This is a genomic window from Streptomyces sp. NEAU-W12, assembly GCF_026242095.1.
Taxonomy (GTDB): Bacteria; Actinomycetota; Actinomycetes; order Streptomycetales; family Streptomycetaceae; genus Streptomyces.
In genome coordinates, this window is the sequence record NZ_JAPJDM010000003.1 from 113,231 (window position 1) to 169,467 (window position 56,237).

The 56,237-nt window shown below is 72.7% G+C and carries 51 protein-coding genes, 1 tRNA gene and 2 pseudogenes (1 of these 54 cut by a window edge); 26 read left to right on the forward strand and 28 right to left on the reverse strand.

The annotated features are described in order from the left end of the window. Positions 1-512, reverse strand: the 5' portion of a protein-coding gene (locus tag ORI94_RS04755) for an aldose epimerase family protein (protein ID WP_266072739.1). It extends 463 nt beyond the left edge of the window; 512 of the gene's 975 nt are visible here — the first part of the coding sequence; it begins with the start codon at positions 510-512; its stop codon lies off the left edge, out of view. A gap of 15 nt (positions 513-527) precedes the next feature. After that, a complete protein-coding gene (locus ORI94_RS04760) occupies positions 528-1,448 on the reverse strand; it encodes an SGNH/GDSL hydrolase family protein (protein WP_266072741.1) in 921 nt (306 codons plus the stop codon). A 325-nt stretch (positions 1,449-1,773) separates the two neighbouring features. On the opposite strand from ORI94_RS04760, the gene ORI94_RS04765 reads away from it, so the two are divergent. Next, positions 1,774-2,268 (forward strand): DUF3145 domain-containing protein, encoded by a 495-nt coding sequence (locus ORI94_RS04765; protein ID WP_266072743.1) that lies wholly within the window; start codon positions 1,774-1,776, stop codon positions 2,266-2,268. 115 nt (positions 2,269-2,383) lie between these two features. Here the strand turns inward: ORI94_RS04765 and ORI94_RS04770 are convergent, their stop codons facing one another. The 5 genes from ORI94_RS04770 to fasR all read right to left on the reverse strand — a co-directional run bounded on the left by ORI94_RS04770 (position 2,384) and on the right by fasR (position 7,384). Continuing rightward, on the reverse strand, positions 2,384-3,655 hold the full coding sequence (locus ORI94_RS04770; RefSeq protein ID WP_266072745.1) for a beta-ketoacyl-[acyl-carrier-protein] synthase family protein: 1,272 nt from the start codon (positions 3,653-3,655) through the stop codon (positions 2,384-2,386). A gap of 85 nt (positions 3,656-3,740) precedes the next feature. Continuing rightward, positions 3,741-3,989, reverse strand: coding sequence for an acyl carrier protein (locus ORI94_RS04775; RefSeq protein WP_004988657.1), 249 nt, complete (start codon positions 3,987-3,989; stop codon positions 3,741-3,743). Between the two features lie 101 nt (positions 3,990-4,090). Continuing rightward, positions 4,091-5,122: a ketoacyl-ACP synthase III gene (locus ORI94_RS04780; RefSeq protein WP_266072753.1), complete on the reverse strand. Its 1,032-nt coding sequence runs from the start codon at positions 5,120-5,122 to the stop codon at positions 4,091-4,093. Positions 5,123-5,144: 22 nt separating this feature from the next. After that, the gene (locus ORI94_RS04785; RefSeq protein WP_266072755.1) at positions 5,145-6,089 is read right to left on the reverse strand and encodes an ACP S-malonyltransferase; all 945 of its coding nucleotides are present in this window, start codon (positions 6,087-6,089) and stop codon (positions 5,145-5,147) included. Between the two features lie 89 nt (positions 6,090-6,178). Beyond that, positions 6,179-7,384 (reverse strand): fatty acid biosynthesis transcriptional regulator FasR, encoded by a 1,206-nt coding sequence (gene fasR / locus ORI94_RS04790; protein WP_266072757.1) that lies wholly within the window; start codon positions 7,382-7,384, stop codon positions 6,179-6,181. Between the two features lie 103 nt (positions 7,385-7,487). Between fasR and ORI94_RS04795 the strand changes: the two genes are divergently transcribed. Together ORI94_RS04795 and ORI94_RS04800 are read left to right on the forward strand one after the other, a co-directional pair. Further along, entirely contained in the window at positions 7,488-8,147 is a 660-nt protein-coding gene (locus tag ORI94_RS04795) for a pirin family protein (RefSeq protein WP_266072759.1), read from the forward strand. 44 nt (positions 8,148-8,191) lie between these two features. Further along, a complete protein-coding gene (locus tag ORI94_RS04800) occupies positions 8,192-8,785 on the forward strand; it encodes a TetR/AcrR family transcriptional regulator (protein ID WP_266072761.1) in 594 nt (197 codons plus the stop codon). 22 nt (positions 8,786-8,807) lie between these two features. On the opposite strand, the gene ORI94_RS04805 is transcribed toward ORI94_RS04800, so the two are convergent. Then, positions 8,808-9,836: an SMP-30/gluconolactonase/LRE family protein gene (locus tag ORI94_RS04805; protein WP_266072762.1), complete on the reverse strand. Its 1,029-nt coding sequence runs from the start codon at positions 9,834-9,836 to the stop codon at positions 8,808-8,810. Between the two features lie 201 nt (positions 9,837-10,037). Between ORI94_RS04805 and ORI94_RS04810 the strand changes: the two genes are divergently transcribed. After that, positions 10,038-11,864, forward strand: a complete 1,827-nt coding sequence (locus ORI94_RS04810; protein ID WP_266072763.1) for a flavin-containing monooxygenase — start codon at positions 10,038-10,040, stop codon at positions 11,862-11,864. A 19-nt stretch (positions 11,865-11,883) separates the two neighbouring features. Here ORI94_RS04810 and ORI94_RS04815 read toward each other — a convergent pair whose 3' ends face one another. From ORI94_RS04815 to ORI94_RS04830, 4 genes are all read right to left on the reverse strand, one after another. Further along, the gene (locus ORI94_RS04815) at positions 11,884-13,128 is read right to left on the reverse strand and encodes a hypothetical protein (RefSeq protein ID WP_266072765.1); all 1,245 of its coding nucleotides are present in this window, start codon (positions 13,126-13,128) and stop codon (positions 11,884-11,886) included. A 124-nt stretch (positions 13,129-13,252) separates the two neighbouring features. Then, entirely contained in the window at positions 13,253-15,007 is a 1,755-nt protein-coding gene (locus tag ORI94_RS04820) for a DEAD/DEAH box helicase (RefSeq protein ID WP_323056023.1), read from the reverse strand. Further along, complete coding sequence (locus ORI94_RS04825; RefSeq protein ID WP_266072769.1) at positions 15,004-17,532, reverse strand: hypothetical protein; 2,529 nt, start codon at positions 17,530-17,532, stop codon at positions 15,004-15,006. The genes ORI94_RS04820 and ORI94_RS04825 overlap by 4 nt, the downstream gene beginning before the upstream one ends. A gap of 645 nt (positions 17,533-18,177) precedes the next feature. Next, the gene (locus ORI94_RS04830; RefSeq protein ID WP_266072771.1) at positions 18,178-18,801 is read right to left on the reverse strand and encodes a TetR/AcrR family transcriptional regulator; all 624 of its coding nucleotides are present in this window, start codon (positions 18,799-18,801) and stop codon (positions 18,178-18,180) included. Positions 18,802-18,900: 99 nt separating this feature from the next. Between ORI94_RS04830 and ORI94_RS04835 the strand changes: the two genes are divergently transcribed. Next, entirely contained in the window at positions 18,901-20,055 is a 1,155-nt protein-coding gene (locus ORI94_RS04835) for an epoxide hydrolase family protein (protein WP_266072773.1), read from the forward strand. A 240-nt stretch (positions 20,056-20,295) separates the two neighbouring features. Here ORI94_RS04835 and ORI94_RS04840 read toward each other — a convergent pair whose 3' ends face one another. Beyond that, positions 20,296-20,469, reverse strand: a complete 174-nt coding sequence (locus ORI94_RS04840; RefSeq protein ID WP_266072775.1) for a hypothetical protein — start codon at positions 20,467-20,469, stop codon at positions 20,296-20,298. Here ORI94_RS04840 and ORI94_RS04845 point away from each other — a divergent pair. Next, a complete protein-coding gene (locus ORI94_RS04845) occupies positions 20,462-20,755 on the forward strand; it encodes a pyridoxamine 5'-phosphate oxidase family protein (protein WP_266072777.1) in 294 nt (97 codons plus the stop codon). The genes ORI94_RS04840 and ORI94_RS04845 overlap by 8 nt on opposite strands. A 259-nt stretch (positions 20,756-21,014) precedes the next feature. Here the strand turns inward: ORI94_RS04845 and ORI94_RS04850 are convergent, their stop codons facing one another. Continuing rightward, the gene (locus ORI94_RS04850) at positions 21,015-22,001 is read right to left on the reverse strand and encodes an alpha/beta fold hydrolase (protein WP_266072780.1); all 987 of its coding nucleotides are present in this window, start codon (positions 21,999-22,001) and stop codon (positions 21,015-21,017) included. A gap of 141 nt (positions 22,002-22,142) precedes the next feature. Between ORI94_RS04850 and ORI94_RS04855 the strand changes: the two genes are divergently transcribed. Together ORI94_RS04855 and ORI94_RS04860 are read left to right on the forward strand one after the other, a co-directional pair. Continuing rightward, on the forward strand, positions 22,143-22,793 hold the full coding sequence (locus ORI94_RS04855; protein WP_266072782.1) for a helix-turn-helix domain-containing protein: 651 nt from the start codon (positions 22,143-22,145) through the stop codon (positions 22,791-22,793). Between the two features lie 60 nt (positions 22,794-22,853). After that, positions 22,854-23,304 (forward strand): annotated as a pseudogene (locus ORI94_RS04860) (IS630 family transposase); the annotation flags it as partial. Between the two features lie 290 nt (positions 23,305-23,594). Here ORI94_RS04860 and ORI94_RS04865 read toward each other — a convergent pair. Then, positions 23,595-24,101: a CGNR zinc finger domain-containing protein gene (locus tag ORI94_RS04865; protein ID WP_266072784.1), complete on the reverse strand. Its 507-nt coding sequence runs from the start codon at positions 24,099-24,101 to the stop codon at positions 23,595-23,597. 108 nt (positions 24,102-24,209) lie between these two features. On the opposite strand from ORI94_RS04865, the gene ORI94_RS04870 reads away from it, so the two are divergent. Then, positions 24,210-25,085, forward strand: coding sequence for an alpha/beta fold hydrolase (locus ORI94_RS04870; RefSeq protein WP_266072786.1), 876 nt, complete (start codon positions 24,210-24,212; stop codon positions 25,083-25,085). A 287-nt stretch (positions 25,086-25,372) separates the two neighbouring features. Here ORI94_RS04870 and ORI94_RS04875 read toward each other — a convergent pair whose 3' ends face one another. Both ORI94_RS04875 and ORI94_RS04880 read right to left on the reverse strand, forming a co-directional pair. After that, positions 25,373-26,218 carry a serine hydrolase domain-containing protein gene (locus ORI94_RS04875; protein WP_266072788.1) on the reverse strand — a complete coding sequence of 282 codons (846 nt, stop codon included), beginning with the start codon at positions 26,216-26,218 and terminating at the stop codon, positions 25,373-25,375. 18 nt (positions 26,219-26,236) lie between these two features. After that, positions 26,237-26,742: pseudogene (locus ORI94_RS04880) on the reverse strand (GNAT family N-acetyltransferase). Between the two features lie 96 nt (positions 26,743-26,838). Here ORI94_RS04880 and ORI94_RS04885 point away from each other — a divergent pair. Further along, the gene (locus ORI94_RS04885) at positions 26,839-27,315 is read left to right on the forward strand and encodes a MerR family transcriptional regulator (protein WP_266072790.1); all 477 of its coding nucleotides are present in this window, start codon (positions 26,839-26,841) and stop codon (positions 27,313-27,315) included. After that, positions 27,312-28,373 (forward strand): aldo/keto reductase, encoded by a 1,062-nt coding sequence (locus ORI94_RS04890; protein WP_266072792.1) that lies wholly within the window; start codon positions 27,312-27,314, stop codon positions 28,371-28,373. The genes ORI94_RS04885 and ORI94_RS04890 overlap by 4 nt, the downstream gene beginning before the upstream one ends. 51 nt (positions 28,374-28,424) lie before the next feature. On the opposite strand, the gene ORI94_RS04895 is transcribed toward ORI94_RS04890, so the two are convergent. From ORI94_RS04895 to ORI94_RS04905, 3 genes are all read right to left on the reverse strand, one after another. Continuing rightward, on the reverse strand, positions 28,425-29,273 hold the full coding sequence (locus ORI94_RS04895) for a DUF4429 domain-containing protein (protein ID WP_266072793.1): 849 nt from the start codon (positions 29,271-29,273) through the stop codon (positions 28,425-28,427). Between the two features lie 67 nt (positions 29,274-29,340). After that, complete coding sequence (locus ORI94_RS04900) at positions 29,341-30,558, reverse strand: alpha/beta hydrolase (protein ID WP_266072795.1); 1,218 nt, start codon at positions 30,556-30,558, stop codon at positions 29,341-29,343. 124 nt (positions 30,559-30,682) lie between these two features. Beyond that, entirely contained in the window at positions 30,683-31,351 is a 669-nt protein-coding gene (locus tag ORI94_RS04905; protein ID WP_266072797.1) for a TetR family transcriptional regulator, read from the reverse strand. Positions 31,352-31,545: 194 nt separating this feature from the next. On the opposite strand from ORI94_RS04905, the gene ORI94_RS04910 reads away from it, so the two are divergent. Together ORI94_RS04910 and ORI94_RS04915 are read left to right on the forward strand one after the other, a co-directional pair. Then, entirely contained in the window at positions 31,546-33,168 is a 1,623-nt protein-coding gene (locus ORI94_RS04910; RefSeq protein ID WP_266072799.1) for an MFS transporter, read from the forward strand. A 256-nt stretch (positions 33,169-33,424) separates the two neighbouring features. Further along, a complete protein-coding gene (locus tag ORI94_RS04915; RefSeq protein WP_266072801.1) occupies positions 33,425-33,733 on the forward strand; it encodes a small hydrophobic protein in 309 nt (102 codons plus the stop codon). A 149-nt stretch (positions 33,734-33,882) separates the two neighbouring features. Here ORI94_RS04915 and aceE read toward each other — a convergent pair whose 3' ends face one another. Continuing rightward, positions 33,883-36,630, reverse strand: coding sequence for a pyruvate dehydrogenase (acetyl-transferring), homodimeric type (gene aceE / locus ORI94_RS04920; protein WP_266072803.1), 2,748 nt, complete (start codon positions 36,628-36,630; stop codon positions 33,883-33,885). Between the two features lie 409 nt (positions 36,631-37,039). On the opposite strand from aceE, the gene ORI94_RS04925 reads away from it, so the two are divergent. The 6 genes from ORI94_RS04925 (at position 37,040) to ORI94_RS04950 (ending at position 41,674) form a co-directional block, all read left to right on the forward strand. Then, on the forward strand, positions 37,040-37,477 hold the full coding sequence (locus tag ORI94_RS04925) for a DUF3052 domain-containing protein (RefSeq protein WP_042170042.1): 438 nt from the start codon (positions 37,040-37,042) through the stop codon (positions 37,475-37,477). 170 nt (positions 37,478-37,647) lie between these two features. After that, on the forward strand, positions 37,648-38,121 hold the full coding sequence (locus ORI94_RS04930; protein ID WP_266072806.1) for a peroxiredoxin: 474 nt from the start codon (positions 37,648-37,650) through the stop codon (positions 38,119-38,121). Between the two features lie 132 nt (positions 38,122-38,253). Then, a complete protein-coding gene (locus ORI94_RS04935) occupies positions 38,254-38,829 on the forward strand; it encodes a TerD family protein (RefSeq protein WP_266072809.1) in 576 nt (191 codons plus the stop codon). Positions 38,830-38,967: 138 nt separating this feature from the next. Beyond that, a complete protein-coding gene (locus tag ORI94_RS04940) occupies positions 38,968-39,543 on the forward strand; it encodes a TerD family protein (protein WP_266072811.1) in 576 nt (191 codons plus the stop codon). 75 nt (positions 39,544-39,618) lie between these two features. After that, complete coding sequence (locus ORI94_RS04945) at positions 39,619-40,758, forward strand: DUF475 domain-containing protein (RefSeq protein WP_266072813.1); 1,140 nt, start codon at positions 39,619-39,621, stop codon at positions 40,756-40,758. Positions 40,759-40,936: 178 nt separating this feature from the next. Further along, complete coding sequence (locus tag ORI94_RS04950) at positions 40,937-41,674, forward strand: TerD family protein (protein ID WP_266072815.1); 738 nt, start codon at positions 40,937-40,939, stop codon at positions 41,672-41,674. Positions 41,675-41,702: 28 nt separating this feature from the next. Here ORI94_RS04950 and ORI94_RS04955 read toward each other — a convergent pair whose 3' ends face one another. After that, positions 41,703-42,614, reverse strand: a complete 912-nt coding sequence (locus tag ORI94_RS04955) for a TerD family protein (RefSeq protein WP_266072817.1) — start codon at positions 42,612-42,614, stop codon at positions 41,703-41,705. Between the two features lie 203 nt (positions 42,615-42,817). Between ORI94_RS04955 and ORI94_RS04960 the strand changes: the two genes are divergently transcribed. The 3 genes from ORI94_RS04960 to ORI94_RS04970 are packed head-to-tail and all read left to right on the forward strand — an operon-like array spanning position 42,818 to position 47,481. Then, complete coding sequence (locus ORI94_RS04960; protein ID WP_266072819.1) at positions 42,818-43,993, forward strand: HpcH/HpaI aldolase/citrate lyase family protein; 1,176 nt, start codon at positions 42,818-42,820, stop codon at positions 43,991-43,993. A gap of 42 nt (positions 43,994-44,035) precedes the next feature. Continuing rightward, on the forward strand, positions 44,036-46,669 hold the full coding sequence (locus tag ORI94_RS04965; protein WP_266072821.1) for a phosphoribosyltransferase: 2,634 nt from the start codon (positions 44,036-44,038) through the stop codon (positions 46,667-46,669). Further along, a complete protein-coding gene (locus tag ORI94_RS04970; protein WP_266072823.1) occupies positions 46,669-47,481 on the forward strand; it encodes an HAD family hydrolase in 813 nt (270 codons plus the stop codon). Before ORI94_RS04965 ends, ORI94_RS04970 begins: the two co-directional genes overlap by 1 nt. A 97-nt stretch (positions 47,482-47,578) precedes the next feature. Here ORI94_RS04970 and ORI94_RS04975 read toward each other — a convergent pair whose 3' ends face one another. The 3 genes from ORI94_RS04975 to ORI94_RS04985 form a co-directional block, all read right to left on the reverse strand. Then, on the reverse strand, positions 47,579-48,370 hold the full coding sequence (locus ORI94_RS04975) for a DedA family protein (RefSeq protein ID WP_266072825.1): 792 nt from the start codon (positions 48,368-48,370) through the stop codon (positions 47,579-47,581). A gap of 83 nt (positions 48,371-48,453) precedes the next feature. Then, on the reverse strand, positions 48,454-48,675 hold the full coding sequence (locus ORI94_RS04980; protein WP_266072827.1) for an FmdB family zinc ribbon protein: 222 nt from the start codon (positions 48,673-48,675) through the stop codon (positions 48,454-48,456). Positions 48,676-48,749: 74 nt separating this feature from the next. Beyond that, positions 48,750-50,219, reverse strand: coding sequence for a hypothetical protein (locus ORI94_RS04985; protein WP_416237775.1), 1,470 nt, complete (start codon positions 50,217-50,219; stop codon positions 48,750-48,752). A gap of 299 nt (positions 50,220-50,518) precedes the next feature. Between ORI94_RS04985 and ORI94_RS04990 the strand changes: the two genes are divergently transcribed. After that, positions 50,519-50,590 (forward strand) — tRNA-Val (locus ORI94_RS04990). 76 nt (positions 50,591-50,666) lie between these two features. Here ORI94_RS04990 and ORI94_RS04995 read toward each other — a convergent pair. Beyond that, positions 50,667-51,020 (reverse strand): hypothetical protein, encoded by a 354-nt coding sequence (locus ORI94_RS04995; RefSeq protein WP_266072829.1) that lies wholly within the window; start codon positions 51,018-51,020, stop codon positions 50,667-50,669. Positions 51,021-51,159: 139 nt separating this feature from the next. Here ORI94_RS04995 and ORI94_RS05000 point away from each other — a divergent pair, with 139 nt between their 5' ends. Next, entirely contained in the window at positions 51,160-51,396 is a 237-nt protein-coding gene (locus tag ORI94_RS05000; RefSeq protein WP_266072831.1) for a DUF2277 domain-containing protein, read from the forward strand. Between the two features lie 52 nt (positions 51,397-51,448). Here the strand turns inward: ORI94_RS05000 and ORI94_RS05005 are convergent, their stop codons facing one another. Continuing rightward, positions 51,449-52,075 (reverse strand): DedA family protein, encoded by a 627-nt coding sequence (locus ORI94_RS05005; protein ID WP_266072833.1) that lies wholly within the window; start codon positions 52,073-52,075, stop codon positions 51,449-51,451. 315 nt (positions 52,076-52,390) lie between these two features. Then, complete coding sequence (locus ORI94_RS05010; protein WP_266072835.1) at positions 52,391-54,100, reverse strand: alkaline phosphatase D family protein; 1,710 nt, start codon at positions 54,098-54,100, stop codon at positions 52,391-52,393. A gap of 545 nt (positions 54,101-54,645) precedes the next feature. On the opposite strand from ORI94_RS05010, the gene ORI94_RS05015 reads away from it, so the two are divergent. Together ORI94_RS05015 and ORI94_RS05020 are read left to right on the forward strand one after the other, a co-directional pair. Further along, the gene (locus tag ORI94_RS05015; RefSeq protein WP_266072836.1) at positions 54,646-55,227 is read left to right on the forward strand and encodes a TMEM165/GDT1 family protein; all 582 of its coding nucleotides are present in this window, start codon (positions 54,646-54,648) and stop codon (positions 55,225-55,227) included. 319 nt (positions 55,228-55,546) lie between these two features. Next, a complete protein-coding gene (locus ORI94_RS05020) occupies positions 55,547-56,230 on the forward strand; it encodes an HAD-IA family hydrolase (RefSeq protein ID WP_266072837.1) in 684 nt (227 codons plus the stop codon). Positions 56,231-56,237 lie beyond the last annotated feature (7 nt).

Genomic DNA, 56,237 nt, shown 5'->3' on the forward strand with positions numbered 1-56,237 from the left:
GTCGGGTTCACGACCGTCGGCGCGTCCGTCACCGCCTCGTACACGATCCCCAGGGCGCCCCGTTCGTCCAGCGTGTACGTCACCGACATCTCCAGGCGGCCGGGGAAGCCCTCCTCGCCGTGCGCGGAGGCCAGGGTGAGGCGCAGACCGTGCGCGACCGGCGTCACGTCCCACACGCGCTTGTCGAAGCCGCGTTCACCGCCGTGCAGCGAGTTCGGCCCGTTGTTCGCCGCGAGCGTGTGGACCCGGCCGTCCAGCGTGAAGCGGGCGCCCGCGATGCGGTTGGCGTACCGCCCGACCACGGCGCCCAGGTACGGCTCCGGATGGGCGAGATAGCCGTCCAGGCCGGGGAAGCCCAGCACCACGTTCCGGGACCGCCCCTGACGGTCCGGCACCTCGACGGCCTGCACGATCCCTCCGTACGACAGGACCCGTACCCGTACGCCGGCCCGTTCCAGGGTCCAGCGGTGCACCGGGGTGCCGTCGGAAAGTGTGCCGAAGAGTTCGTTCATGTGCGAAACAATAGGTCACGGCTTCGCCGCCGTGACCGTACGGTGGGCGATCTCCGCCAGCCTCGCCTGACCGTCGACGCCGGGGTGGAACCAGTCCCAGCGGCTCAGCTGCGCGGTGCCGAACCTGTACGCGTACACCGCCCCGCCGTCGTAGCGGCACCGCTCGTCCGCGGCACAGACCTCCTCCAGCGCCCTGTTGTACTCCTCCACCCGGCCCCGCACCGTCTCGCGCCGCTCGTTCGCCGCCGCGTCCAGGGCGTCCGGATCGCCCAGCATCGACGGACAGATGCCGAGCTTCCACACCTGCTTGCCCGTCTCGCTGGTCCGCCCCTGCGACCACAGCCGCTTCAGGTCCGGCACGCTCGCCACGTACACCTGGGCCTTGGGCAGTGCCCTGCGCAGGGTTCCTATCGCGTCCTCGAAGTCCGCGCGGAAGTCGGCCACCGGCGTCATCGCCGACGTCGTGGCCCGGCAGGCGTCGTTCGCCCCGGCCATCACCGCCACCAACTCCGGCGCGCGGGTCACCGCCCGGGCCATCTGACCGGGCAGGTCCGCCATCCGCGCCCCGGTGACCGCGTAGTTCCAGCTCCGCTCGGCCGCCCCCGACGGACCCAGCAGCCGCACCGCCAGACTGTCGACCTTCTCGCTGCTGCCCGTCGCCCACGACACCTCGGGACAGTCCGCCAGCACCGAGCACGCGTCGAAACCGGTCGTGATCGAATCGCCCACTGCGGCCACGGAGGCGGGGCTGGTGTCCCAGACCGGTGTGGGCGACGGGGCCGGCGCGGCCTTCTTCTCCCCGGCGCCGGACGGAGCGGCCCGGCCGCCGCCGACGGCGTCGCAGCCGGCGGCCCCCAGCACGGTGGCCGCCACCACGGCGAGCACGGCCCGCGAACGGCCGCGCCCGGGCCCCCTCCACCGCGTCCCCTGGTCCATCCCGCAGCCTCCCCGCACGTCGTCGTCACCGTCCCCCATGCATAACAACGCACGGGAGTTCCCGCCTGCCCGGCCGTCCGCCCCGGCCGGCTCACCCGAACGGCGCCCCCGCCACGGCGGCGCCCCCGGCACGGCCCGCGCGATCCGACAGGCGGCATCCCCGGGGTTGTCGTCCTGCCGGGTGAATGGCGGAAGTTTCCGGGCACCTGGACGGACGGTACGTCACACTCCTTCCCCCACCACGCGGTAGCCTCGGCCACAACGGGCCTCCCGGCCCCCGCTGATCGGCCCTTTCCGACCTGTCCCGCTCTGTCCGGAGGTTCCGGTGACGACACGTGGAGTCCTGTACGTGCACTCCGCGCCGCGCGCGCTGTGCCCACACGTCGAGTGGGCCGTCGCGGGGGTGCTCGGCGTGCGCGTCGGCCTGGACTGGATCCGGCAGCCCGCCGCCCCCGGCACCTGGCGCTCGGAGTTCTCCTGGAAGGGCCAGGCGGGCACCGCCTCCAAGCTCGCCTCCGCGCTGCGCGACTGGCAGCTGCTGCGCTTCGAGGTCACCTCGGAGCCCTGCCCCACCGCCGAGGGCGAGCGCTACAGCTGCACCCCCGACCTCGGCATCTTCCACGCCGTCACCGGCATGCACGGCGACATCATGATCCCCGAGGACCGGCTGCGCGCCGCCCTGGTCAGGTCCCAGCACGACGGGACCGACCTGGAGGCCGAGATCGCCAAGCTCCTCGGCAAGCCCTGGGACGACGAACTGGAACCCTTCCGCTACGCGGGCGAGGGCGCCCCGGTCCGCTGGCTCCACCAGGTGGTCTGACCACAGCCGTACCGCGTGCCCCGCACCGCGTCTCCCGCCCCCTCCGGCACGCCGAAGGGCCCCACCTCGTGAGGTGGGGCCCTTCTCACCTGCGCACGGGGCGCACCGGCGCCGGTCAGACCGACCGGAACGCCAGCACCACGTTGTGCCCGCCGAACCCGAACGAGTCGTTGAGGGCGGCGATGCGGCCCTCGACGGGCAGCTTGCGCGCCTCGCCGCGGACCACGTCCGCGTTCGCCTCGGCCTCGGGGTCGATGGTGTCGACGTTGATGGTCGGCGGAGCCACCCGGTGGTACAGCGCGAGCACCGTCGCCACCGACTCCACGCCACCGGCACCGCCGAGCAGGTGCCCGGTCATCGACTTGGTCGCGGAGACCGCCATGTGGTCGACGTCGTCGCCGAACACCTTGCGCAGCGCCTTCAGCTCGGCGATGTCACCGGCCGGCGTCGAGGTGGCGTGCGCGTTGACGTGCACGATCTCGGACGGCGCCAGGTCGGTGGCGTCCAGCAGGTTCTGCAGGGCGTGCGAGATGCCGCGGCCCTCCGGCTCCGGCTGCACGATGTCGTGGCCGTCGGCCGAGACACCCTGGCCGACCGCCTCCGCGTAGACGCGGGCACCGCGCGCCGCGGCGTGCTCGGCGGACTCCAGGACGATCACACCCGCGCCCTCGCCGAGGACGAAGCCGTCCCGGCCGACGTCGTAGGGACGCGAGGCGCCCTGCGGGTCGTCGTTGTTCTTGGACATCGCCATCATGTTGCCGAACGCGGCGATCGGCAGCGGGTGGATCGCCGCCTCCGTGCCCCCCGCGACGACGACGTCGGCGCGGCCGGTACGGATCATCTCGATGCCGTAGCCGATGGCCTCCGCGCCCGACGCGCAGGCGGAGACGGGCGTGTGCACGCCCGCCCGGGCGCCCACGAGCAGGCCGACGTTGGCCGACGGGCCGTTCGGCATCAGCATGGGGACGGTGTGCGGGGAGACGCGGCGGACGCCCTTCTCCTTCAGCACGTCGTACTGGTCCAGCAGGGTCGTCACGCCGCCGATGCCGGAGGCGATGACCGTGCCGAGCCGGTCCGGGGCGACCTTCGGGTCCTCACCGGCCCTGCCCTCGAAGCCGGCGTCGGCCCACGCCTCCTTCGCCGCGACCAGCGCGAACTGCGCCGAGCGGTCCAGGCGGCGGGCCTGCGGCCTCGGGATGGTCTCGGTGGGCTCCACGGCCACGCGGGCCGCGATACGGACCGCCTGGTCGGCGGCCCACTCCTCTGTCAGGGCCTTGACGCCGGAGCGTCCGGCGACCAGACCCTCCCAGGTCGAGGCCGCGTCGCCACCCAGCGGTGTGGTTGCGCCGATACCGGTGACGACCACGGTGCGATTGGTCGAGCTCATCGGAATTCTTTCTCCAACGGATTACGAGGATTCGTACGGCGCCACCGCCGGGTGGCGGGGCCGGGGCTCCCGGCCCGAGCGTTGCTCAGGCCTGGTGCTTGAGGATGTACTCGGTCGCGTCGCCGACCGTCTTGAGGTTCTTGACGTCGTCGTCCGGGATCTTGACGTCGAAGCGCTCTTCGGCGGCGACGACGACCTCGACCATGGACAGCGAGTCGACGTCCAGGTCGTCGGTGAAGGACTTGTCCAGCTGGACGTCCTCAACCGGGATGCCGGCGATCTCGTTCACGATCTCCGCGAGACCGGCGACGATCTCTTCCTGAGTGGCGGCCATGATGGCTCCTTCGCTGTGGTTCCTGAGGGTGTGGCGCCTGCCGCGACAGCGGCAGGTGGTGCGGTTCCCGTACCGGACCGGGGTGATCCGGCACGGAGTGCCTAGGGGAGGGTAACGACCGTTGCGGCGTAAGCGAGACCCGCCCCGAAGCCGATGACGAGCGCGGTGTCGCCGCTCTTCGCCTCGCCGGTCGCCAGGAGCCGCTCCATCGCGAGCGGGATCGAGGCGGCCGAGGTGTTGCCGGTGGTACGGACGTCACGGGCGACCGTGACGTGCTCCGGCAGTTTGAGGGTCTTCACCATCGAGTCGATGATCCGCACGTTGGCCTGGTGCGGGATGAAGACGTCCAGCTCGTCCGAGGTGATCCCGGCCGTGTCCAGCGCCTGCTGGGCGACCTTCGCCATCTCGAACACGGCCCAGCGGAAGACCGCCTGGCCCTCCTGGGTGATCGCGGGGAACTTCACGTTGCCCGCGCTGTCGAGGGGCAGCTCGGAGACGTCGCCGGTCCGGAAGCGGTCCCACGCCACCGTCTGCTTGATCGTCTCGGACTTGTCGCCCTCCGACCCCCACACGGTCGGGCCGATCGCGGGCTCCCCGGACGGGCCGACGACGACCGCGCCCGCGCCGTCACCGAACAGGAAGGCGGTGGCCCGGTCCTCCAGGTCGGTCAGGTCGCTCAGCCGCTCCACGCCGATGACGAGCACGTACTCGGCGGAACCCTCCACCACCATGCCCTTGGCGAGGGTGAGGCCGTAGCCGAAGCCCGCGCAGCCGGCCGAGATGTCGAAGGCGGCGGCCTTGTCCGTGCCCAGCAGGTCGGCGATCTCCGTGGCCACGGCCGGGGTCTGCTTGAAGTGCGACACGGTCGAGACGACCACGGCGCCGATCTGCTCGGCGTCGATGCCCGCCTCCGCGATCGCCTTGCCCGACGCCTCGACGGACATCGCCGCGACGGTCTCCTCGGGCGACGCCCAGTGCCGGGTCTCGATGCCGGAACGCGAGCGGATCCACTCGTCGGACGAGTCGATCGTCTCCAGGATCACCTCGTTCGGCACGATCCGGGTGGGCCGGTACCCGCCCACACCCAGGATGCGGGCGTACGGGGCGCCCTTCGCGGGCTTGATCTTCGCCATGCGGATTCTGCTCCTTGGGGCGTCAGACGTGCTCGGAGACGAGCTCGCGGGCGGCGTCGAGGTCGGCGGGACTCTTCAGGGCCAGCGTCTTCACACCGGGCAGCGCACGCCTGGCGAGGCCGGTCAGGGTTCCCCCGGGGCACACCTCGATCAGCGCGGTCACCCCGAGCTCCTTGAACGTCTCCATGCACAGGTCCCAGCGGACCGGGTTCGCCACCTGGCCGACCAGGCGCTCCAGCACCCCGGCACCGGTCGCGACCGTCGCGCCGTCCTTGTTCGACACGTACACGGCCTTCGGGTCGCCCGGCGCCAGGTCCTCGGCCGCCTTCGCCAGCGTGTCGACCGCGGGAGACATGTGGTGGGTGTGGAAGGCGCCGGCCACCTTGAGCGCGACGACCTTGCGCACGCCCTCGGGCCTGTCCGCCTCCAGCGCCGCCAGCTGCTCCCTGGTGCCGGCCGCCACGATCTGGCCCGCGCCGTTGACGTTCGCCGGGGTCAGCCCCAGCTTCTCCAGGTGCGCCACGGTGACGTCCGGGTCGCCGCCGAGCAGCGCCGCCATCCCGGTCTCGGTGACCGCGGCGGCGTCGGCCATGGCCAACCCCCGCCTGCGGACCAGGCTCAGCGCGGCCGTGTCGTCGAGGACCCCCGCGAACGCGGCCGCGGTGAACTCGCCGACGCTGTGACCGGCGACCGCGCCGGGCGCGATCCGCGCCACCGCCGAGGCGGCGTCGGCCGCACCGGCACCCAGTGCCGAGACGGACAGCAGCCCGGCCGCGACCAGCAGCGGCTGGGCGACGGCCGTGTCGCGGATCGCGTCCGCGTCGGCCTCGGTGCCGTAGTGGGCGAGGTCGAGTCCGATGGCGTCGGACCAGCCGGCGACGCGGTCCGCGGCACCGGGAAGGTCGAGCCATTCAGTCAGGAAGCCGGGCGCCTGAGCGCCCTGGCCGGGAGCGACGAGTACGAGCACTCTCACACTCTCTCTTGACGACGGCCGAAGCCGCCCGTGGGGACAGGGACCAAGAACACGAGGGGGTTTTGTGGAACCCCGACAAGGAGCTAGAGCTGAAGATCGCCGTCGGCCAGGCGCCCCAGGATGAGTGCGATCCGCAGTGTGAACGCAGAGCGTACATCGGAGGGTGACCATCCGGTGACGTCTGTCACACGTCGGAGCCGGTAACGCACGGTATTGGGGTGCACGAACAGCATCCGTGCGGCCCCCTCGAGGCTGCTCGCCTGCTCCAGATAGACGCTGAGCGTCTCCAGCAGTGCGGCCCCGGCCTCCTCCAGCGGTCTGTAGATCTCCTCCACCAACTGCTCGCGGGCCGCGGGATCACCGGCGATCGCCCGCTCCGGCAGCAGATCGTCGGCCAGCACCGGACGCGGCGCGTCCTCCCAGGCGGAACACGCCTTCAGGCCCGCCGCGGCGGCCTGTGCTGACCGGGTCGCCGCCTGGAGGTCCGGCACCACCGGCCCCGCCACCACCGGCCCCTGCGCGTACGGCCCGATCAGTGACTTGGCGACGGCCAGCGGGTTGTCGCTGCCGCCCGCGATCACCACCAGCCGGTCTCCGAGCACCCCCGTCAGCACCTGGAGCTTGGCGTGCCGGGCGGCCCGCCGGATCGCCTCCACGGTCAGTTCCGAGTCGCCGTTGGGCGCGGTGCCGAGCAGCACGCACACGTGCTCCGGCGAGTTCCACCCCAGGGCGGCGGCCCGGGACACGGCACCCTCGTCGGCCTCGCCGCTGAGCACCGCGTTCACGACCAGGGACTCCAGCCGCGCGTCCCAGGCACCCCGTGCCTCGGCGGCCTGCGCGTACACCTGCGCGGTGGCGAACGCGATCTCCCGCGCGTACACCAGCAGCGCCTCGCGCAGCACCGACTCGTCGCCCGGCGCGGCCACCTCGTCGATGGCGCTCTCCATGACCTCGATGGTGGTGCGCACCATCTCCACGGTCTGCCGCAGCGTGATGGCCCGGGTCAGCTCGCGCGGCGCCGTCCCGAAGACGTCGGTGGAGATGGCCTGCGGCGCGTCCGGGCGCCGGAACCACTCGGTGAAGGCGGCGATGCCCGCCTGGGCGACCAACCCGATCCAGGAACGGTTCTCCGGGGGCATCGCCCGGTACCAGGGCAGCGTCTCGTCCATCCGCAGGATCGCCTGCGCGGCGAGGTGGCCGGACGATCTCTCCAGCCGCTTCAGCGTCGCGGGATGCGGGTGGACGGGGCCTACCGGGGTCTCGGGCTTGCTGGTTTCGGGTTCGGGCACGGTGACAAGACTGCCTCATCCGGACGCCGGGACACGTCGCCGGGTCTGCCGCGAGGTCTCCCGCCGGGACCGGGAGTCCCGCGTCGGGACTACCGTGGACGGCGTGACGGACCTACGGCGCGCGCACGGGCGCTTCCAGGGCGGCGATCCGGCGGCCGGCATCGAGAGCCGGCACGCCTTCTCCTTCGGCCCCCACTACGACCCCGACAACCTCCGCTTCGGCGCGGTGGTCGCCTGCAACGAGGAGCGGCTGGCCCCCGGCGCCGGCTTCGACGAGCATCCGCACCGCCACACCGAGATCGTGACGTGGGTGGTGGAGGGCGAACTGACCCACCGCGACTCCGCCGGCCACGAGAGCGTCGTCCGGCCCGGCGACGTGCAGCGGCTGAGCGCCGCGTCCGGCGTGCGGCACGTGGAACGCAACGACGGCCCCGGGCCCCTGACCTTCCTCCAGATGTGGCTGGCCCCGCTGGAACCCGGCGGCGACCCCTTCTACGAGGTCGTCCGCGGCATCGCCGACTCCACCCCGTACGCCCTCCCCGAGGCGGGCGCCGTGCTCCACGTCCGCCGGCCGGCGGCGGGGGAGCGGACCGCCCTGCCGGACGCCGCGTACGTGTACGCCCATGTGGTGCGCGGTGAGGTGCTGCTGGACGGGGCCCGGCTGGGGCCGGGTGACGCGGCCCGCCTCACGGACACCGAGGACGCCGAAGCGGTCGCGGTGACCGGGGCCGAGCTGCTGCTGTGGGAGATGCGCGGCGCGTGAACCGGCTCCGTGGTGCCGGGCGGGCGCTGCCGTACCCTGCCGGGATGACGCAGCACCCCGTGCCGGACCAGCGGCGGCCCGCGAACGACGGGCCGAAGGCCGCCGCCCGCAACCGTGCCGCGCTGGTCACCGCCGCCCGGGAGATCTACGCGGAGCACGGTCTGGACGCCCCGCTGTCCGCGATCGCGCGCCGCGCCGGGGTCGGACAGGGCGTCCTGTACCGGCACTTCCCCGACCGGGCCGCGGTGACGACCGCCGTACTGGAGGAGAACGTCCGGGAGATCGAACAGGCGGCCGAGGCCGAGGACGCGACCCTCGCCGGCGTGCTCGGGGTGCTGACCTGGCACCTGAAGGAGTCGGCGGCGTTCATCGGCCTCCTGCACGCCGACGGGTCGGACCACCGCTCCGCCGTCCGCGCCCACGCCCTGGCCCTGTCCCGGCGGGTCGAACACGCCCTGCGCGCACACCTGCCGGACGCCGGCCACCGGCTGGCCACGGCGGACGACCTCATGCTCGCCGTCGCCATGGTCTCCGGCGCCGTCACCGGCCCCTCCCACGAGGAGCGGGAGCGCAGGGCGCTGGCGGCCTGGCGGCTCCTCGGCGTCGAGGTGGGACCGGTGCGGCCCTTCTACGGGTAGAGGGTCTTTCCGGCCGGGAGCGTCAGCCGCCGTTGGACTGCCGGGTGCCTTCCGCCAGCGCGTCGAAGGTGTAGAGGTACCCGCCCGCGGGCCCGCTGACGGTCATGTACGCCCTGGTCCCGCCGGGCGTGATCGCCACGTTCGTCGCCGACTCGAGGCCCTCGGCGGCACGCGCGGGCACCTCGACCGTCGCCAGCCGCTCACCGTGCCGGTCGTACACGGCCATCGCGGGCCGGCCGTGCAGCCCCTGGTAGAGGTTGCCGTCCGCGTCCACCGCGATCGAGTCGGTCTGCGCGATCCCGCCGTCGACCCGGATCGCGGTGTGCCGGGCGGTGACCCCGCCCCTGCCGCCGACGGGGAGGTAGGAGATCCGGTTCTCCGTCAGTTCGCTGAACCACAGCCCGCGGTACTCCGCGTCGAAGGAGATCCCGTTCGTCGCGGCCAGCTTGTCGGCCAGGACGGTGGCCTGCCCGCCGTCGCGGTCGATCCGCACCACACGGCCGAGCGCCCGGCCCTCGGTCAGGCCGCGCGAGTCGCTGACGTACAGGTGGCCGTCCTCGTCGAAGGCGAGGTCGTCGGGGTTCATCGGGGCTCCGTCGACCTCACCGGAGAAGAAGGTCCGCGGGTCGCTGCCGTCCGGGTCCAGGCTGACCACCTCCCCGTGGGCGAAGTCGGTCAGGTAGAGCCGCCCGTCGTACGGGCTGAACTGCGCGGAGGTGTAGGCCCCGCGCCCGTCGGTGTGGACGGCCCGCTTCGTCTTCCTGCGGACGTCGACCCGCATCACCTTCGGCTCGCCCTCGGGCGCGGTGACGTCGACGACGAACAGACCGCCGTCCGCGCCGAAGACCGGCCCCTCCAGCAGTGTCATCCCGGTCTGTTCGTGCACCTCGGTCAGCTGCATCACCTGCTGCGCGCGCAGGGTCCGGCCGCCCGCACCGGGCGCCCCGGCCGTCGGCCCGCCGGCGCCACCGGTCTGCGTGCCGCAGCCGGTGAGGGCGAGGGAGCCGACGGTGGCGAGCACGGCGAGGGAACGGAGGGGGAGTCGTCGCACGGGGGTCACTCTTCCTGTCGGCTGCGGGGGTGGGGCGGGAGGTGCCGGCGGCAGTGAGGCGGAGACGGGTCGGTACGCGCCACTGCGCGTCCGAATCCCAACCGGACAGTGTTGTCCGGTAGTTGCTACCGTAGCGGAGCCGACGGCCGCACAGGCCGACGCGGCCGGAACAACAGAGGATTGAGGCAGGTCCCCCCCCACATGACGATCCCTCGCACGATGCCCCACCAGGCGCCCTCCTCCGAAGAGCTGGAGGCGCTGAGGCGGCGCTACCGCGCCGAGCGCGAGCGGCGCGTACGCCCGGACGGCGCGGCCCAGTACCAGGCCACCGAAGCCGAGTTCGGCTACTACGCCGCCGACCCGTACGCCGGTGAGGCCGCCGGGCGCGAGCCGCTGCACGACACCGTCGACGTCGCCGTGGTCGGCGGCGGGTTCGGCGGCATCCTCGCCGGGGCGCGGCTGCGGCAGCGGGGTGTGCGGTCCGTCCGCGTCGTCGAGACGGGCGGCGACTTCGGGGGCACCTGGTACTGGAACCGGTACCCGGGCATCCACTGCGACATCGAGGCGCACGTGTACCTGCCGATGCTCGACGAGACCGGATACGTCCCGGAGTGGAAGTACGCCCCGGGGGAGGAGATCCGCCGCCACGCGGTGCGCGTCGCCCGGCAGTCCGGCCTCTACGAACACGCCCTGTTCTCGACCTCGGTCACCTCGCTGACCTGGGAGGAGACATCCGGGACGTGGATCGTGGCCACCGACCGCGGTGACGCCTTCCACGCCACGTACGTCGTCACCTCCACCGGCACGCTGTCCACGCCGAAACTCCCCGGGATCCCCGGCATCCAGGACTTCGAGGGGCACACCTTCCACACCTCGCGGTGGGACTACGCCTACACCGGCGGCACCCCCGACGGCGGGATGACCGGCCTCGCGGACAAGCGGGTGGGCGTCGTCGGCACCGGCGCCACCGGCATCCAGGTCATCCCGATGCTGGCCGAGGACGCCGCGCACGTCCACGTCTTCCAGCGCACCCCGTCCACCGTGGACGTACGCGCCAACCGCCGCACCACCGCCCGGGACGTCGGCGCCGACCGAGAGGGCTGGGCGGCCGAGCGCCGCGACAACTACCTCCGCATCGTCTCCGGCGAACCCGCCGACGAGGACCTCGTCGCCGACCGCTGGACCGAGTCGGCCGGCCTCCTGGAGAAGCTCCTGCCGAGCTTCCGCCGCCAGGGCGACCGGGCGGCCTTCGAAGCCGCCTACGAGGCCGCCGACGCCGCGAAGATGAACGAACTCCGCGCCCGCGTCGAGGAGACGGTCACCGACCCGGACACGGCGGAGAAGCTCAAGCCCTGGTACCGGTACGCCTGCAAGCGCCCCACCTTCTCCGACCGGTACTACCAGGCGTTCAACCGCGACAACGTCACCCTGGTCGACACCGCGGACACCCACGGCATCGAGCGCGTCACCGAGAAAGGCGTCGTGGTCGGCGGCGTCACGTACGCACTCGACTGCCTGATCTTCGCGACCGGATTCGACGTCGGGACCTCCGGCGTCCTCTCCGGGAAACTGCCGGTGTACGGCCGCGGCGGCACCCAGCTCCTGCACGCGTGGGCGCAGCAGGGCCCGCGCACCCTGCACGGCTTCACCAGCAACGGCTTCCCGAACCTCATCCAGATGGGGACCCTGCAGAACGCCAGCAGCGTCAACTTCACCCACATCCTCGACGAACAGGCCGTCCACGCCGCCGCCCTCGTCGCCGCCGCCGAAGCCGGGGACGCCCTCCTCGAACCGTCCCGCGAGCTCGAGGACGCCTGGCTCGCCACCCTGGCCGAGGACGCCCCCGACCACGAGTGGTTCCACGCCGACTGCACCCCCGGCTACTACAACCGCGAAGGCCGGGGCCGCCCCGACGGCCCCACCGCCTACCCCCACGGCGCCCACGCCTTCCACCGACTCCTCGAGCAGTGGCGCGAGGACTCCCTCGACGACATCCTCCGGCCGAGGACGCCGGCCCGGGACCGGTGAGCCGACACGGGAGGGGACGCTACGGGGTACGCCGGTTCGCGCGCCCCGCGGTGCGGGCGGCACGGTAGGCCCGGGCCGGGTCGGCGGACGGGCCGGGGACGGGTTGCCAGACGCCGTACGGGGCGCGGTAGGGGTGCCAGCGCCCGTCCGGCCCGTACCTGAGCTGGATGCCTGCGGCGTCGTCGGTGAGCCGGTTGTGCTCGCACACGACGGGGGCCGTGGCGGCGGGGCGCAGCGGCTGGATGCGGGCCTGGGCGTCGGCGAGGACGTCGTGGTCGACGGTGAACGGTTCGAGGTAGGCGGCTGCTCCGCCCGGCCCGCCGTGGGTGTGGGCGAGCCGGTAGTGGCCCATGCCGACGATGTCCAGGCCGAGACGGTCCATGGCGGCCTGCCGGAACGGTGCCCCGTGCGGCAGGGCCAGGAAGCGCGCGATGTCGCTGCCGGGGCCGGGGCAGGCCGGCGGCTCCTGCCCGTCGAGAAGGGCACCGGCGCGGTGGGCGGCGTCCGCCGCCAGCGCGTCCAGGGCCCCGGCCGCGGGCAGCGGGGCGGGCGGCTCGGCGAGTGCACCGGTCGGTACCGGGCGTGCCCCGGTGAGGCCGAGGTCGACCGGATCGGGGATCGGTGGGGCGGGCAGGCTCGGTGGGGCCGGTGTTTGGGCCTGGGGAGGGATCGCGACGGCGGGTGGGGTTCCGGACACCGGGGGCCCGTGCATCGGGGCCCCGGCTCCCCCGGGGGCCGCGCCGCTCGCGCGCAGGCGCTTCTTCACGTGCTGGTGGGGGCGGCCGCGCAGGGTGAACAGCGCGGCGGGCGTGGTGCGCAGCCGCTCGGCGAGGAGCATGCCGAGGGCGACGGAGTGCGGGCACGCGGCGCCGGCGGCCTCGGGGGCGCAGGTGCAGGTGTGGGAGATGTCCTCCGGGCCGGGGACGAGGGGGACGCCGCCGGTGTGGGCCGGGTCGGTGAGCAGGTCGCTGACGGCGGCGGTTCCGGCGACGGCCGTGGCGTCGGGGCGTGCGCGGATCGCGGTCTCGACGCGGTCCCAGTCGGCGTCCGTGAGCTCGGCGACGAGCAGCCGGGGCCGGGCGACGCGACCGCCGGGCAGGGGGAACTTGGTCGTGGCGAAGCCCCGGTTGACGTTGAGCGGGCCCGCCTCGGCGGTCAGGAGCAGACGCCGTGCCGCGTCCGGGAGCGCGGTGTCCCCGGCGGCCCGGGCGAGGGCGGAGCTCAGGGCGTGGGCCCACCCGGTGGTGGTGTGGGGACTGTTCACCGGTGTTCTCCCGGGGCCACGGGGTCGGTCGGTTCGTGGTGGGTGAGGGGGGTGGGGGTTCGGTTCGGGTGGGTCGGGGCGGTGGTGGGGGCGTGGGTTCGTCCGGTGGTGGTGTGGGGACTGTTCACCGGTGTTCTCCCAGGGCCACGAGGTCGGCCAGTTCCCGGTCGGTGAGCCGGGTGAGCGCCCGGTCCCCGCCGGTCAGGACGGCGGAGGCCAGGGCACGCTTGCGGGTGAGGAGCTCGTCGATGCGGTCCTCGACGGTGTGCCGGGTGATCAGACGGTGCACGGTGACGGTCCGGTGCTGGCCGATGCGGTGGGCGCGGTCGGTGGCCTGGTCCTCCACGGCGGCGTTCCAGCTGCGGTCGTAGTGGACGACGTGGGCGGCACGGGTGAGGGTCAGGCCGGTCCCGGCCGCCTTGAGGGACAGGACCATCACCGGGTGCCGGCCGGCCTGGAAGGCGTCGACCCTGCGCGTCCGCTCGGCCAGGGGCGTCGCCCCGTGCAGGAAGAGCGGGGCGTGGCCGAGGTGGGTGAGGTGGGCGGTGAGCAGGTGGCCCATGGCGACGTAGCTGGTGAAGACCAGTGCGGCCTCGCCGCTCGCCCGGATCGTCTCCAGCAGGTCGACGAGGGCCGCCGTCTTCGCCGAGCGTGCCGTGAACGCGGGTGACTCGCCGCTGGTGGGCGGCTGTTCACGCAGGTAGTGAGCGGGGTGGTTGGTGATCTGTTTCAGCGCGGTCAGGAGCTTGAAGACCAGGCCGTTGCGTTCGATGCCGCGGGCGTCCCGGATCTGCTGCAGGGTCTCACGGACGACCGCCTCGTACAGGCCGGCCTGCTCGGTGGTCAGCTGCACCGGGCGCGGCCGGTCGATCTTCGCCGGGAGTTCGGGGGCGATACCGGGATCGGTCTTGCGGCGCCGGAGCAGGAACGGGGCGACGATCCGACCCAGTGCGGCGGCCTCCGCGCCGTCGGGGTTCTTCTCCGCGGCGTTCGCCCACCGGGAGCGGAACGCCGCCAGCGGTCCGAACAGGCCCGGGTTGGTCCAGTCGAGCAGCGACCACAGCTCGGACAGGTTGTTCTCCACCGGGGTGCCGCTCAGCGCCAGGCGGGTGGTGGAGGGCAGGGCGCGCAGCCGGCGGGCGGTGGCGGAGGCGGGGTTCTTCGCGTGCTGGGCCTCGTCGGCGACGACCAGGCCCCAGTGCCGCTCGGCGAGGCGGGCGGCGTCGCGGCGCAGCAGGTCGTAGGTGGTGACCACCAGCGTGGTGTCGGTGACCGCCTCCAGCGTGCGTTCGGCGCCGTGGTGGGCGACGACCGGCAGGCGGGGGGCGAAGCGGGCGGCCTCGCGGCACCAGGTGGCCACCAGGGACGCCGGGCAGACCACCAGCGCCGGGCCGGGAGCGCACTGCTGGTGGTGCAGGGTGAAGGCGAGCGCGGTGAGGGTCTTGCCCAGCCCCATGTCGTCGGCGAGGACCGCGCCGAACCCGAGGCGGGTGGTGTGCGCGAGCCAGGTCAGGGCCCGTTGCTGGTAGCCGCGCAGGGCGGCCGTCAGCCCGGAGGGGGAGGGAACCTCCTCGGGATGGTGCTCGCCCCGGCGCAGCACACCGATCAGGTCGGCGAGCGGTCCGGCGGGCCGGCAGGCCACCGTGTCGTCGGCGACGGTGACGGTGCCCGTCAGGGCGGCGGTCAGCGCCTGCGTCCCGGGCAGCCGGCCCAGGAGCCGGTGGCGGGCACGGCGTCGGACAACCGGGTCGGCGAGGACCCACTGTCCGCGGACGCGTACGAGCGGCCGGGCCGCTTCGGCGAGGGCGTCCATCTCCTCCTCGCTGAGGTCGGCGCCGTCGAGAGCGACCTGCCAGCGGAAGTCGAGCAGCGCCGTCACGCTGAACCGCGGCCGCTCCCCGTCCGCCCGTCCGGTGTGCCGACGACCGCGGCCGCCGACAGGGCGGTGCGCAGCCGCTCGGGCCACACCACCCGTACGCCCGCTCCGGCGAGTTCGGCCTCCTGCTCCAGCAGCGCGGCGATGTCGCCGGAGCGCAGGACGCACCGCCGCGGGTTCTCCTCACCGGCCAGCGCGGCCAGTGCGGCCGGTGCCTGATGCAGCCGTGCGGCCCGGCGCAGGACCCGCCGGACCCGCGGCCGGACCGTGTCGGCATCCTCGCCGCCGACGCGCGCGGTGCCGGCCCACACCCGGGCGGCGGCCACCTCGTCCGGCATGCCGGGGCCGGCATCTGCGGGGCCGGGCCCGGAAGGGGCGGAGTCGGCAGGTCCGGACCCCGCAGGGACGGAAACCGTGGTGCAGGATCCCGCCGGGGCCAGGTGCAGGTCGACGGTGAGCCGGCCGGCGGCGGCCTGCTCGTCGCCGGGCGGCCGGACCCGCAGGACCAGCAGCGGGGCCGGGCCGCCGTCGGCCAGGTCCTCCACACCGTCCAGCCAGCCGCGCACCGCCTCCTGCGTCCCGGCGGTGACCGGGCCCGGTACGGGCGCCGTCCAGGGGCCGGCCCCGCACAGGACGGCGGCCGGGGTGCGCACCAGCGCGTCGGCCACCGCGTCACAGCAGGCGAGGATCGCCTGGCGCGCGCTCATGCCGGACCCGGGCCTGGACCCGGACCCGGGACCGGACGACAGGACGGCGCCGGGCGGCGCCGCCGTGGCGAGCGCCGTCAACGCGTCCTCGGCGTCCGCCGGGACCGGGCCCACGCGCCATACCGCGTGCCCGCGCCCGTCGAGCGCGGGATGGACGAGCCGGGCCCGGACGAGCTGCAGGGCGATGTGCACCGCCCGCTGCCAGAACACCGCGGTCGGGTCCGCACCGGCACCGGCCCGGTGCACCGCGGGCAGGCCGTCCGCGAGCCCGACCCGCCACCCGGCGGCGGGCGGGGCGGACAGGCCGGTCACCGGCAGCGCACGGGAACGGGAGCCACCGTCCCGCACCCACCACGCCGCCGGGCCCGAGCCCCGGGCGGGCACGAACGACACCGGGCAGCCCGCGGCAACCGCTTCGTGCAGCCGGGCCGGGGAGGGGGCGGGCGGCGTGGCCGCGGGTCCCGGCCCCGGGGAACGCCGGTCGTCCGCTTCCCCGGGGACGGCGGGGACGGCGGGGATGCCGGGGACGGCGGGGGTGTCGGCGGTGTCGATGGAGGCGAGCTTGCGCAGCAGTTTCAGCGCCGCCGCGCCGCGTGCGGCGTTCTTGTCCGGGCCGACCGCGGTGGCCTGGACCTGCAGGTCACTGGCCCGGTGGCGGCAGCGGTAGGTGCACTCCACGCGCGATCCCAGGGTTCGCAGCGTCGACTCGGGCTTGGTGATCGCCTCCCGCTGACAGTGCTTGTTGAGCGTCCCGACCGGGTCCTGGCCCTGCGCGGGGACCGTGATGCGTACGGTCCCGGCCCGCTTGTCCTCGACCTGCGGGGCGGGCTCCGGCAGGCCGGCCAGCTCGGCGAGCAGCGCGCAGCAGGCGTAGTGCTTGGCCGTCCCGCGTGACCAGGCGGTCCGTTCCGGCCCGCTCCACGTGCGTTCCGCCCGCAGCAGGGCCCGCACGCGGTGGCGGCCTCCGGCGGGGTCCGGCTCCTCCTCGTAGGACAGGCCGTGCCCCTCACCCTCGCCGTGCTGTTCGGCGTACCAGTGCAGCAGCCTGGCCGGAGCCGGGGGCATCGCCGCGGCCCGCCGAAGTGCCGCCGTGCGCGTCCTGGTCCACTCCCTGCCCCGGGCGGTGAGGAGCAGCAGGTACAGGTCGCGGTGGCGCAGCCGTCCCGTGCCGGCCCGGCACAGGGCTTCCCCCTCCAGCTCCGGGCCGGGCCCCCGTCCCGTCGACAGGGCGCGCAGCAGGCGGTGTTCGAAGACCTCCGTCAGCATGCCCGGCAGGACGAGGCGCCCGGCCGCTCCGCCCCGGCCCGGTCCCCGGTCCGGCGGTTCGACGCCGGCCAGAGCTGCCAGCAGGGCGAGCGCCGCCCGGTCCTTCGCCTCCCGGCCGGTACGGGCCTGCCGGGCGGGTCCGGTGACCTGCGCGCCCGCGGCACCGACCACGGCCGCGAACGCGGCACCGGTGCCGCCGTGTTGCGGTGGGACCTCTTCGTACCGAGGGGGCGGCAGCACCTCGACCTGGGTGTGGGTGACGAGAACGTGCCGCGCCGACTCCACGTCCTCGGCCAGGACGTCGATCACGGCTCGGCGCACCGGCTGCCAACCCGGCAGGTGCGCCGTCCCCAGGAGTACCAACCGCATGTCGCGCACCGTCAACAGCCCGGCACCCAGGCGCCGCAGCGCCTCGTCGGCCACCGCGGGGTCGTCCCCCGTCGACCCGACGAATCTCCTGAGCGTCTCCTGCCAGGGGTCGGCCTCCGGCGACCTCGCGTCCTGACCGGTCGACGCCGCCTCCGCCCGCGAACCGGCTGCAGCCGTAGAACTCACTCCCACTCCCCATCGCCCCGGCGCGGCAGCACCGGACCCGCTCACTTTAAGCGAGTGGGCCGCTACCGTGAGCCAGATTGCCGACACCGCCGCCCCGACACCGGCACCCGCCCCGGCCCCGGTAGCGGCCGGGCCGGGGCGGCGGGCGACCGCAGCCGTGTCCATGGCTTCGCGTCCGTGTCCGACGTGACGGTGTGCCAGGGCGGGTGGCGGTACGGGGAGGCGCCCACGTGCCCGAGGGGATGTCGAACTCGCCGACGACCACATGCGCCACGACCAGGGGCGTCCCTGCCTGACGGTCAACCGCCGCCCCTCCGTGCTCCCGCCGGAGCTCGCCCGCCTCATGGACGATCAGCTCCAGCACGGCTCCCGCCCGGCGCAGCAGCACGGCCGGGTGCAGATGCCTCTTGCCCGGTCACGGCCCTGGACGCCCGTGCAACCCCCTCGGCCACGCGGGCACTCTGAGGCGCCACCGTCCGCCCGCCCTCGCGGCACGGAACACCGCCATGACGGACGCCCTGGTGGGCCTGCCGCCCGTGGTCGTCGCCGGCCTGCTCGGCATCCACCCCGATCCGGCCGAACGCGGGGCCCACCCTCAGTCGGTGGGGGCCGGTCCGCATGCTGGGCTCCGCATGCTGGGCGGTGCTACGGGCCGTACCGCGGGGCCGGCCGGACAGGGCGCATGGTTTCTCCGTCCGGCCGCAGGTCGGCATGGCGGAGTCCGGCGAGTGCCACGGCCAGGGCGCGCCGCCACCGGTGGGGGTCGTGTTGCCGTGAGGCGTCCATCACGGCGCCCACCATGAGGTGGACGGTCTCGAGGTCGTCGGGGGTCGCTCCGGGCGGCAACCGGCCGGCGCGGACCGCGCGTTCGACGAGCTGTGCGACCAGTTCCGCGATGCGGGCGCAGCCCTGCGCCAGGTGGGCGGTCCCCTGCTGTCCGCCGCGCAGCAGTTCACCCAGGGCGCGGTTGTCGGCTTCGAGTTCGAACTGCCGCTCCATGAACCAGGTGAGGCCGCTCCAGGGGTCGTCGTTCCGGCACGCCTGCTGGGCGAGGGCGACCACGGCGTCGACGTGTTCGGCGAACAGGGCGTCCACGAGGTCCTGGCGGTCGGGGAAGCGGCGGTACAGGGTGCCCATGCCGCTTCCGGCCGTGCGGGCGATCTCCTCGTACGGCACCCGCAGCCCGTCGCGGGCCATGAGTTCCCGTGCCGCCTCCAGCAGGCGCTGCCGGTTGCGCTCGGCGTCACGGCGCAAGGGGCGTTCGGTCATGCGGCCGACCCTACCAAGTGGAGACCGCTCTTCTAAGTTGAAGAACTCTTCCACTTCGTGGTTTGGTGGCACCGACCACACCACTACGAGGAGGCGGTCATGCCCTCACTGCCCACGACAGTCGAAGCCTTCCCGATTGAGGTCGACGAGCGGGAACTCGACCGGCTCGCCCGTCGACTGGCCGATACCCGCTGGCCGGACCGGGAGACCGGCCCCGACCAGGGACCGGAACTGGAACGCATCCGCGCGCTGTGCGCACACTGGGCCACCGATTACGACTGGCGCCGCTGCGAGAAGGACATCAACGGCATCGGGTCGTTCCGTACCGTCCTGGACGGCGTCGGCGTGCACTTCCTGCACGCCCGCTCGCCCGAGCCGTCGGCGATGCCCCTCCTGCTGTGCCACGGCTGGCCCGGGTCCATCCTGGAGTTCCGGCACCTGGTCGGGCCGCTGACCGATCCCGTCGCGCACGGCGGCCGGGCCGAGGACGCCTTCCACGTCGTGATCCCCTCCATGCCCGGCTTCGGTTTCTCCGACAAGCCCACCGCCCCCGGGTGGGGTGTTTCCCGTACCGCCGTCGCCTGGATCGAGCTCATGGACCGCCTCGGTTACCGCGAGTGGGTCGCACAGGGCGGCGACTGGGGATCGGCCGTCGTCGAGGCGATCAGCCGCGAGGTGCCCGAGGGGCTTCTCGGCATGCACGTCAACCTGCCGCTGGTGTTCCCCACCGCCCAGGAGATCGAGGAGGCGACACCCGACGAGCAGCGCATGCTGGACAAGGCGGAGCGCTACCGGAGCGTGCTCGACGGCTACTCCCGGGAGCAGGCCACCCGGCCGCAGACCATCGGCTATTCCCTGGCCGACTCACCCGCCGGACTGGCCGCCTGGATCTACACCCTCTTCCAGGACGTCACCGACAGCGACGGCAACCCCGAGGCGGTCGTCCCGCGCGACGAGATCCTGGACGACATCATGATGTACTGGCTGCCCAACGCGGGCCCCTCCTCCGCACGGCTGTACTGGGAGGCACGCCAGGAACCGGGAGGCGTACCCGGGCCGAACCCCACGCCGGCCGGGTTCAGCATCTTCCCCGGCGAGGCCGTGCAGGCATCACGCCGTTGGATCGAGCGGCGTTACTCCAACGTCCTGCACTACCGCCGGCTCGATCACGGAGGACACTTCGCGGCTCTTGAACAGCCCGCCGTCCTGACCGACGAGATCCGCACCACCTTCCGGTCACTGCGCCGCGGATGAACCAGCCCGGCCCCTGCCGTTCGCGAGGCGCACGGCGGCGCAGCCGCGTCCCGGCCGCTCCGCCCGTACTCCGGTCCGGGCCACCAGGACTGGCAACCCCCGCGCGGTCGGGGTCCTGCGGGGCCGGTGAAGAAGGTCCGTCGCTCTTTCGCGTGAAAACAATGCTGTAGGGCGGGCCGACGGCAACGGCAGCCGGCTGCGGCACTCGCCGGATTTCGGCAAGTCGTTCCGACCGGCCGATCACGAGCCGTTGGCCAGCGGTGCAGCTCCCCGAACACCCATGAAGGAAAAGGTGTCTTTATCGTGCCCCTGCCGAATGGCCTGCTCGAAATGCTGCAGTCCCCGGCCCAGTGTTTCCTGACCACCCTCATGCCGGACGGTTCCCCCCCAGATCACGCAGACCTGGGTGGACACGGACGGAGAGAACATCGTCATCAACACGGTGAGCACCCACCAGAAGGTGCGCAACGTCGAGCGTGATCCTCGCGTTGCCGTGGCTGTGGCGGACCCGTCCACTCCGTCGCGTTACTGGGCGGTCCGGGGGCGTGTCACGGCTTCCGCGACGGAGGGCGCCCGGGAGCACATCGACAAGCTGTCCCACAAGTACCTGGGCCGTCCTTACCCGGGGTTCGACGGCGGCACGCAACAGCGCCTCATCCTGACCATCGGCGTCGACAAGCTGCACACCCCCCGCCGCTGATCCACCCGTCTTCCCGGCGGCGGTCGTCGTTTCCTGAGATCCGCACAGGAGGAACTCCCCGACCGCCGCGGGGCGGCCGTTCGCCATGACTCTGCCGGGGACTCCGGGGCTCCGGGGGCCGTGCCCGCCCGGAATTCGAAGCCCTCGGCCCCTGACCGGTGGTTCGAGCCTCGCGGGCCGTTACGGCTGCCGGGCCGACGCGGTCGGTCCAGCCGCTGCAACCATCCCCACAGGCCTTTAGACCATGTAGGACACGGTCTTAGCCCTGGAGGGTGGCGAGCCAGTCGGTCAGCAGGCGGTTGACCTCGTCGGGGCGCTCCTGCTGGATCCAGTGGCCGCAGCCGTCCAGGAGATGAGAGGCGGACAGGCCGGGGAGCGTGGTGGGGTAAGCCTCGATGGCGTCGGCCAACCAGGTGGTGGAGGCGTCCAGGGCGCCGCCGATGAACAGGGAGGGCTGCTTGATCGGGGCTCCGCGGTGCGGGGCGAGTTCTTCCCAGTCGCGGTCCATGGTGCGGTAGCGGTTGAGGGCGCCGGTCAGGCCGGTGCGCTCGAACTCCCCGGCGTAGACGTCGAGGTCGTCCTCGCCCAGCCAGCCAGGGAGGGTGCCTGCGGGGAAGCGGTCGCTCAGCCGGCCGCCGTGGGCGACGAAGTGCGGGTCGGGCTCGCCCTGAGCGGGCATGGTGTCGGCGGACAGGGCCGCGTAGAAGCCGGCGAGCCAGCCCCGGACGTCGGGCTCGATCTCCGCTTCGGCGCGGCCGGGCTTCTGGAAGTAGGAGACGTAGAACTCCTGCTCGGGGCCGCCGATCTGGCCGAATACGTCGGTAGGGCGGGGGCCGCCGGGCGGCGCATAGGGGACGCTCAGCAGGCCGACGGCGCGGAAGACCTCGGGGTGGAGCAGGGCGGAGGCGGCGGCGATGTTGGAGCCCCAGTCGTGGCCGACGACCACCGCCGTCTGCTCGCCCAGTGCGCGCACGACGGCGACGTTGTCCTCCACCAGGTCGAGCATCCGGTAGGCGTCGGTCGCCTCCGGCTTGGAAGAGCGGCCGTAGCCGCGCACGTCGATCGCCACCGCCCGGTACCCGGCCGCGGCGAGGGCGGGGAGCTGGCGGCGCCAGGAGTACCAGGACTCGGGGAACCCGTGCACGAGCAGGACCAGCGGGCCGGCACCCTGCTCGACCAGGTGCAGGCGCCCGGCCGGGCACTCGACGGTGCGGTGGCGGAGCTCGGCGGACGGCTCGGACTGCATGGGATTCTCCTCGATTCGCGGACGGACGCGGCTGCCCATCGATCATGCGGCGCGACGGCCGCCCGACGCGATCAGCCTTGCCCATCTGGCAAACTCGCAGGACAGGGTGATGGAACGGCGCGACCGGAAGGAGCAGGAACGGTGGCAGTCGACGACGTGGCCGACACGCTGGCGGCGATGGGGCCCCGGCTGCGGGCCGCACGCGAGCACCGCGGTGCCACGCTCACCGGTGTCAGCTGTGCGACCGGTATCTCGCCGAGCACGCTGTCGCGGATCGAGACCGGACGGCGCAAGCCCACCCTGGAGGTGGTGCTGCAGCTGGCGAAGGAGTACGGCGTCTCCCTGGACGAGCTGGCCGGCACCGCACCCACCCCCGCGGCCGAGCCGCGCACCGCGGCGCCGCTGAGCTTCGGCGACGACAAGGCGGTGCTGCCGCTCACCCGGTACGTCGGCGGCCTGCACGCCCACAAGCACGTCCTGCCCGCTGTCGAGGGTCCGCCCGCGCGGCCGCGGCAGGTCTCCCACGACGGCCACGAGTGGCTGTGCGTCCTGTACGGGCGGCTGTGGCTCGCGCTCGGCGACCAAGACCTCATCCTGACTGCCGGGGACATTGCCGAGTTCGACACCCGCACCCCGCATGGGGTGGTGAACGCCGGCTCCGGCGGGCCTGTTGAGTACCTGATTATCTTCGGGCCCCAGGGCGAGCGCCTACGGCCGCGCACCCCTCCGGCCGTTGGCCGCGGGAACCGCCAGCCGAATCGCGCCCAGGCCGGCCGCGAAGCGCAGCCGTAGGATCCGGAACCCGTTCCGACAAGAGAGCGAAACCGCGACTTGCGCGCAGGTTCGCGGCCAAGGGCCACCGAGCAGGATCCGGAGGCGGTCCGGATCTGGCGTGAGGAGGCCTGGCCGGCGATCCGGGCCAGGGCGAAGGCGGAGAACGGCGAGGTCCTCTTCGCTGATCAGGTCGGGATCCGCTCGGAGCAGGTCACCGGCCGCACCTGGGGTGCCAAGGGCCGGACTCCGGTCGTGCGCCGCACCGGGAACCGGTTCTCCGTGAACGCGATGTCCGCGATCAGCACCAAGGGGCGGACGCACTTCATGGTCTTCACCGAGACCTTCGACGCGCAGGTCATGTGCCGCTTCCTCACCCGGCTCTCCGGGCACTTCGACCGGAAGGTCCACCTGGTCGTCGACCGGCACTCGGCTCACCGCTCGAAGGCCGTCCGGGACTGGCTCGTCGACCACAAGGACCAGGTCGAGCTGCACTTCCTGCCCTCGTACTCACCCGAGCTGAACCCGGGCAGTCCAAGGTCACAGAGCGTAGAGAACTCCATGATCACGGACGTACGTGCCTGCTCTGCGTCGGACCCTGCCCGACATGACGAGACGTCAGCAACCGGGCATCGGCCGACCACGCCGAAGCCTTGGGTATTCCGCAGGCCGGAGTCGGTCTCCACGGCGTTCCTCCGTGAGGCGTGTGATCGGTTCTGCCGCGTCGACCCGACACACCTCCTGGGCGTCCCGTGCCAGGGCCCGCACCCCGGCACCGGCCGGGCCGGGGCGCTGTGGGGCCTCCGTCGACTCGCCGGTGCCCTACCCGGGGTGTGGGGTCTCGCGCGTCCGGGCCTGGTGCCGACGGGCTTTGAGCCGGTTCCCGCAGGTCTTCATCGAGCACCACCGTGCGGTGTTGGCGCGGCTGCGGTCCAGGAGGAAGAGGCGGCATTCGGGGTTCCCGCACGGCCGCAGGCGGCCGGGCATGCGCTCCTTGACGTCCGCCCAGGCGAGTACGAGTTCCACGGCGAGCCTGCGTTCCGGCGGCACCTCCAGGTGCCACTGGATGCCCGACGTGCCGGGCTGCGGGACTTTGTGAACGCCTGCGAGGACCCGGCGCAGCCGGGGCTCCGCCGGAGTGCCCGACTCCACCGCCTGGAGCGCGTCCCGGGCGGTGCGCAGCCACCGGCGCTCCTCGTCGCCGCCGAGGCCCCCGCGCTCCCGCGCCCACCTGTCCACCTCGTGGTCGTCGCGCCACAGGTCCTGGCGTCGGCCATCCGTGACCGGGGTGCTGTTCAGCGCCTGCATCAGGGCTTGGTCGTCCAGCACGGACCTCACCTTCCCAACTAACTCCATCAAGTCGTTTGACAGGTTACTCCAGGGGCGGTCTACTGGGCGCCGAAGAGTAACCGTCAAAGTGAGCCAAAGGGGTTAGCCATGGTTGAGGTCCGCCACCAGTACGCGACAGTGCGGGGACATCGCGTCTTCTACCGCGAGGCAGGACCCCGCGAGGCACCCACGCTCGTACTCCTGCACGGATTCCCCTCCAGTTCACGCATGTTCCGCCACCTCATTCCGGCGCTGGCCGACCGGTTCCACGTCATCGCCCCCGACCACCTCGGCTTCGGCACCTCCGATGCCCCGGCCGTGGACGAGTTCACCTACACCTTCGACTCCCTGACCGACATCACCGAAGCCCTTCTGGCCCGGCTCGGCGTGACCCGCTACGCCGTGTACGTCCAGGACTACGGCGCCCCCATCGGCTGGCGGCTGGCCCTGCGCGCCCCGGACGCGATCACCGCGGTGATCACGCAGAGCGGCAACGCCTACGAGGACGGCTTCGTACCGGATTTCTGGAAGCCCGTATGGGCGTACGCGGAGGATCCGGGCCCCCGGACCGAACCCGCCGTCCGCGGTGCCCTCTCGCTCGACGCCATCCGCTGGCAGTACCTGCACGGGGTGGACCGACCCGAGCTGGTCGACCCGGACACCTGGGTCGCCGACCACCGCGAGGTCAACCGGCCGGGCAACGACCTCGTGCAGCTCGCCCTGTTCCGCGACTACGCCGGCAACCCGCCCCTCTACCCCCAGGTGCACGCCTACTTCCGGGAACGCCGGGTTCCCCTCCTCGCGGTCTGGGGCGCGAACGACGAGATCTTCGGCCCGGACGGAGCACGCGCCTTCACCAGGGACCTGCCGGACGCGGAGATCCACCTGATTCCCGGGGGTGGGCACTTCCTGCTCGAAAGCCACCTGGACACCGTGGCCGGGTACATGCGCGGGTTCCTGACCGCCACCGCGTCACCGGCGTGAAGCCCGCGAGGAGTTCCCGGGGTGGGTGAACGGCCTCTTCGGGACAGGCCGGGACCGTCCGGCTCCGTGCCTCGGTCGGTACCACCTCGGTGAACGGCCGGGCTGCTGAGGGTCGTGCAGTACGACGAAGGTCTTGGTTTCGCGCGGGGTGCTGCGCGAAGCCAAGACAAACCTTGGGTTCTACGGCCGGCCAGAGGGTGACGCCGTGGCCGGAGACCGTGTCGCCGGCCGCTCTTCCCTCTGGCGGACCACACGGGCACACCGGCGGGCGCCGCCGCCGTCGGCGGTCAGGTGGCCGCGCCGGTGCTTCCGCGGAGTTCCGCCAGTACCGCGTCCGTGAAGGGCGGCCAGGCCTCGACCGCCCAGGGGCCGAAGGCGCGGTCGGCCAGGGCCACACAGGCGACGTCCGCCGCCGGGTCGATCCACAGGAACGTGCCCGACTGGCCGAAGTGGCCGAACGTGCGGGGGGACGAGGAACCGCCCGTCCAGTGCGGGGACTTGGCGTCGCGGATCTCGAAGCCCAGGCCCCAGTCGTTGGGGTTCTGGTGGCCGTAGCCCGGCAGGACGCCCTTCGTGCCCGGGTACTGGACCGTCATCGCCCCGGCGACGGTACGGACGTCCAGCAGACGCGGGGCCTGCACCTCGGCGGCGAAGCGCAGCAGGTCGTCGAGCGTGGACGTGCCGTCCTTCGCGGGGGAGCCGGCGCCCTCCAGGGAGGTCGACGTCATCCCCAGCGGCTCCAGCACCGCCTGCCGCAGGTACTCGGCGAACGGGATCTCCGTCGCCTTCGCGATGTGGTCCCCGAGCTGCTCGAACCCGGCGTTGGAGTAGAGGCGGCGCTCACCGGGGGCGGACGTCACCCGGTGCTCGTCGAAGGCGAGGCCGGAGGTGTGGGCGAGGAGGTGGCGGACCGTGGAGCCCTCGGGGCCCGCCGGTTCGTCCAGCTCGATCGCGCCCTCCTCGTACGCCACGAGTGCCGCGTACGCCGCGAGCGGCTTGGTGACCGAGGCGAGCGGGAAGCGGTGGCCGGTGGGGCCGTGGGTGCCCAGGAGGGTGCCGTCCGCCCGGACGACGCCCGCCGCCGCGGTGGGAACCGGCCAGTTCTCGATCAGTGCGAGGCTCTTGAACGACATGCCGTCGAGCCTAAGCGCTCACGGGGTCGGCTCCAGCAAGGGGTCCGGCTTCCGCGTGAAGCCCATCGAGGCGTACAGCGGCTCGGCCTGCGCGGACGCCGTGAGGCGGATGCGGCGGGCGCCCCGCTCGCGGAACCACTCCAGCGGTTCCTCCGTGCAGGCGCGCGCGTAGCCCCGGCGCCGGGCGTCCGGGTCGGTGGCGACGCTGAAGACGTAGCCGTCGGTGCCGTGCGGGTTGCGCGCGCCGCCGATGCGGTACTCGATCGTGCCGGCCACCAGAGCCGCCGGCCCGCCCCGCTCCGTGACTCCGCCCCTCGCCGACAGGCCCGGCCCGTCCACCACGAACGCCGCGAACGGGCCGTCCGGCTCCGCCGGCTTCGCGCGCAGCACCGGCAGCGCGTCGGCGTGCCAGTCCGTGGCGGGGCGGAGCGGGGCATCGAGTCGATCACCACCCGGCGCAGGAGCAGGCGCAGGCGCAGTACTTCCTCCGCGGCCCCGGGCACCGCACGGCGTACGAGGGTCATGGCCGTCATGGCAATCGGCCAGGACGTCCGCACCCGCTCCGTTTTCCCGCCGGTCGCGCTTGCCTGGAGTGCACTCCAGGGATTTAGCGTGGGTGCATGACGGTGACGGAGACCACGGGTGAGAGCACGGGTGCCACGACCGACACCTGTGCAGGTCCGCCGCAGGGCGACCGGCGGCCGGACGGCGCGGACAGGTACACGATCAGTGAGGTGGCCGCCCTCACCGGGCTCAGCGCCCACACCCTGCGCTGGTACGAGCGCATCGGGCTGATGCCGCACATCGACCGGTCGCACACCGGCCAGCGCCGCTACAGCAACCGCGACCTCGACTGGCTCGCCCTCGTCGGCAAGCTCCGGCTGACCGGGATGCCGGTCGCGGACATGGTCCGGTACGCGGAGATGGTGCGGGAGGGCGACCACACCTACGCCGACCGCTTCGACCTCCTCAAGGCGACCCGCGAGGACGTGGTGGCCCGGATCGCGGAGCTGCAGGGCACCCTCGCCGTGCTCGACCGGAAGATCAGCTTCTACGCGGACGCCGGGCGCGCCCTGGCGTCGGAGAGGTCCCGATGACCAACGGCACGAACGGCACGAACGGCACGAACGGCACCGACAGCACGAGCGGCAGGATCACGACGGCGGTACTGGGTGCGGGCGGCCCCGAGGTGGGTGTGCAGGGCCTGGGCTGCATGGGCATGAGTTTCGCCTACGGCCCCGCGGACGCGGACGCCTCCCGGGCGACCCTGGAGCGGGCCCTGGAGCTGGGCGTCACGCTCTACGACACGGCCGACTCGTACGCGGCGGGGGAGAACGAGCGGTTCCTGTCCCCGTTCTTCAGGGCGCACCGGGACGAGATCGTGATCGCGACCAAGTTCGCGCTGTCGATCCCGCCCGACGAGCCGACCCGGCGGATCGTCCGCAACGACGCCCCGTACATCCGGCAGGCCGTCGAGGCGAGCCTGAAGCGCCTGGACATCGACACCATCGACCTCTACTACATGCACCGGCGCGACGTGAACGTGCCGATCGAGGAGACCGCCGGCGTCATGGCCGAGCTGGTGCGCGAGGGCAAGGTCAAGCAGCTCGGGCTGAGCGAGGTCACCGCCGGCGAACTGCGGGCCGCGCACGCCGTGCACCCGGTCGCCGCGGTGCAGTCGGAGTGGTCGCTGTTCAGCCGCGACATCGAGGCGAACGTCGTACCGGCCGCCCGGGACCTGGGCGTGACCCTGGTGCCGTACTCGCCGCTCGGGCGGGGCTTCCTGACCGGTTCCTTCGCCGACGCCGGCCAGGACCTCACACCGGACGACTTCCGTCGTCTCATGCCCCGGTTCACCGGCGAGAACGCGGCGGCCAACACGGCCCTGCTCGCGCCGGTCCGCGCGGTCGCCGACGCGCACGGTGCCACGCCCGGCCAGATCGCCCTGGCCTGGGTCCAGCAGCGGGCGGCCGTGCACGGCCTCCCGGTCGTCCCGATCCCGGGCACGCGCAAGCCGGCCCGGGTGGAGGAGAACACGGCGGCGACCCGGATCACCCTCACGGAGGCGGAACTGGCCCGGCTGGACCCGATCGCCGCCAAGGTGGCGGGCACCCGCTACGCGGACATGGCCTTCACGTCCGCCGGACGGGAGTAGCGCCCCACACGTCCGACCGGCCGAGCCCTGCGGCGTCCGACCGGCCAAGTCCTACAGCTCCGCCAGCAACTCCGCCTTCTTGGACGAGAACTCCTCGTCCGTCACCAGTCCCGCCTGGTGCAGGTCCCCGAGGTGGCGTATGCGGTCGGCGATGTCCGCGGGGTCGCGGCGCACGGCGGCCGCGGCGACCGCGGGCACCGGCGCGGCCGTCCGCGCCGCCGCCAGGACGGCCGCCGCGAACGGCAGCGACTCGTGCACCGGGCCGTAACCCAGCCCGAACACCACGGCCGCCGGGTCCTGGTCGGCGTGCGGCGGCCGGTCCGGGTCGTCGCGGCGCAGCAGGCGCAGATGTCCCTCGAACACCTCCGGCGACCGCCACTCCACGCCGCTCAACTCGCCCACGGGGAAGCGCTGGTCGCCCGCCTTCCACTTCGTCGACGAGGCACCCGTCCAGGACCAGCGGAAGGAGACCGCCTTCCCGTCGAAGGAGGCCCGTCCGTCGTACGCCTTGAAGCGCAGCGGCCCCTCGGGGGCGGGCACCAGATGGCGCTCGGCGGGGCCCGACTCGGTGATCAGGGCGAGGAGTTCGTCGGCGTAGTACTCGGCGAGCGTCTCGCGTTCGGCGGGCAGCACGAGCCGGTAGGGGTCGCAGCCGTCCTTCAGCTGCCCGGCCGCCGCCTCCATCAACGGATCGGCGCCGGGCCGCGGCTCGATGCGCAGCACGACGGTGTCGCGCCTGCCGGGGGTCAGCGTCACTCCGGCGACGGCCTCCAGGGGGATGCGGCGTTCCCCGAGGGCCTGAAACAGCTTGGGTGTCCGAATCCCCCTTTCGTACCGGATGAGCACGGAGTCGGACTCGAACTCCCAGGCAGCGTGAAATCCGGCCAGTACGTCACCCATGCGGTTCATCGTATGCGGCACGAGCTTTTTCGTCCCCTCCCCGTGCATACCGCAGTTCCTCCGTTCTCTACGCGCGTCCCGACGTGGCGGCGTCGGACAAACCCGCCCGGCATACGCCGCTCCCGTGTGCGCAGTCCACCGCGCGGTATGCGCCAACTCCGATCTCGGCGAAGTTGCGCAGGCTGTCGGTGCCCGGCACGAAGTACCCGCCGTGTCCCCGGGCCTCACGCGCCGACAGCACGCGCGCCCCGAAGCCGGGGGACACGGGGTCGGCGCCGTGCCCCAGCCCGCCGACCTCCAGGTAGGGCACGTCCTGGATCCAGTCGTCGGCGTCCCGCATCGCCCACACCCGTGCGTGGGTGCGCAGTTCGGAGACGGTCTCGACCCGCATGCCGGGACTGCCGGCCACCGCTATGTCGGTCACCCGGCCGGGCAGCGTGGGCGCGGCGAGCCCGCACAGCACGGAGCCGTAGCTGTGGCAGAACAGGGAGACGCGGGACTCGCCGGGCAGGGCGCGCAGCAGCGAGTCGAGGCGTACCGCGCCGTCCTCGGCGCGCATCGCCGTCGCCGCCTCCATGCCCATCCCGCTGGGCGCGGTGTAGTCGGCCCAGGCGATCACGGCGGTACGGGTCGAGGGGGCCGCCGCGTGCTCGGCCGCGTACAGCGACTCGGCCATGCCGACGGGCGCCGACCAGCGGCGGTAGGTGCGCTGGAAGGTCAGCAGATCGGTGTCGACGCCGGGGACGACGACCGAGACCCGCTCCGCCTCGCGCAGGTCGCCGAGAACCTCGGCGGCCCGGCCGGACCCCGAGGGGTCGAAGGCGAGGATCTGGCGTCCGGGGCTCAGCAGCGCCCCGAAGCGGTTCATCCGGCGGCCCGCCTGATGCTGTCCGGCGGGAGTGAGCCGCTCGTCGCGCATCCGTTGTCGCTCGACCTCGCGGGCCTCCCCCAGCGCGAGGCGGTTGGCGCGGTAGCGCAACTCGACCGGGGCGCCGTTCATGTTGCCGACCGCGAGCGGGAAGCGGTGGGCGAGGTTCACCCGCTGCACCTCGGTGAGGGAGGCGAAGAAGCGGGCCAGCGCGGCGGGCGCGGAATCGGGGTCCGGCAGCCGGTGGCCTCCGATGCGACCGTGCTCCCAGGCGCTGAGCGAGGCCGGGAGCGGGGCCGTGTCCTGCTGCCGGCGCAGTGCCGTCCAGCCGGTGGTCGCCAGCATCACGAAGACGACGGCGAGCGCGAGGAGCGCACGCCACACGTTCAGTTGCGGGGAGGCGTCGAAGGAAGTCACTGAAAGGACACACTAGGAGAACGAGAGGGTCTCGCGTCAATCGAGTGACGGGTATCACGTTTCGATGCGTCGCCGGTGGGCATGGCTGAACCGACGGCGGGTCAGGTGCCACTCGGGAGGCGGCTCAGGTGCCGTCCCAGGATCCCGCCAGGGCGGGCCCCAACTGGTCCAGGTGGGCCGTCATCAGCTCGCACAGGGCGGCGAGGCCTGCGTCGTCCCCGGCGGACCAGGACCGCTCCGCCACCCGGATCACACTGCAGACGGCGGCCACCAGCACGCGCGGCCGGAGGTCGGTGTCCAGGTCGACGCCCTCGCGGTCGGCGATCACACGGGCCAGCCGCTCCTCCAGCTCGCTCGAACGCCGCAGATGGGCGGCGAGCAGCGCGGGCGTCGACTCGATCACCCGGTACACCCGCAGGTGCAGTTCCAGGGGAACGACCTGCTCGACGGCCTGGTTGACGCCGTCCCAGCTCTCCCGCAGGGCGCCGCGCAACGCGTCCAGCGGCGGCTCGCCGGGCGGGCGCCCCTGCACGGCGTCGACGAGGAGGGACTCCGCGAGGTGCGGGACGTGGAACGCGACCTCCTCCTTGCTGGCGAAGTAGCGGAAGAAGGTGCGCTGCGAGACGCGGACGGCCGCCGCGATGTCGTCGACCGTCGTCCCCTCGTAGCCGCGGGCCGCGAACAGCTCCAGGGAGGCACGGACCAGCGCGTCGCGGGTGAGCCGCTTCTTGCGTTCCCGCAGCCCCGTCCCCGGCGCCGGCGCCGCGCCGACGACGGCCCCGATCGTCTCCATCGTTCCTCCCGTGCTTCCCTCCGATCCGTTGCCTGATCCGTTGCCCGGACCGGCTGCCGAACCGGTTCCCGGTGGGCTCCTCGAGCCCCTTCCGGAACGGTTCGCACAGTTCACGCTATACGGACATGGCGGCTCGGCTGCCGGTCGGTGAATTGGTTTGTCAACTGTCAGCGGCTGTCATTAGCCTCGAAGATATGACCAGTCAGACCACCATCGACGCGATGGGACCCGGGGACGAGACACCCGCGGGCACCCCGTCGGACGCGGCACCCGGCAGAGGGCTGCGCGGCCACCCCTGGCTCACCCTCTTCACCGTCGCCGTCGGCGTCATGATGGTGGCCCTCGACGGCACCATCGTGGCCATCGCCAACCCCGTGATCGCCAGGGACCTGGGAGCCAGTTTCGCCCAGGTCCAGTGGATCACCAACGCATACTTCCTCGCCCTCGCGGTCTCCCTGATCACCGCCGGCAAGCTCGGCGACCGGTTCGGCCACCGGCAGACCTTCCTCATCGGCGTCGTCGGCTTCGCCGCCGCCTCGGGCGCGATCGGCCTGTCCGACAGCATCACGTCGGTCATCGTCTTCCGTGTCCTGCAGGGCCTGTTCGGCGCGCTGCTGATGCCGGCCGCGCTGGGCCTGCTGCGGGCGACCTTCCCGGCCGAGAAGCTCAACACGGCCATCGGCATCTGGGGCATGGTCATCGGTGCCTCCACCGCCGGCGGCCCGATCCTCGGCGGTGTCCTCGTCGAGCACGTCAGCTGGCAGTCCGTCTTCTGGATCAACGTCCCGGTCGGCGTCGTCGCGCTCGTCCTCGGCGTGCGGATCCTGCTCGACCACCGCGCGGAGAACCGCCCGCACTCCTTCGACATCCCCGGCATCGGCCTGCTGTCCGGCGCGATGTTCTGCCTCGTCTGGGCACTGATCAAGGCCCCCGAGTGGGGCTGGGGCGACCTCAAGACCTGGGGCTTCATCGCCGTCTCCGTGGTGCTCTTCGCCGTCTTCGCCCTCTGGGAGAAGCGGGTGAAGGAGCCGCTGGTCCCGCTGGCGATGTTCCGCTCCGTCCCGCTGTCCGCGGGTGTCGTGCTGATGGTCCTCATGGCCATCGCCTTCATGGGCGGCCTGTTCTTCGTCACCTTCTACCTGCAGAACGTGCACGGCCAGAGCCCGGTCGACGCCGGCCTGCACCTGCTGCCGCTCACCGGCATGATGATCGTCGGCTCCCCGCTGGCCGGCGTGGTCATCACCAAGGTCGGCCCGCGCATCCCGCTGGCCGGCGGCATGGCCTTCACCGCGCTCGCCATGTTCGGCATCTCCACCCTCGAGAAGGACACCGGCAGTGCCGTGATGTCCCTCTGGTTCGCCCTGCTGGGCCTCGGCCTGGCGCCCGTCATGGTCGGCGCCACCGAGGTCATCGTGGGCAACGCGCCGCTGGAGCTCTCCGGTGTCGCCGGCGGTCTCCAGCAGGCCGCCATGCAGGTCGGCGGCAGCCTCGGTACGGCCGTGCTGGGCGCGGTGATGGCCTCCAGGGTGGACAGCGACCTCGCCGGCAACTGGGCGGACGCGGGGCTCCCGCCGCTCGCCCCGGAGCAGGCCGCGCAGGCCGCCGAGGCCGTCCAGGTCGGCGTGCCCCCGGTGAGCGAGCAGATGCCCCCGGAGGTGGCCGCGGCGGTCACCGAGGTGGCGCACGACACCTTCCTGTCCGGCATGAGCGCGGCTTCCCTGGTCGCCAGCGCGGTCGCCGTCGTGGCGATGGGCGTCGCCTTCCTCACCAAGCGCGGTGAGAACGCGGAGGCCGGTGCGGGCGTCGGCCACATCTGACGGCTCCGGTGGCCGGGTTCGCCCGTCAGGGTGAACCGCCGCGGTGGTCCCTCCCGTTCGGAGGGCACCGCAGGTCACAGTGGGTCATGTCCTGCGCAGGACTTGGGGGATGCCGGCCGCGGCGCGCTGCTGGAGGGGGCGGCGCGCCGGCGGCGGCTCACCCGTCCTCGCTTCGAAGGCATTCACGTCCTGAGTGGGGGTACTCGCGTGTTGCACCCCAGTGAAACCTCAACCGACTACGGGGTACAGGGAGTTGATGATGGCGAGCTTCGGAGGCAGCACGCGCGGGCACCCCCGCTCACGTGGCCTGACGGGGTCACGGACCGGGCCGGATCGCGCGACGCTGGGAATCATCGGAGTCATCTGCGCGGTCGCCGGATTCTTCGTGCTGGGGATCGTCCTCGGCCCGGTGGCGATGGTCTGCGGCTGGCTTGCCATGGGCCGCAGCTGGGCCGGGTCCCGCCCGGTCACGGCGGTGGTCGCCCTGGTTCTGGGCGCCATCGACACGCTGCTGGCGATCATCTGGCTGGCCTCGGCCACCGGCCCGGGCTATGGAGTCTTCTGACGACCCGGCCGATCCGGGCCCGGACGGAAGTCTCCGCGACGGAGGCGTGAGCCTCCGCGACGGAACGGCGGAAGGGCCTCCGGCGAAACGCCGGAGGCCCTTCCGCGTGTGCCGCCCGCCGGTGTGCCGGGCGCCGTCCCGCCGGTGCGTCAGGCGTCGCCGCCCGCCGCCCCCGGGTCGGCCGCGGCCACGTCGAGCAGCTGGTAGCGGTCGATGGCCTGCTTCAGCACGGACCGGTCGACGTGTCCCTCCCGGGCCAGCTCCGTCAGCACCCCCACGACGATCGACTGCGCGTCGATGTGGAAGAACCGGCGGGCCGCCCCGCGCGTGTCCGCGAAGCCGAAGCCGTCCGCGCCCAGCGACTGGTACGTCCCCGGCACCCAGCGCGCGATCTGGTCCGGCACCGACCGCATCCAGTCCGACACCGCCAGGACCGGCCCCTGCGCCGAGGCCAGCTTCCGCGTCACGTACGGCACCCGCTGCTCCTCCTCCGGGCCCAGCAGGTTGTGCCGCTCGCACTCCACGGCCTCGCGCCGCAGCTCGTTCCAGGAGGTCGCCGACCAGACGTCGGCCCGCACGTCCCACTCCTCGGCGAGCATCCGCTGCGCCTCCAGAGCCCAGGGCACCGCGACGCCGGAGGCGAGGACCTGCGCCGGCTTCGAGCCCGCCGTGCCCTCACGGAAGCGGTACAGGCCCTTGAGGATGCCGTCCACGTCCACGTCCTCGGGCTCGGCCGGGTGCTGGACGGGCTCGTTGTAGACGGTCAGGTAGTAGAAGACGTCCTCGCCGTGCGGGTGCCGCTCGTCGCCGCCGTACATCCGGCGCAGACCGTCCTGCACGATGTGCGCGATCTCGAACCCGAAGGCCGGGTCGTAGGCGACGCACGCCGGGTTCGTGGACGCCAGCAGCTGCGACTGGCCGTCCGCGTGCTGCAGCCCCTCACCGGTCAGGGTGGTACGCCCCGCGGTCGCGCCCAGGACGAAGCCGCGCGCCAGCTGGTCACCCATCTGCCAGAACTGGTCGCCGGTGCGCTGGAAACCGAACATGGAGTAGAAGACGTAGACCGGGATCAGCGGCTCGCCGTGCGTGGCGTACGCCGAGCCGGCCGCGATCAGCGAGGCCGTGCAGCCCGCCTCGGAGATGCCGTCGTGCAGCATCTGCCCGTTCGGCGACTCCTTGTACGCGAGCAGCAGCTCGCGGTCCACGGACTCGTACTGCTGCCCGAGCGGGTTGTAGATCTTCGCGCTCGGGAAGAAGGAGTCCATGCCGAACGTGCGGTACTCGTCCGGCGCGATCAGCACGAACCGCTTGCCGATCTCCTTGTCCCGCATGAGGTCCTTCAGGAGCCGGACGAACGCCATGGTCGTCGCGATGGACTGCTGGCCCGAGCCCTTCTTCACGTTCGCGTACGTCTTGTCCTCGGGCAGCGCGAGCGGCTTCGAGCGCACCACACGCGTCGGCACGTACCCGCCGAGCGACTTGCGGCGGTCGTGCATGTACTGGATCTCCTCCGAGTCGCGGCCCGGGTGGTAGTACGGCGGCAGGCCGGACTCCAGGTCCTTGTCGGAGATCGGCAGGTGCAGCCGGTCGCGGAAGCCCTTGAGGTCGTCGACCGTCAGCTTCTTCATCTGGTGCGTGGCGTTGCGGCCCTCGAAGTTCGGGCCGAGCGTCCAGCCCTTGACCGTCTTGGCGAGGATCACCGTCGGCTGGCCCTTGTGGTCCATGGCCGCCTGGTACGCCGCGAAGATCTTCTTGTGGTCGTGGCCGCCGCGCCCCAGGTGCAGCACCTGGTCGTCGGTCATGCCCTCGACCATGGCGCGCAGCCGGTGGTCGTCACCGAAGAAGTGGTCGCGGATGTACGCCCCGGACTCGGTGGCGTACGTCTGGAACTGGCCGTCCGGCGTGGTGTTCATCCGGTTGACCAGCACGCCGTCCCGGTCCTGGGCGAGCAGCGGGTCCCAGGAGCGGTCCCAGACCAGCTTGATCACGTTCCAGCCGGCGCCCCGGAAGACCGACTCCAGCTCCTGGATGATCTTGCCGTTGCCGCGCACCGGCCCGTCGAGGCGCTGCAGGTTGCAGTTGACGACGAAGGTCAGGTTGTCGAGGTTCTCGCGGGCCGCGAGCGTCAGCTGGCCCAGCGACTCCGGTTCGTCCATCTCGCCGTCGCCGAGGAACGCCCACACGTGCGACTTCGAGGTGTCGGCGATGCCGCGCGCCTGCATGTAGCGGTTCATCCGGGCCTGGTAGATCGCGCTGATCGGGCCGAGGCCCATCGACACGGTCGGGAACTCCCAGAAGTCCGGCATCGAACGCGGGTGCGGATACGACGCCAGGCCCTCGGGGGCCTTCGACTTCTCCTGCCGGAACCCGTCCAGCTGCCGCTCGCTCAGCCGGTCCAGCAGGAACGCGCGGGCGTAGATGCCCGGCGAGGCGTGGCCCTGGAAGAAGACCTGGTCGCCGCCGTCCCCCTCGTCCTTGCCGCGGAAGAAGTGGTTGAAGCCCACGTCGTACAGCGACGCCGAGGACGCGAAGGTGGCGATGTGGCCGCCCACGCCGATCCCGGGCCGCTGGGCGCGCGAGACCATCACCGCCGCGTTCCAGCGGGTCGCGTTGAGGACCTTGCGCTCGATCTCCTCGTTGCCCGGGAAGAACGGCTCCGCACGGGTGGGGATCGTGTTCACGTAGTCCGTGCTGCGCATCTCGGGCACGGCCACCCGCCGCTCGCGGGCCCGCTCGATCAGGCGCAGCATCAGATAGCGGGCCCGCTCCCGGCCGCGCTCGTCGACGGCGGCGTCGAGGGAGTCGAGCCACTCCTGGGTTTCCTCGGGATCGAAGTCAGGCACCTGACTCGGAAGGCCACCAATGATGATCGGATTGCGATCGGATGCGGAAGCCACGCTGTTCCTTACCTGTCGAAGGGCCGTGAGGAGGCCGCTGCTTCACTGACGTAGCCGGGTCTGCGCGCTCCCCATGGTCCACCCCGGGGCCGCGCGCGTCATCTCTACCGATAGGTAACCGGCACGCGACACCGGTACGGTGGCGTACGGAGCGAATCTCGCGTTCATGCGAGTCTCGTACCCGTATACAGTTCCCAAACGCCCATTCGGGGCACAAGGGTGTGGTGTGAGTCACCGCGGACCGGGAGGATGTGCCTGGAGTTGCGGTGACCCGGTCAGGATCGTCACCGTTTAGGCGGTCCGGGCGGCCGGGTACTTGCGCGATCCGCCCCGCCCGTGTGGACTACGGCCAATGCCGCGCGCCCGCGCGTGGCTGAGATATTCCCAAACCATGATCAGGAGGCACCCCGTGAGCGCGACCGCGGACCACGCGGAGGAGCGGACGAACCCTGCCGCCAGGCTGGGGTTCCAGCCCGGGCAGGTGGTCCAGGAGATCGGCTACGACGACGACGTCGACCAGGAGCTCCGCGAGGCCATCGAGGGCGTCATCGAGAGCGACCTTGTCGACGAGGACTACGACGACGTGGCTGACGCCGTTGTGCTGTGGTTCCGCGACGACGACGGCGACCTGACGGATGCGCTGGTGGACGCCGGCACGTACATCGAGGAGGGCGGGGCGATCCTGCTCCTCACGCCGAAGACCGGCCGCTCGGGGTACGTGGAGCCGAGCGACATCTCGGAAGCCGCCACCACGGCCGGCCTGACCGCCGCCAAGAGCGTCAGCGTCGGCAAGGACTGGAGCGGCAGCCGGCTGGCGACGCCGAAGGCGGCCAAGTCGCGGAGGTAGCCGCGTCCCGGAGGTAGCCACGACGGCCCCGCCCCAGCGGGTGGCCGTACCCCGTTCCTCCACCGGACGGGCTGACCGGTTCAGCCCGTCCGGACCACTGTCGTATCCCCTGCGTAGGGTGTTCCCAGGGAACAGGCCGGGCACAGCCCCCCCGAAGGGACGAACAGGCGATGGCGATCCAGACGACGGCGCTCCAGGTCGGCGCTCCCGCCCCCGACTTCGAGCTCAGGGACAACCACGGCGCGCCCGTGCGGCTGTCCGACCACCGGGGCCGTCGCCACGTGGTGCTCGTCTTCTACCCCTTCGCCTTCACCAGCGTCTGCACCGACGAGCTGCGTGCCCTGCGCGACGGCCTGGACCTCCTCGCCGGCCGCGGCACCCAGTTGCTCGCCGTCTCCACCGACTCCGTCCACACCCTGCGCGTCTTCGCCGAGCAGGAGGGCCTGGAGTACCCCCTGCTGTCGGACTTCTGGCCGCACGGGGACGTCTCGCGCGCCTACGGGGTCTTCGACGAGGGCAAGGGCTGCGCCGTTCGGGGGACCTTCGTCATCGACCGCGAGGGTTTCGTGCGGTGGACGGTGGTCAACGCGCTGCCCGACGCACGGGACCTGAACGACTACGTCGAGGCGGTCGCCGCGCTGTGAGCACGCCCGGCGGCGGCGATTCCCCGGCGCCTGGGTCTGCGCCGGCCGGGAACCCGTTACTAGGATCGACTCGTTGATCCGACATCCAACGCACGACGGGGCTTCCCGCCCCCGGACATCAATGGAGGACCCGTGGGAGTCAGCCTCATCAAGGGCGGCAACGTATCGCTGACCAAGGAGGCGCCGGGCCTGACCGCGGTCATCGTCGGACTGGGGTGGGACGTACGCACCACGACCGGCACCGACTTCGACCTGGACGCCAGCGCGCTGCTGGTGAACAACACGGGCAAGGTCACCAACGACGCCAACTTCGTCTTCTTCAACAACCTCAAGAGCCCCGACGGCTCGGTGGAGCACACCGGCGACAACCTCACCGGTGAGGGCGAGGGCGACGACGAGCAGATCAAGGTCAACCTCGCGGGCGTCCCCGCGGAGATCGAGAAGATCGTCTTCCCGGTGTCCATCTACGACGCCGAGAGCCGCCAGCAGTCCTTCGGCCAGGTGCGCAACGCGTTCATCCGCGTCGTCAACCAGGCCGGCGGTGCCGAGATCGCCCGCTACGACCTGTCGGAGGACGCCTCCACCGAGACCGCCATGGTCTTCGGCGAGCTGTACCGGCACGGCGCCGAGTGGAAGTTCCGCGCCATCGGCCAGGGCTACGCCTCCGGCCTGCGCGGCATCGCGCAGGACTTCGGTGTGAACGTCTGAGACGCCCGCGTCCCGGGCGCCACAGCCCGGGTGCGGCCGTCCCGCACGGCTGCTCCGTCCGGCGCCGCACGGTTTACGTGCGGCGCCGGACGCGCAGGAGACCACCTGAGAAGCATCACGCGGGGAGGGACCAGCAACATGGGCGTCACGCTCGCCAAGGGAGGCAATGTCTCCCTGTCCAAGGCCGCACCGAACCTCACGCAGGTGATGATCGGGCTCGGCTGGGACGCACGCTCCACCACGGGAGCCCCCTTCGACCTCGACGCCAGCGCACTGGTGTGCAGCGACGGCCGGGTCATGGGGGACGAGTGGTTCATCTTCTACAACCAGCTCACGAGCCCGGACGGCTCGGTGGAGCACACCGGTGACAACCTCACCGGCGAGGGCGACGGCGACGACGAGTCCCTGCTGGTCGACCTCTCCAAGGTGCCGGTCCGGTGCGACAAGATCGTTTTTCCGGTCTCCATCCACCTGGCCGACGACCGCGGCCAGGCTTTCGGCCAGGTCAGCAATGCCTTCATCCGAGTGGTGAACCAGGCGGACGGCCAGGAACTCGCCCGCTACGACCTCTCGGAGGACGCCTCCACGGAAACCGCGATGATCTTCGGTGAGCTCTACCGCTATCAGGGCGAGTGGAAGTTCAGGGCGGTGGGGCAGGGGTACGCGTCGGGGCTCCGGGGCATCGCCCTAGACTTCGGAGTCAATGTTTCGTAAAGCCGACTACGGCGACGGGGAGAGACTCCTCCGGAAATCCACCGGGGGAGCCCCCCACACATGATGGGGTAGCCAGTGGTTCTGAAAACCTTCGGCTGGTCGTTCGCGGTCACCGCGCTCGGCCTGGTCGCAGCGATCCTTTTCGGGGGGTGGACCGCCTTCGGCATCGTGGCGATCCTCTCGATCCTCGAGATCTCGCTGTCCTTCGACAACGCGGTGGTCAACGCCGGGATCCTGAAGAAGATGAATGCCTTCTGGCAGAAGATCTTCCTCACCATCGGCATTCTGATCGCCGTCTTCGGTATGCGGCTGGTCTTCCCCGTCGTGATCGTCGCCGTGAGTGCCTCGCTCGGTCCGATCGAGGCGGTCGATCTCGCCCTCAGTGACAAGGACCGCTACCAGGAACTGGTCACCGACGCGCACCCGTCGATCGCGGCCTTCGGTGGCATGTTCCTGCTGATGATCTTCCTGGACTTCATCTTCGAGGACCGGGACATCAAGTGGCTGACCTGGATCGAGCGTCCGCTGGGCAAGCTCGGCAAGGTCGACATGCTGTCGGTCTGCATCGCGCTGATCGTCCTGCTGACCGCCTCCCTGACGGTCGGGGCCAACGCCCACCAGCACGGCGGCACCCATGTCGACAAGGCGGAAACGGTCCTCCTCGCCGGTATCGGCGGTCTGATCACCTACATGATCGTGGGCGGTCTCTCCGGCTTCTTCGAGAACCGGCTCGAGGAGCAGGAGGAACGCGAGCACGAGGCCGAGGAGAAGGCCGAGCGGACCGGCAAGCCCAAGACGGCCCTGGCCATCGGCGGCCAGGCCGCGTTCTTCATGTTCCTCTACCTCGAGGTCCTGGACGCCTCCTTCTCCTTCGACGGTGTGATCGGCGCCTTCGCCATCACCAACGACATCGTGCTGATGGCCCTGGGCCTCGGTATCGGAGCGATGTACGTCCGTTCGCTGACGGTCTACCTGGTGCGCCAGGGCACCCTCGACGAGTACGTCTACCTGGAGCACGGCGCGCACTACGCGATCGGCGCCCTCGCCGCGCTCCTGCTCATCACGATCCAGTACGAGATCAACGAGATCATCACCGGTCTCATCGGTGTCGTCCTGATCGGCCTGTCCTTCTGGTCCTCCGTGCGCCGCAACAGGGCCCACGCGGCGGCCGAGGGCAGCGCGGGCGAGAAGACCGAGGTCCCCTCCGGGGTGTGACAGCCCTCCGGGTGAGGAACGCTCTGTTCGGGGCGGCCGTCGAGGACCAGTCCTCGACGGCCGCCCCGACGGCCGTCCGGAGCCCGCCCGGGCGCCGGCGGCCGACGCGTGGGCGGGACAGCAGGACCGGCGGGACCAGCAGGACCAGCGGGGTTCGACGAGTGGACTTGGGGCGGGAATGGGCTTCCTGGACGGACTGCGGCGCGGAAACGACAGTGCCTTCGACTCGGGCAGCGCGGCCACCAACGCCATCGAGCTGACAAAGCGGTACGCGCAGGTGTCCCTGACCAAACAGGGCGCGGCCACCGGCAATCTCCGGATCAACCTGAGCTGGCGGATGCGCACCTCCGACCTGGGCGGGGCCCGGCGGGAGAGCCTGCTGCGCCACCCCTTCAAGGCGCTCAAGCCCCCGGAGGTCATCGCCCACAGCCAGAGCATGGTCAACGTCGACCTGGACCTCGGCTGCCTGTACGAACTCCAGGACGGCACCAAGGGCGTGGTCCAGCCGCTCGGCGGCCTCCTCGGAGACGTCAACGGGCCGCCGTACGTCAAGCTCAGCGGCGACGACCGGTTCGGCTCGGGTTCCGGGGAGACGATCTACGTCAACCTGGACCACCGCGAGAAGATCAAACGCCTGCTGGTCTTCGTGTACATCTACGACCAGACGCCCGCCTTCGACCGGACCGAGGCCATGGTCACGCTCTACCCCGGAAACGGCCCGCGGATCGAGATAAGCCTGGACGAACGTCATCCGCAGGCCCGCTCCTGCGCGGTGGTGATGATCGAGAACGTCAAGGACGAGCTCATCGTCCGCCGCGAGGTGAAGTTCGTCTACGGCTTCCAGGGAGAACTGGACCGTCTCTACGGCTGGGGCCTGCAGTGGGGGCGCGGCTTCAAGTCGAAGACGGGCCGTTAGCCGGCCGGCGGACGGGCCCGGACGGGCCCTACCGTCCGATGAACTGCGGCCCCTGCGGGGGCAGGCGGAAGTCGGGGTCGGGGGTGTGGGGAGCCGGGGGCGGGTAGCCGTAGCCGGACGGGGCCGCCGCGGTGGCGGGCGCGGGGGAGGTCTGGGGGTAGCCGTAGGCGGGCCGGCCGGCCGGCTGCGGGTAGCCGTAGGCCGGCTGGGCGGCCGGCGGCTGCTGCGGCGGGTAGCCGTACGCGGGCTGTGCCGGAACGCCGGGCGGCTGCTCGGGCGGCAGCGGGACGGACCGGTCGGCCGCGGCGGGGGCGTGCACCTGCTGGGTCGGGGCCTCGGGGGTGACCGAGGGCGCGGACGTGGCGGGTCCGGCGGCCGGCGGCTCCTGCGCGGCCTCCGACTCGTCCACCGAGATCCCGAAGTCCGTCGCCAGGCCCTTCAGCCCGTTCGAATAGCCCTCGCCGAGCGCCCGGAACTTCCAGCCGTCCCCGCGCCGGTACAGCTCACCGCAGATCAGCGCGGTCTCCTGGCCCGTCTCCGGTGTGACGTCGAAGTGCGCCAGCGCCTCCGCGTCCGGGGCCTGCGCGTCGTACAGCAGGATGCGCAGCGTGTCCACGGTGTCGAAGGTGACACCGTCCGCCGACGCCACCAGCAGGATCCGCCCGACGCCCTCCTCGACCCCGCCGAGATCCGTCTGGATCGTGTCGGTCAGGGCCTCGGCGACGCGCTTCTTGCCGAGCCGCCACACCGTGCCGGACGGATGCCGGGGCTGGTTGTAGAAGACGAAGTCCTCGTCCGAGCGCACCCGGCCGTCGAGCCCGAGGAGCAGAGCGGACGCGTCCACGTCGGGAACACCCTGGCCGGGCGACCACTGCAGGACGGCGCGTACCGTGGTGACTCGGAGCGGGACGTTCGATCCCTTCAGCATGGCGTGCGTCATGCGGTCATCCTGCCCTCTCCGTCCTGGTCACGACAATGCGGGGTGCGGACGCGCGCCGACGCCGCCCGGCACCGACACGGCCGGGACACCTGAAGTTCACGCCCGGCGGGAACCGCCGACATCGATACCTACGTACTATTACCGGCCACCTTCCGACATTCCACAGCCATTTCGCGCCATGCCCACGGTCACGGGGGAGTTCAATGCGTCACTTCGGACAGATCGCCCCTGCGGTGCGGAAACGTCTCTTCTACCGGGAGCCGGGCCTGTTCACGGCCCGGTCCCCGGCCCGTCTGCTCTCCGTGGCCCTCGGCGCCACGCTGTACAGCCCCGCGACCCGCCCCCGGCTCGCCGACGACATCGTCAAACAGGCCGGGAACGGCGTGGTCTCGATGGTGCTGTGCCTCGAGGACTCCATCGGCGACGACGACGTGAGCGCCGGCGAGGCGAACCTCGTGGCCCAGTTCGCCGACCTGGCCGGCCGGCCGGAGGCCGACCTGCCGCTGCTGTTCATCCGGGTCCGCACCCCCGAGCAGATACCCGACCTCGTCCGGCGCCTCGGCCGCGCCGCCCCCCTGCTGTCCGGGTTCGTCCTGCCGAAGTTCACCGAGGAACGCGGCATGCCCTTCCTCGAGGCCCTCGCCGTCGCCGAGGCCGCCTACGGACACCGCCTCTTCGCGATGCCGGTGCTGGAGTCACCCGAGCTGCTCTACCGCGAGAGCCGGGTGGAGACCCTCGAAGGCATCCTCCGCGCGGTCGACAAGTACCGCGACCGGGTCCTCGCGCTGCGCCTGGGCGTGACCGACTTCTGCTCCCCGTACGGACTGCGCCGAGGCCCCGACATGACGGCCTACGACCTCCAGATCGTCGCCTCCGTGATCGCCGACGTGGTGAACATGCTGGCCCGCGTCGACGGCACCGGATTCACCGTGACCGGGCCGGTCTGGGAGTACTTCCGGACCCAGGAACGCATGTTCAAGCCACAACTGCGGCAGAGCCCGTTCTTCGAGGTGCAGGCCACGGAGCTGCGCCAGTCACTGATCGAGCACGCCATGGACGGCCTGCTGCGCGAGATCTCCCTGGACCGGGCCAACGGCCTGCAGGGCAAGACCTGCATCCACCCCTCGCACGTCCTGCCCGTGCACGCGCTGTCCGTGGTCAGCCACGAGGAGTACAGCGACGCCCAGGACATCCTGCGGCCGGAACGCGACCGTGGCGGTGTCATGCGGTCGGCCTACACGAACAAGATGAACGAGGTGAAGCCGCACCGCGCGTGGGCCGAGCGGACCCTGCTGCGCGCCGAGGCGTTCGGCGTCGCGAACGAGGACATCGGGTTCGTGGAGCTGCTCGCGGCCGGCCTCGCCAAGCGGCCGGCCTGAACCGAACCGACCTGACGTGACCGGACCGACGGCAAGGAATCCATGGAGAAGGCAGTGAACGAGGAAGTGCGCCGCGGGGCACGCGACGCGGTGCGCGACGGATCGCGGGCCGCCGGGGACGTACCCGCCGGGGACGTCTGGTCCGGCAGCTGGGTCGCCGAGCGGCTGGGTGTGGAGCTGGCCGGCGACGACCGGCTGACCGGGCTGCTCGGGCTGGCGCTGCGCCGCAACCCCAAGCGGGCGCACCTGCTGGTGTCCAACGTCCTCGGCAAGCACGTACCGCAGTCACCCGCCGTCGTGTACGGCCACGGCGTCGCGCTCGGCCGCCGGGTCCGCGAACTGCTCGGCGACCAGGCGCACCGGGCGGTGGTCCTCGGGTACGCCGAGACCGCCACCGGCCTCGGCCACGCGGTCGCCGACGGCGTGGGCGTCGCCCCCTGCCTGCACTCCACCCGCCGCCCGGTCCCCGGGGTCGCCGCGGCGGGCGGCTTCGAGGAGTCCCACTCCCACGCCACCTCGCACCTGCTGCTCCCCGAGGACCCCGGGCTGCTCGCCGGGGACGGGCCGCTGGTCCTGGTCGACGACGAGTTCTCCACCGGCAACACGGTCCTGAACACCATCCGCGACCTGCACGCACGCCACCCCCGGCGCCGGTACGTGGTGGTCGCCCTGGTCGACATGCGCTCGCCCGCCGACACCGGCCGGCTGGACGAGTTCGCCCGCGGGATCGGCGCCCGCGTCGACCTGGTGACGACCGTCTCGGGCACGGTACGGCTCCCGGAGGGCGTGCTGGAGAAGGGCAGGGAGCTCGTCGCCCGGCAGGAGGCACAGGAGGCACAGGCGGCCCCGCGGCCGGCGGCCGGAGCGGAGGCGCGGACGCGGACCGGCCGGGTCGCGCGCATCGGGCTGGGCTGGCCGAAGGGGCTGCCCGACGGCGGACGGCACGGGTTCACGCCCGTGCACCGCGCCCGCCTGGACGACGCCCTGCCCGCCATGGCCGGCCGGATCGCCGACGCGCTGCCCGACGGTGCCCGACGCGTCCTCGTCCTCGGCTTCGAGGAGCTGATGTACGTCCCGCTCCGCCTCGCCCACACGCTGGAACAACGACTGGAGCAGGACCGGACACCGCGGCGGGCACCGGCCGCCCGCGCGGACGGCACCGAGGTCCGCTTCTCGACCACCACCCGCTCGCCCGTCCTCGCCGTGGACGACCCCGGCTACGCGATACGCACCCGGCTGGCCTTCCCCGCCCACGACGACCCCGCCGACGGCCCCGGCCAGCGCTACGCCTACAACGTCGCCGGCGCCGGCTTCGACGCCGTCGTCGCCGTCGTCGACTCGGCCGCCGACACCCCCGCGCTGCACGCGCCCGGCGGGCTGCTCGCCGAGCTCGCCGCACACACCCCGCAGGTCCTCCTCGCCGTCGTACCGTCGTACGTGCCCGCCGCCCCGGGCCGCCACCGTCCGGACGGACCGGACACCCCGGATTCCCCGGCCGCCCCCGAAAGGCCCGCCTCCATGCTGCCCGAGCCCCTCCGCGGCCCCGCCTTCTCCTCGTACGCGCCCGAGGAGGTGGGCTGGCTGCTCCAGGACCTCTCCGACGTCACACTGGAGGCGCCCACCGAGGAGCGCGAGGAGGCCATCCAGAGCGGTGGCGCGCACTACGCCGAGTCGCTGCCCGTCGAGTACCAGCCGAGCGAGCAGTACCAGGAGCTGTTCCGGGCGGCCCTCGAGACCTCGGCGGCCCGCCTCGCCCACGCGGTCGGCGTGGTCACCGAGACCGTCCTCGCCGAACGGTCACCGCGCCCGGTCCTGGTCTCCCTGGCCCGGGCCGGCACCCCCGTCGGCATCCTGATGCGCCGCTGGGCCCGGCACCGCCACCAGCTCGACCTCCCGCACTACGCCGTCTCCATCGTGCGCGGCCGGGGCATCGACGCCAACGCGCTGCGCTGGCTGGCGGAGCACCACGACCCCCGGGACGTCGTCTTCGTCGACGGCTGGACCGGCAAGGGCGCCATCACCCGCGAACTCGCCCAGGCCGTCCAGGAGTTCGAGAAGGCTCACGGGGTCACCGGCTTCGACCCGGAGATCGCGGTCCTGGCCGACCCCGGCTCCTGCGTACGGACGTACGGCACCCGCGAGGACTACCTGATCCCGTCCGCCTGCCTCAACTCGACCGTCTCCGGCCTCATCTCACGCACCGTGCTGCGTGCCGACCTGGTCGGCCCGGACGACTTCCACGGCGCCAAGTTCTACCGCGACCTCGCCGGAGCGGACGCCTCGGTGGCCTTCCTGGACGCCGTCGGTGCCCGTTTCCCCGAGGTGACCGACGCCGCCTGCGCCCAGGCCAAGGAACTGCTCGCCGCCGACCGCACCCCCGGCTGGGAGGGCTGGGCGGCGGTCGAACGCATCAGTGAGGAGTACGGCATCCACGACGTGAACCTCGTCAAGCCCGGCGTCGGCGAGACCACCCGGGTCCTGCTGCGCCGGGTGCCGTGGAAGATCCTCGCGCGTGCCGGAGCGGGCCACGACCTCGACCACGTGCGGCTGCTGGCCGCACAACGGGGCGTCCCCGTCGAGGAGGTCGCCGACCTCCCGTACACCTGCGTCGGTCTGATCCACCCCCGGTACACGCGCGGCGCGACCGGTGCCGACGGCCACGCGGTGACGCCCTGATGCCCGTCCTCGTCGCCAGCGACCTCGACCGCACCCTCATCTACTCCGCCAACGCCCTCGCCCTGACCGGGCCCGACGCCCAGGCCCCGCGCCTGCTGTGCGTGGAGGTCTACGAGAGCCGCCCGCTGTCCTACATGACGGAGACCGCCGCCCGGCTCCTGGCCGAACTCGGCGACGCCACCGTGTTCGTACCGACCACCACCCGCACCCGCGAGCAGTACCGGCGCATCAGCCTCCCCGGCCCCGCCCCGGCGTACGCGATCTGCGCCAACGGCGGCCACCTCCTGGTCGACGGCGAGACCGACCACGACTGGCACGCCCGGGTGACCACCCGCCTCACCGCCGAGTGCGCCCCGCTCGCCGAGGTGCGGGCCCACCTGGAGCGGGCCGCCGACCCGGCCTGGACACGCAAGCACCGCGTCGCCGAGGACCTCTTCGCCTACCTGGTCGTCGAGCGCGAGCTGCTGCCCGAGGAGTGGGTGAAGGAACTCGCGGTCTGGGCGGAGAACCGCGGCTGGACGGTCTCCCTGCAGGGCCGCAAGATCTACGTCGTACCGGGGCCGCTCACCAAGAGCGCGGCCATGCGCGAGGTCGCCCGGCGCACCGGCGCCGGCCCCGCCCTCGCCGCCGGCGACTCGCTCCTCGACGCCGACCTGCTGCTCGCCGCGGACCGGGGCTGGCGCCCCGGGCACGGCGAGCTGGCCGACGCCGACTGGACGGCCCCCGGCATCACCGCGCTCCCCGAGCGCGGGGTCACGGCCGGGGAGCAGATCCTGCGGGAGTTCCTGGAGGCGGCCCGGTCGGCCGGCTGAAGCGGCTGCGGAGCCCGGTGAAGCGGCTTCGGAGTCCGGTGAAGCGGCTTCGGTACGGCCGCGCCGGAGCGCCGGGCGGCCCGGGCCCGGCCGGGCCCTACCGGTCGGCGGGCGCGTATCCGTGCTCGCCGGCCGGCCCGTGCCCGGCGGCGGGTTCGTACCGTCCTGCGGTACCGGCCCCGCCGGGGGAGGCCGACGTCCGTACCTCTTCCGGGTCCGCCCGCCCGTCGCGCCGCCTGCGGCCGGCGCCCGGCCGCAGCATCCGCGTGACGAAGAACGCGAGCACCGCCAGCACGGCCAGCCCGAGGACCACCTTCGAGTAGCCCGACACGATGGTCGTGACCTGCTGCCAGTTCTCGCCCAGCGCGTAGCCCGCGAGGACGAAGACGGCGTTCCAGAGGGCACTGCCCAGCATGGTCAGGCCGAGGAACACGGACAGCCGCATGCGCTCCACACCGGCCGGCACCGAGATCAGCGAGCGGAAGATCGGGACCATCCGGCCGAAGAACACCGCCTTGGTCCCGTGCCGCAGGAACCACGCCTCGGTCTTCTCGATGTCCGAGACCTTCACCAGCGGCAGCCGCCCCGCGATCGCCACCGTCCGCTCCCGGCCGAGCAGCGCACCCACGCCGTACAGGGCGAGCGCGCCGACCACCGAACCGGCCGTCGTCCACAGCAGCACCGCGAGCAGCCCCATCCGGCCGCTGCTCGCGGCGAACCCGGCCATCGGCAGGATCACCTCGCTCGGCAGCGGCGGAAAGAGGTTCTCCAGCGCGATGGCGAGTCCGGCCCCCGGCGCGCCCATGGCGTCCATGAGGTCGTTGACCCACTGGGGTCCGGCTTCCCCGCCCGCTGCGACGGACACGCTGTGCGCTGCGATGGCTGTCATGCGGGCCACCGTACAAACGCGTAGCTGAAGAGAACCTGAGGAAGATCCCGGGCGCCGCCGGGGCCGGTCCGGCGCGGGGGCCGTCAGCCGCAGCAGCCTCCGCCGCAGCATCCGCCGCCACCGCCGCCGCCCGCGGCGGGAGCGGCGGCCGGTGCGGCGGCGCCGCCCACGGCGACCGTGGACAGCAGCTTCACGGTGTCGTCGTGTCCTGCCGGGCAGTCGGCCGGAGCGGAGGACTCCGCCATGGGGCGGCTCAGTTCGAAGGTGTCGTCGCAGGTCCGGCAACGGTACTCGTAGCGAGGCATGCGCACAGGCTAACCGGCCGGCGGCGGGTTGTGGCCGGTGGCGGGGGAGAGCCGGGCGGCCGGATGCGCGGCGCTCAGCCGGCGGAGCCGCCCCGGTCCTCGCGGATCAGGGACACCACCTGCGCCACCGACCGGCGGACCGCTTCCGTCTCCGTCAGGAAGTGCCAGTAGTCGGGATGGCGTCCCTCCAGCCCGGCGACGGCCCGCTCCAGCCGGGCCACGGCGCCGTCCAGCGGGTGGGCGTGGCGCGGGTCGGGGGTGTGACGGCCGGCCATGGCCAGGCGCTGGGCGTCCCGGATGGCGAAGCGGGTGCGCTCGATCTCCTGCTCCGGGTCCTTCTGCACGGCGTTCAGCCGGCTCAGCCGGTCTCCGGCGGCGGACACGGCCTCGTCGGTCGTGTTCAGCAGCGCCCGTACGGTCGACAGCAGGGCGGTGGTGTCCGCCCAGCGCTGCTCGTCGCGTGCGGTGCTCGCCTCGGCGAGCTTGCTCTCGGCCTGCCGCACGTTCTCGGCGGCCAGGTCGGGAACGCCCTGGAGGTCCTGCCAGCAGGCGGCGGTGAAGCGCCGGCGCAGCTCGCTGAGCACCGGTTCCACCTGCTCGCAGCGGGTGGTGAGAGCCTGGGCGCGGGTGCGCAGGGAGACCAGCCGGCGGCCGGTCTCGGCAGCCAGTTCCGGCAGCCGGTCGGCCTCCGCGCGGATGGCCTCGGCCCGGCGGATGACCTGCTCGGCCCGTTCCAGGGTCTGCGGCACGCCGTGCTGCCCGGCGCCCTGGTTCAGCTTGGTCAGCTCCGGGGAGAGCGCGGCGAGCCGGGCGGCGAGGTCGTCGGCCCGCAGCCCCGACGCGCGGGCGGTGTCCAGCGCGTCCGACGCGGCGAGCAGCGCCTGGCGGGCCCGTTCGACGGCGGGGGCGAGCCGGGCCAGCTGGGTCTCGGCCTTGCCGAGGAGGGGGCCGAGCCCGTCGGTGAAGCGGTCCAGTTCCCGCTTGACCCGGTCCAGCTCGCCCTTGGCGGCGGTCAGTTCGGTGCGGGCCCGGGAGGCGGCGGAGGCCTCCAGGTCGTCGCGGTCGAGATCATGGGCGTCGACGGCGGCGATGTACGTGTGGCTGGCCTCGTCTATCCGGCGGCCGAGCGCCTCGAAGTCGTCGACGGCGCGGCGGGCGGCGGGGGAGCTGTCCACGGCGGTGATCGTCTCTATGGAGATCCTCAGGTCCCGCTGGGCGGTGTCCAGCTCGTAGAACGCGGCCGCCGCCTCGTCCTTGGCGGCCTGCGCCTCGGCCCGCTGGTTCTCGGCCCGCCCGCCGAACCAGCGCCGGGTGCCGCCCCCGGCGAACGCGGCGGGCAGGGCCAGCGCCGCCACCAGCGGCAGAACCGTCAGCGCGAACGTCTCACGGAGCGGACCGGCGGCCCGGCGCCGGGAGGCCGGGCCCCACGAGACAGGCCCCCGGGAGGCGGGGCCCCGGGAGGCGGGGCCCCGGGGCAGAAGACCACGCGTGCGGCGCACGCGTGGTCCCGACGGCGAGTACGGCTGCTCTGGTGTCGCCGTCACATCCCTCTCCCGTACTGTCGTTCGCCTGCCCGATGGCCATTGTCCCACCGGTGAAGGACGAACACACGGGTCGTTCAGTTCGCCGTACGGACCGTGATGTTCCCGTCGCCGGTGCGGGCGCCGGCCGGAGAGGAGCCGGCGTCGCCGCGCGGCACCGACGCCTTCTCCGCGCCGTCACCGGTCCCGGAGGTGACCCGGGAGGAATCCCGCCCGGACGGATCGCGGCAGGCCCGGGAGCCCGGATCGTTCCCCGGGCCATGTAGGCTGTCGACTCGGTCCGGGCGGTGAGTCCGGGCCCCGGGTGCGTAGCTCAGGGGTAGAGCGCCTGCCTTACAAGCAGGATGTCGGCGGTTCGAAACCGTCCGCGCCCACCGGGAACAGGGCCCTTCGGAACTTCTCCGAGGGCCCTGTGCCGTTCGTACCGGGGACGCCCCTACGGGGATGCCCCTACGGAAACGGCTGCCTGCCGCCAGGCGGTGCCCCGTGCGCGTGCTTCAGCCGGGAGCGGGCCTGGACGCGGTCGGAGCCGGCCAGGTCCGCCCAGTACCGATGGGTGCTGACGAACACCACCAGCTCGTGCTCCCGGCGCCGGAGCTTCTCCACCTCGGCCTGCTCGTCGTCCGTCCAGCCGGGCGAGGCGGGGCGCTCCACCAGGCGCCAGCCGGTGTCGTCGCTGAACCCGTCGAGCGGCTCCACCGACCAGGGAAGCCGTCTCAACAGGGCCGACAGCTCTGCCTGGACCTGACGAAGCTCCTCCTGACCGGCGAGGAGGTCACTTGGAAAGTCATAGGTCGCAGCCACGCGCTAATGATACGCCTGTTCGATTTTGGGTGGCGAGTCAACTCGGGGGTCCCCTCACCCGGTTCACCCGGTCGGGTACGCCCCGGGCCGCGGCCGTCCGGCATGGCTCTCAGGGGCCCTCCGGGGTGAGACTGGGGGCATGTGCCGGAGTATCAAGACCCTGCGTCCGCCCGCGTTGTCCCAGGAGGCCACCGAAGACGAGATCAGGGCCGCGGCCCTGCAGTACGTGAGGAAGGTGTCCGGCTTCCGGGCGCCGGCCGCCCACAACCGTGAGGTCTTCGACCGGGCCGTGGACGCGGTCGCCGAGGCCACGGCCGACCTGCTGGACGGCCTGGAGGTGCGCGGCGCGAGCACGAGCACGAGCGTGGCGCGGTAGGCGGGACGGGCGGGGCGGCGGGTGGTGCAGAGGGCGGGGGCCGGTGCCCGCGTTACGACGCCTCCGCCGGCTGTACGACGACGCCCGCGCCGGACATCGGCCGCCTGCGCATCAGGTAGGCCGCTCCCGCACCCGCCCCGAACAGCGCGGCGACCGACACCGCGGTGGCGAGCCAGGTCGCGCCCAGCCAGTGGGCGCCGAGGTAGCCGAGGGCCACGCTGTAGGCGGCCCAGGACAGGCCGGCCAGTGCCGACCAGGGCAGGAAGTCGCGGGCCCGGCGCCGGGCGGCTCCCGCGCCGAGCGAGACCAGCGAGCGGCCGGCCGGGGCGAAACGGGCGAGGACGACCAGACCTCCGCCACCCCGGGCCAGCGCGGCGCCGAGACGTTCCTGCGCGCCGGTCAGCCGGCGGGACCGGGCGAGCGCCCGGTCCAGGCGGTCGCCGCCGCGCCAGGCGAGACGGTAGGCGACCAGGTCGCCCAGGACGGAGGCGGTGGCCGCGCACAGCGTCAGGATCAGGATGTCGGGAACGTCGGTCGCGGTGCCCGCGGCGGCGGCCGTGGCCGCGGCGATCACGAGGACCCCGCTCGGCAGCAGCGGCAGGAACACGTCGAGCAGGACCGAGAGGGCCACCACCGCATAGACCCATGGGCTGCCGATCAGCGACCCGAAACTCTCCACCCGGACTCCCCGTTGCTCCCCCGTCGGTCAGACCGTGCCGCGGTAGCGCGGGGGGAGCGGCAGGAGAATGACCGTTGACAGTGACTGAGAGTACGCCGGGCAGATGACGGAAAGGTCACGAAGGATTCGTGTGCGCGGCACCGGGAGTTCGCCTTCCCTCGCGACCTCCCACCGCGAACTCCCCTTCCCGCAAAGGGCGGTGCCCTCCCCGAGGCGTGAGGACCGGGGGAGGGCACCGCGGGGCGGGGTGGGGCTCGAAGGCGCGGCCGAACACACCCTCAACGTCACAGCGGGCTCACAGGTTCGTCCCCCGTGTCACCTGCTCAGTCCGGTCTCCGCCACCGTTTTCAGCCGGACACCCGGCCCCGCGCCCGGCCGCCCCGCGTCCGTGCCCGGTGCCGGGCCCGCCACCGTGCGCGCGTGCTCCAGCCGCAGCACCGCCGAACGCCCGCGCATCGTCAGCGTCATGAGCTGGTTGCCGAACCAGGGCCCGCCCGTCTTGCGCCACGTGACCGGCGGCTGCCCCGAGCGCCCGTGCCGGGCGAAGACGCGGCCGATGCCCCGGGCGACGGCGCTCCAGCCGAAGCGGAACCCCAGCCGGATCGACAGGGGAATGGAGTTGTGCACGGGGGAGCAGGTCAGCTGCATCACCCGGGCGTCCGGCCCGCACCCCTGCCCACCCGCGCCCCAGCTCGGCTCCGCCACATACGCGTGATGGACGTCCCCGGAGAGCACGCACACCGTCGCCGGCGCGTCCGGTCCCGTACCGGCCTCGGCGATCAGCTCCGCCAACTCCCCGAAGGACTCCGGGAACGCCGCCCAGTGCTCCAGGTCCGCCGCCCGCCGCAGCCACTCCCCGAACCGCGCCCAGCGGGGCCCCTTGTCGCCCCGGGCCAGCACGGAACTCCACCCCTCGACGTCGTGCACCAGATGCGGGAGCAGCCAGGGCAGGGACGTGCCGATGAGGAGGTGGTCGTACCCGCCGCGCCCGTCCAGCGCCTGTTCGCGCAGCCAGGCCGCCTCGGCCGGGTCGAGCATCGCGCGCTCGCCCTCCGCCAGGACCCGGGCCGCCCGGGTGTCCGCCATCAGCAGCCGCACCCGGCCGAAGTCGCGCCGGTAACTCCAGCGCACCGAGGCCGCGTCCGCTTCGGCGCCGGCGGCGAAGGCCCGCAAGGCGTCCGTGCCGTCGGGCAGTTCCCGCACGGACGCGTACAGCGGGTCCGCCGCCAGTTCGCGCGGGGAGAGGTTGCCGAGATGCTGGTACACCCAGTACGACATCAGGCCGCTGCGCACCCGCTCGCCCCACCACGACGTGGCCCGCATGTCGGCGACCCACGAGGCGGAGGTGTTCCAGTCGTCGATCACGTCGTGGTCGTCGAAGACCATGCACGTGGGAACCGTCGACAGCAGCCAGCGCACCTGCGGGTCGAGCCAGGACTCGTAGTAGAGGCGGGTGTACTCCTCGTAGTCCGCCACCTGGTCGCCCGGTGCGTCGGAGAGGTCGCGGCGGGCGGCGAGATACGCGCGGGTGGCGTCGGAGGTCTCGTCGGCGTACACCTGGTCGCCCAGGAGGAGCAGCACGTCGGGCCGCTCGCCGCCCGGGTCGGCGGCGATGCGCGCGGCCAGGCCGTGCAGCGCGTCGGGGCCGACGGGATCGTCCTCGCCGGCCGGCGGGGACGCCCAGCGGCAGGAGCCGAAGGCGACCCGCACGCCGTCACCGGCGCCGGGGGTGGCGAGGACGGAGGGCGGCAGCGACGCGAAGGCCCCGTCCTCGGCGTTCTCGGCCGGCGGCCACACCCGGGCCCGGTCGAGGAACACCTCGTACGGCGTCGACGTGCCCGGGGTCAGGCCGGTCACCTCGACGAGCGCGTAGTGGTGCCCCGCGATCCGGAAGGTGCGGGCCGTCCCGCCGGACCCGTCCGCGCAGCGCACCTCGGCGGTGCCCGGCCGGCTCGTCTCGACCCAGACGGTCGCGGACGAGTTGTCGACGTACCTCAGCAGCGGCCCGAGGAGCAGTCCGGTCATGGTGGTGATCCCTTCCTCCGTCGCTTCGTACGGTACGGAACGACGGAGGGGCGCGGGGGATCTTCGGCCCGTCGTGGCGTACCGCGCGGTCAGCAGCTCGCGAGGTGGCCCTGCAGGGCGGACTTCTCGGCCGGGTCGACGGACAGGCCGTAGTAGTACTTCACCATGTCTGGATGTGCTGCGGTGCGGATGTCGTGCGGGCGTGGCGTTTCCGCGGGAGCCCCGCAGGGGCGGACGGGGCGCGAAGGGCCGTGCGGGTCCGCGCGGAGGCGGGCCTACGGATGCCCGGGTCGACCTCGCGTACGATGGACGGCGCAGAGGGGGAGTAGCCCTTCGCCGGACCGTCGACATACTGCTCAGCCCGTCTGAGCCGGCGCCCGGAGGCAGGTCCCGTGCAGGGGCCGGCCGGCGAGACCCTCGGCAAGCAGTGCACCGCCCGTGCTCCTCGGCACGGGCGCCATGTGTGCTGTCGTGCCGAGGCGTCCCGTGGACACGCAGGACACGCGCAGACTCTCGGCGGGGCAGCCCCGACCGATCGAGGAACCTTGATCAACCTGACCGTGACGGCCGTCGTGTTCGGCGTCGTCTTCCTCGCCGAACTGCCGGACAAGACCGCGCTCGCCGGCCTCGTCCTCGGCACCCGCTACCGGGCCTCCTACGTCTTCGCCGGCGTCGCCGCCGCCTTCGCCGTGCACGTCGCGCTCGCGGTGGCGGCGGGCAGCGTGCTCACCCTGCTGCCGCAGCAGCTCGTGCACGCGATCACGGGCGTGCTCTTCCTGGGCGGCGCGGCGGTGCTGCTGTTCAGGAAGGACGAGGACGACGAGGAGATCCGCAGGCCGGAGAACCAGTCCTTCTGGAAGGTGTCCGGGGCGGGCTTCATGCTCATCCTGGTCGCCGAGTTCGGCGATCTCACCCAGATCATGACGGCCAACCTCGCCGCCCGTTACGACGATCCGCTCTCGGTCGGCCTGGGTGCGGTGCTGGCGCTGTGGGCGGTGGCCGGGCTGGGCATCGTCGGCGGAAAGGCCCTGATGAAGAGGGTGCCGCTGAAGCTGATCACCCGGATCGCGGCGCTGCTGATGCTGGGGCTCGGCGTGTGGAGCCTGTGGGAGGCGGTGGCCGGCTGAGCGGGGCGGGGCGGCGGGCGGCGGGCGGCGGGCCGGGCGGGGCGAACGGCAGGTGGGTCGCCCGGCCGGTCCGGTGGCCGGTTCCGTTGGTGGCTGTGGCTGTGGCTGTGGCTGTGGCTGTGGCTGTGGCTGTGGCTGCGGGGACGGGGGAGGGGGAGGGGGCGACGGCGCGGTCAACGATCCGTGAACGGTTGGCGGAGGTGCTGGCGGGAGACCGGGTCCGTTTTGTATCGTGGATGAACAAAGTGGCTCCCGCCTGTTTTCCCTGACCGGCGGGCGGGGCCGCCTTGTCTTCCCCTCCCGTGCTTTGGAGCTGCCGATGACAGCCACCGCCGTCCTCACCGCCCGTGCCCTCCTGCTGGACATGGACGGCACCCTCGTCAACTCGGACGCCTCGGTCGAGCGCGTCTGGCGGCGCTGGGCCGAGCGGAACGGACTCGACGGGGACGAGGTCATGAAGGTCGTGCACGGGCGGCAGGGCTACGCCTCGATGGCGCTGCTGCTGCCGAACCGGCCCATGGAGCAGAACCACGCCGACAACGCGCGCATGCTCGCCGAGGAGACCGCGGACACCGAGGGCGTCGTCGCGATACCGGGCGCCCATGACTTCCTCGCCGCCCTCGACGGCGTGCCGCACGCCCTGGTGACCTCCGCGGACGTCGCCCTGTCCACGGCACGGATGGCCGCCGCCGGACTGGAGCAGCCCCGGGTACGGGTGACCGCCGAGTCGGTGGGCGCGAGCAAGCCCGACCCCGAGGGCTTCCTCAAGGGCGCGGCGGAACTGGGCGTCGCCCCGGCCGACTGCGTGGTCTTCGAGGACTCCGGGGCGGGGATCGCCGCGGGGCGCGCGGCCGGCATGCGCGTCGTCGGCATCGGCCCGCGCGCCGGGTTCCACGACCCGGACGTGGTCGTACGCGACCTGACCCGGGTGCGGGTGGAGCGCGGTGCGGACGGGAGGGTCCTGCTGCACATCACGGAACCCGGGCACGCGGCGGGCCGGTAGGTCCGGC

Excerpts from the sequence above, each read along its gene's own strand:
- ORI94_RS04760 (WP_266072741.1), bottom strand. The coding sequence starts at position 1,448 with ATGGACCAGGGGACGCGGTGGAGGGGGCCCGGGCGCGGCCGTTCGCGG.
- ORI94_RS04770 (WP_266072745.1), bottom strand. The coding sequence starts at position 3,655 with ATGAGCTCGACCAATCGCACCGTGGTCGTCACCGGTATCGGCGCAACC.
- ORI94_RS04775 (WP_004988657.1), bottom strand. The coding sequence starts at position 3,989 with ATGGCCGCCACTCAGGAAGAGATCGTCGCCGGTCTCGCGGAGATCGTG.
- ORI94_RS04780 (WP_266072753.1), bottom strand. The coding sequence starts at position 5,122 with ATGGCGAAGATCAAGCCCGCGAAGGGCGCCCCGTACGCCCGCATCCTG.
- ORI94_RS04800 (WP_266072761.1), top strand. The coding sequence starts at position 8,192 with ATGACGCAGCACCCCGTGCCGGACCAGCGGCGGCCCGCGAACGACGGG.
- ORI94_RS04810 (WP_266072763.1), top strand. The coding sequence starts at position 10,038 with ATGACGATCCCTCGCACGATGCCCCACCAGGCGCCCTCCTCCGAAGAG.
- ORI94_RS04830 (WP_266072771.1), bottom strand. The coding sequence starts at position 18,801 with ATGACCGAACGCCCCTTGCGCCGTGACGCCGAGCGCAACCGGCAGCGC.
- ORI94_RS04835 (WP_266072773.1), top strand. The coding sequence starts at position 18,901 with ATGCCCTCACTGCCCACGACAGTCGAAGCCTTCCCGATTGAGGTCGAC.
- ORI94_RS04850 (WP_266072780.1), bottom strand. The coding sequence starts at position 22,001 with ATGCAGTCCGAGCCGTCCGCCGAGCTCCGCCACCGCACCGTCGAGTGC.
- ORI94_RS04870 (WP_266072786.1), top strand. The coding sequence starts at position 24,210 with ATGGTTGAGGTCCGCCACCAGTACGCGACAGTGCGGGGACATCGCGTC.
- ORI94_RS04875 (WP_266072788.1), bottom strand. The coding sequence starts at position 26,218 with ATGTCGTTCAAGAGCCTCGCACTGATCGAGAACTGGCCGGTTCCCACC.
- ORI94_RS04885 (WP_266072790.1), top strand. The coding sequence starts at position 26,839 with ATGACGGTGACGGAGACCACGGGTGAGAGCACGGGTGCCACGACCGAC.
- ORI94_RS04890 (WP_266072792.1), top strand. The coding sequence starts at position 27,312 with ATGACCAACGGCACGAACGGCACGAACGGCACGAACGGCACCGACAGC.
- ORI94_RS04895 (WP_266072793.1), bottom strand. The coding sequence starts at position 29,273 with ATGGGTGACGTACTGGCCGGATTTCACGCTGCCTGGGAGTTCGAGTCC.
- ORI94_RS04905 (WP_266072797.1), bottom strand. The coding sequence starts at position 31,351 with ATGGAGACGATCGGGGCCGTCGTCGGCGCGGCGCCGGCGCCGGGGACG.
- ORI94_RS04910 (WP_266072799.1), top strand. The coding sequence starts at position 31,546 with ATGACCAGTCAGACCACCATCGACGCGATGGGACCCGGGGACGAGACA.
- ORI94_RS04915 (WP_266072801.1), top strand. The coding sequence starts at position 33,425 with ATGATGGCGAGCTTCGGAGGCAGCACGCGCGGGCACCCCCGCTCACGT.
- ORI94_RS04930 (WP_266072806.1), top strand. The coding sequence starts at position 37,648 with ATGGCGATCCAGACGACGGCGCTCCAGGTCGGCGCTCCCGCCCCCGAC.
- ORI94_RS04940 (WP_266072811.1), top strand. The coding sequence starts at position 38,968 with ATGGGCGTCACGCTCGCCAAGGGAGGCAATGTCTCCCTGTCCAAGGCC.
- ORI94_RS04950 (WP_266072815.1), top strand. The coding sequence starts at position 40,937 with ATGGGCTTCCTGGACGGACTGCGGCGCGGAAACGACAGTGCCTTCGAC.
- ORI94_RS04955 (WP_266072817.1), bottom strand. The coding sequence starts at position 42,614 with ATGACGCACGCCATGCTGAAGGGATCGAACGTCCCGCTCCGAGTCACC.
- ORI94_RS04960 (WP_266072819.1), top strand. The coding sequence starts at position 42,818 with ATGCGTCACTTCGGACAGATCGCCCCTGCGGTGCGGAAACGTCTCTTC.
- ORI94_RS04965 (WP_266072821.1), top strand. The coding sequence starts at position 44,036 with ATGGAGAAGGCAGTGAACGAGGAAGTGCGCCGCGGGGCACGCGACGCG.
- ORI94_RS04970 (WP_266072823.1), top strand. The coding sequence starts at position 46,669 with ATGCCCGTCCTCGTCGCCAGCGACCTCGACCGCACCCTCATCTACTCC.
- ORI94_RS04975 (WP_266072825.1), bottom strand. The coding sequence starts at position 48,370 with ATGACAGCCATCGCAGCGCACAGCGTGTCCGTCGCAGCGGGCGGGGAA.
- ORI94_RS04980 (WP_266072827.1), bottom strand. The coding sequence starts at position 48,675 with ATGCCTCGCTACGAGTACCGTTGCCGGACCTGCGACGACACCTTCGAA.
- ORI94_RS05000 (WP_266072831.1), top strand. The coding sequence starts at position 51,160 with ATGTGCCGGAGTATCAAGACCCTGCGTCCGCCCGCGTTGTCCCAGGAG.
- ORI94_RS05010 (WP_266072835.1), bottom strand. The coding sequence starts at position 54,100 with ATGACCGGACTGCTCCTCGGGCCGCTGCTGAGGTACGTCGACAACTCG.
- ORI94_RS05020 (WP_266072837.1), top strand. The coding sequence starts at position 55,547 with ATGACAGCCACCGCCGTCCTCACCGCCCGTGCCCTCCTGCTGGACATG.